This is a genomic window from Nitrosomonas eutropha (assembly GCF_003201195.1).
GTDB classification, from domain to species: Bacteria; Pseudomonadota; Gammaproteobacteria; order Burkholderiales; family Nitrosomonadaceae; genus Nitrosomonas; species Nitrosomonas eutropha.
In genome coordinates this window covers 57,672-115,342 of the sequence record NZ_QICQ01000003.1, presented here as the reverse complement: position 1 = coordinate 115,342, position 57,671 = coordinate 57,672, and the positions used below count along the sequence as shown (strand labels likewise).

At 48.7% G+C, this 57,671-nt stretch carries 57 protein-coding genes (2 of these 57 cut by a window edge); 37 read left to right on the top strand and 20 right to left on the bottom strand.

Annotation, left to right across the window (positions count from 1 at the left end):
- The 3 genes from C8R14_RS02235 to C8R14_RS02225 form a co-directional block, all read right to left on the bottom strand.
- A protein-coding gene (locus tag C8R14_RS02235; RefSeq protein WP_011635203.1) for a phosphoglucomutase crosses the window boundary here: on the bottom strand, window positions 1–321 show its 5' portion. 1,251 nt of this gene lie to the left of the window's left edge; 321 of the gene's 1,572 nt are visible here — the first part of the coding sequence; its start codon is at window positions 319–321; the stop codon falls past the left edge of the window.
- Between the two features lie 34 nt (window positions 322–355).
- A complete protein-coding gene (locus tag C8R14_RS02230; protein WP_011635202.1) occupies window positions 356–832 on the bottom strand; it encodes a Rossmann-fold NAD(P)-binding domain-containing protein in 477 nt (158 codons plus the stop codon).
- 110 nt (window positions 833–942) lie between these two features.
- Window positions 943–2,064, bottom strand: a complete 1,122-nt coding sequence (locus C8R14_RS02225) for an alkene reductase (RefSeq protein ID WP_011635201.1) — start codon at window positions 2,062–2,064, stop codon at window positions 943–945.
- Window positions 2,065–2,890: 826 nt separating this feature from the next.
- Between C8R14_RS02225 and C8R14_RS02220 the strand changes: the two genes are divergently transcribed.
- From C8R14_RS02220 to C8R14_RS02210, 3 genes are all read left to right on the top strand, one after another.
- Window positions 2,891–5,584: a DEAD/DEAH box helicase gene (locus tag C8R14_RS02220; RefSeq protein WP_011635200.1), complete on the top strand. Its 2,694-nt coding sequence runs from the start codon at window positions 2,891–2,893 to the stop codon at window positions 5,582–5,584.
- A 3-nt stretch (window positions 5,585–5,587) separates the two neighbouring features.
- The gene (locus C8R14_RS02215; protein ID WP_011635199.1) at window positions 5,588–6,505 is read left to right on the top strand and encodes an SWIM zinc finger family protein; all 918 of its coding nucleotides are present in this window, start codon (window positions 5,588–5,590) and stop codon (window positions 6,503–6,505) included.
- 106 nt (window positions 6,506–6,611) lie between these two features.
- Window positions 6,612–7,184 carry a peroxiredoxin family protein gene (locus tag C8R14_RS02210; RefSeq protein ID WP_011635198.1) on the top strand — a complete coding sequence of 191 codons (573 nt, stop codon included), beginning with the start codon at window positions 6,612–6,614 and terminating at the stop codon, window positions 7,182–7,184.
- 303 nt (window positions 7,185–7,487) lie between these two features.
- On the opposite strand, the gene gloB is transcribed toward C8R14_RS02210, so the two are convergent.
- A complete protein-coding gene (gene gloB / locus C8R14_RS02205) occupies window positions 7,488–8,255 on the bottom strand; it encodes a hydroxyacylglutathione hydrolase (protein WP_011635197.1) in 768 nt (255 codons plus the stop codon).
- Between the two features lie 59 nt (window positions 8,256–8,314).
- Between gloB and C8R14_RS02200 the strand changes: the two genes are divergently transcribed.
- The 3 genes from C8R14_RS02200 to dnaQ are packed head-to-tail and all read left to right on the top strand — an operon-like array spanning window position 8,315 to window position 10,313.
- Window positions 8,315–9,049, top strand: a complete 735-nt coding sequence (locus C8R14_RS02200) for a class I SAM-dependent methyltransferase (protein WP_074456220.1) — start codon at window positions 8,315–8,317, stop codon at window positions 9,047–9,049.
- Window positions 9,050–9,108: 59 nt separating this feature from the next.
- Window positions 9,109–9,597, top strand: a complete 489-nt coding sequence (gene rnhA, locus C8R14_RS02195; RefSeq protein ID WP_011635195.1) for a ribonuclease HI — start codon at window positions 9,109–9,111, stop codon at window positions 9,595–9,597.
- 11 nt (window positions 9,598–9,608) lie between these two features.
- Complete coding sequence (gene dnaQ / locus C8R14_RS02190; RefSeq protein ID WP_011635194.1) at window positions 9,609–10,313, top strand: DNA polymerase III subunit epsilon; 705 nt, start codon at window positions 9,609–9,611, stop codon at window positions 10,311–10,313.
- Between the two features lie 11 nt (window positions 10,314–10,324).
- On the opposite strand, the gene C8R14_RS02185 is transcribed toward dnaQ, so the two are convergent.
- Entirely contained in the window at window positions 10,325–11,713 is a 1,389-nt protein-coding gene (locus C8R14_RS02185) for an aspartate aminotransferase family protein (RefSeq protein WP_011635193.1), read from the bottom strand.
- A gap of 450 nt (window positions 11,714–12,163) precedes the next feature.
- Between C8R14_RS02185 and C8R14_RS02180 the strand changes: the two genes are divergently transcribed.
- From C8R14_RS02180 to C8R14_RS02120, 13 genes are all read left to right on the top strand, one after another.
- Window positions 12,164–12,580, top strand: coding sequence for a nitrosocyanin (locus tag C8R14_RS02180; protein ID WP_011635192.1), 417 nt, complete (start codon window positions 12,164–12,166; stop codon window positions 12,578–12,580).
- Between the two features lie 297 nt (window positions 12,581–12,877).
- Entirely contained in the window at window positions 12,878–13,303 is a 426-nt protein-coding gene (ndk, locus tag C8R14_RS02175) for a nucleoside-diphosphate kinase (RefSeq protein ID WP_011635191.1), read from the top strand.
- A gap of 37 nt (window positions 13,304–13,340) precedes the next feature.
- The gene (gene rlmN, locus C8R14_RS02170) at window positions 13,341–14,480 is read left to right on the top strand and encodes a dual-specificity RNA methyltransferase RlmN (RefSeq protein WP_011635190.1); all 1,140 of its coding nucleotides are present in this window, start codon (window positions 13,341–13,343) and stop codon (window positions 14,478–14,480) included.
- Window positions 14,481–14,525: 45 nt separating this feature from the next.
- Entirely contained in the window at window positions 14,526–15,317 is a 792-nt protein-coding gene (gene pilW, locus C8R14_RS02165) for a type IV pilus biogenesis/stability protein PilW (protein WP_011635189.1), read from the top strand.
- A complete protein-coding gene (locus C8R14_RS02160) occupies window positions 15,307–16,383 on the top strand; it encodes a helix-turn-helix domain-containing protein (RefSeq protein ID WP_011635188.1) in 1,077 nt (358 codons plus the stop codon). Before pilW ends, C8R14_RS02160 begins: the two co-directional genes overlap by 11 nt.
- A gap of 33 nt (window positions 16,384–16,416) precedes the next feature.
- The gene (gene ispG / locus C8R14_RS02155) at window positions 16,417–17,661 is read left to right on the top strand and encodes a flavodoxin-dependent (E)-4-hydroxy-3-methylbut-2-enyl-diphosphate synthase (protein ID WP_011635187.1); all 1,245 of its coding nucleotides are present in this window, start codon (window positions 16,417–16,419) and stop codon (window positions 17,659–17,661) included.
- Window positions 17,654–18,919 (top strand): histidine--tRNA ligase, encoded by a 1,266-nt coding sequence (gene hisS / locus C8R14_RS02150; protein WP_011635186.1) that lies wholly within the window; start codon window positions 17,654–17,656, stop codon window positions 18,917–18,919. The genes ispG and hisS overlap by 8 nt, the downstream gene beginning before the upstream one ends.
- A 22-nt stretch (window positions 18,920–18,941) precedes the next feature.
- The gene (locus C8R14_RS02145) at window positions 18,942–19,580 is read left to right on the top strand and encodes a YfgM family protein (RefSeq protein WP_011635185.1); all 639 of its coding nucleotides are present in this window, start codon (window positions 18,942–18,944) and stop codon (window positions 19,578–19,580) included.
- Window positions 19,581–19,582: 2 nt separating this feature from the next.
- Window positions 19,583–20,812: an outer membrane protein assembly factor BamB gene (gene bamB, locus C8R14_RS02140; protein ID WP_011635184.1), complete on the top strand. Its 1,230-nt coding sequence runs from the start codon at window positions 19,583–19,585 to the stop codon at window positions 20,810–20,812.
- A 51-nt stretch (window positions 20,813–20,863) separates the two neighbouring features.
- Entirely contained in the window at window positions 20,864–22,270 is a 1,407-nt protein-coding gene (gene der, locus C8R14_RS02135; RefSeq protein WP_011635183.1) for a ribosome biogenesis GTPase Der, read from the top strand.
- A gap of 329 nt (window positions 22,271–22,599) precedes the next feature.
- Window positions 22,600–22,902 (top strand): hypothetical protein, encoded by a 303-nt coding sequence (locus C8R14_RS13685; RefSeq protein WP_207204472.1) that lies wholly within the window; start codon window positions 22,600–22,602, stop codon window positions 22,900–22,902.
- A gap of 33 nt (window positions 22,903–22,935) precedes the next feature.
- Window positions 22,936–23,676, top strand: coding sequence for a Dph6-related ATP pyrophosphatase (locus C8R14_RS02125; RefSeq protein WP_011635181.1), 741 nt, complete (start codon window positions 22,936–22,938; stop codon window positions 23,674–23,676).
- Between the two features lie 28 nt (window positions 23,677–23,704).
- On the top strand, window positions 23,705–24,046 hold the full coding sequence (locus C8R14_RS02120) for a putative signal transducing protein (RefSeq protein ID WP_011635180.1): 342 nt from the start codon (window positions 23,705–23,707) through the stop codon (window positions 24,044–24,046).
- A 268-nt stretch (window positions 24,047–24,314) separates the two neighbouring features.
- Here C8R14_RS02120 and C8R14_RS02115 read toward each other — a convergent pair whose 3' ends face one another.
- The 10 genes from C8R14_RS02115 to rpmH form a co-directional block, all read right to left on the bottom strand.
- Entirely contained in the window at window positions 24,315–27,509 is a 3,195-nt protein-coding gene (locus C8R14_RS02115) for a multidrug efflux RND transporter permease subunit (protein WP_011635179.1), read from the bottom strand.
- A 17-nt stretch (window positions 27,510–27,526) separates the two neighbouring features.
- Window positions 27,527–28,732 carry an efflux RND transporter periplasmic adaptor subunit gene (locus C8R14_RS02110; protein WP_011635178.1) on the bottom strand — a complete coding sequence of 402 codons (1,206 nt, stop codon included), beginning with the start codon at window positions 28,730–28,732 and terminating at the stop codon, window positions 27,527–27,529.
- A gap of 88 nt (window positions 28,733–28,820) precedes the next feature.
- Entirely contained in the window at window positions 28,821–30,368 is a 1,548-nt protein-coding gene (locus C8R14_RS02105) for an efflux transporter outer membrane subunit (RefSeq protein WP_082211270.1), read from the bottom strand.
- Between the two features lie 415 nt (window positions 30,369–30,783).
- Complete coding sequence (gene pnp, locus C8R14_RS02100) at window positions 30,784–32,901, bottom strand: polyribonucleotide nucleotidyltransferase (protein ID WP_011635176.1); 2,118 nt, start codon at window positions 32,899–32,901, stop codon at window positions 30,784–30,786.
- Between the two features lie 178 nt (window positions 32,902–33,079).
- Window positions 33,080–33,349, bottom strand: coding sequence for a 30S ribosomal protein S15 (gene rpsO, locus C8R14_RS02095; protein ID WP_011635175.1), 270 nt, complete (start codon window positions 33,347–33,349; stop codon window positions 33,080–33,082).
- Between the two features lie 226 nt (window positions 33,350–33,575).
- Window positions 33,576–34,955, bottom strand: a complete 1,380-nt coding sequence (gene mnmE / locus C8R14_RS02090; protein WP_011635174.1) for a tRNA uridine-5-carboxymethylaminomethyl(34) synthesis GTPase MnmE — start codon at window positions 34,953–34,955, stop codon at window positions 33,576–33,578.
- A 46-nt stretch (window positions 34,956–35,001) separates the two neighbouring features.
- Window positions 35,002–36,870, bottom strand: a complete 1,869-nt coding sequence (gene yidC, locus C8R14_RS02085) for a membrane protein insertase YidC (RefSeq protein WP_011635173.1) — start codon at window positions 36,868–36,870, stop codon at window positions 35,002–35,004.
- A gap of 90 nt (window positions 36,871–36,960) precedes the next feature.
- Window positions 36,961–37,170 (bottom strand): membrane protein insertion efficiency factor YidD, encoded by a 210-nt coding sequence (gene yidD / locus C8R14_RS02080; RefSeq protein WP_011635172.1) that lies wholly within the window; start codon window positions 37,168–37,170, stop codon window positions 36,961–36,963.
- Entirely contained in the window at window positions 37,167–37,532 is a 366-nt protein-coding gene (gene rnpA / locus C8R14_RS02075; RefSeq protein ID WP_011635171.1) for a ribonuclease P protein component, read from the bottom strand. Before rnpA ends, yidD begins: the two co-directional genes overlap by 4 nt.
- A 36-nt stretch (window positions 37,533–37,568) precedes the next feature.
- Complete coding sequence (gene rpmH, locus C8R14_RS02070) at window positions 37,569–37,703, bottom strand: 50S ribosomal protein L34 (protein ID WP_011635170.1); 135 nt, start codon at window positions 37,701–37,703, stop codon at window positions 37,569–37,571.
- 336 nt (window positions 37,704–38,039) lie between these two features.
- Here rpmH and C8R14_RS02065 point away from each other — a divergent pair, with 336 nt between their 5' ends.
- From C8R14_RS02065 to zwf, 8 genes are all read left to right on the top strand, one after another.
- Window positions 38,040–38,504: a DUF5658 family protein gene (locus tag C8R14_RS02065; RefSeq protein WP_011635169.1), complete on the top strand. Its 465-nt coding sequence runs from the start codon at window positions 38,040–38,042 to the stop codon at window positions 38,502–38,504.
- Window positions 38,505–38,513: 9 nt separating this feature from the next.
- Entirely contained in the window at window positions 38,514–38,729 is a 216-nt protein-coding gene (locus C8R14_RS02060; RefSeq protein ID WP_011635168.1) for a DUF2905 domain-containing protein, read from the top strand.
- Window positions 38,730–38,808: 79 nt separating this feature from the next.
- Window positions 38,809–39,621 carry a pyrroline-5-carboxylate reductase gene (proC, locus tag C8R14_RS02055; protein ID WP_011635167.1) on the top strand — a complete coding sequence of 271 codons (813 nt, stop codon included), beginning with the start codon at window positions 38,809–38,811 and terminating at the stop codon, window positions 39,619–39,621.
- Window positions 39,622–39,693: 72 nt separating this feature from the next.
- Complete coding sequence (locus C8R14_RS02050; RefSeq protein ID WP_011635166.1) at window positions 39,694–40,254, top strand: YggT family protein; 561 nt, start codon at window positions 39,694–39,696, stop codon at window positions 40,252–40,254.
- Window positions 40,254–40,553 (top strand): DUF167 domain-containing protein, encoded by a 300-nt coding sequence (locus C8R14_RS02045; protein ID WP_011635165.1) that lies wholly within the window; start codon window positions 40,254–40,256, stop codon window positions 40,551–40,553. The genes C8R14_RS02050 and C8R14_RS02045 overlap by 1 nt, the downstream gene beginning before the upstream one ends.
- Window positions 40,554–40,670: 117 nt before the next feature.
- Window positions 40,671–41,753, top strand: coding sequence for an ADP-ribosylglycohydrolase family protein (locus C8R14_RS02040; RefSeq protein WP_041353571.1), 1,083 nt, complete (start codon window positions 40,671–40,673; stop codon window positions 41,751–41,753).
- A 69-nt stretch (window positions 41,754–41,822) separates the two neighbouring features.
- Window positions 41,823–42,731: a phosphogluconate dehydrogenase (NAD(+)-dependent, decarboxylating) gene (gene gnd / locus C8R14_RS02035; protein ID WP_011635163.1), complete on the top strand. Its 909-nt coding sequence runs from the start codon at window positions 41,823–41,825 to the stop codon at window positions 42,729–42,731.
- 18 nt (window positions 42,732–42,749) lie between these two features.
- Window positions 42,750–44,225 (top strand): glucose-6-phosphate dehydrogenase, encoded by a 1,476-nt coding sequence (gene zwf, locus C8R14_RS02030; RefSeq protein WP_011635162.1) that lies wholly within the window; start codon window positions 42,750–42,752, stop codon window positions 44,223–44,225.
- A gap of 310 nt (window positions 44,226–44,535) precedes the next feature.
- On the opposite strand, the gene C8R14_RS02025 is transcribed toward zwf, so the two are convergent.
- From C8R14_RS02025 to C8R14_RS02010, 4 genes are all read right to left on the bottom strand, one after another.
- The gene (locus C8R14_RS02025; RefSeq protein ID WP_011635161.1) at window positions 44,536–45,372 is read right to left on the bottom strand and encodes an FkbM family methyltransferase; all 837 of its coding nucleotides are present in this window, start codon (window positions 45,370–45,372) and stop codon (window positions 44,536–44,538) included.
- A 185-nt stretch (window positions 45,373–45,557) separates the two neighbouring features.
- Window positions 45,558–46,088 carry a DUF488 domain-containing protein gene (locus C8R14_RS02020; protein ID WP_011635160.1) on the bottom strand — a complete coding sequence of 177 codons (531 nt, stop codon included), beginning with the start codon at window positions 46,086–46,088 and terminating at the stop codon, window positions 45,558–45,560.
- Window positions 46,089–46,174: 86 nt separating this feature from the next.
- Entirely contained in the window at window positions 46,175–46,639 is a 465-nt protein-coding gene (gene trmL, locus C8R14_RS02015) for a tRNA (uridine(34)/cytosine(34)/5-carboxymethylaminomethyluridine(34)-2'-O)-methyltransferase TrmL (protein WP_011635159.1), read from the bottom strand.
- A 53-nt stretch (window positions 46,640–46,692) separates the two neighbouring features.
- A complete protein-coding gene (locus C8R14_RS02010) occupies window positions 46,693–47,331 on the bottom strand; it encodes a ComFC family protein (protein ID WP_277985860.1) in 639 nt (212 codons plus the stop codon).
- 142 nt (window positions 47,332–47,473) lie between these two features.
- Between C8R14_RS02010 and bioB the strand changes: the two genes are divergently transcribed.
- The 5 genes from bioB to bioD are packed head-to-tail and all read left to right on the top strand — an operon-like array spanning window position 47,474 to window position 51,991.
- Window positions 47,474–48,490 carry a biotin synthase BioB gene (gene bioB / locus C8R14_RS02005; protein ID WP_011635157.1) on the top strand — a complete coding sequence of 339 codons (1,017 nt, stop codon included), beginning with the start codon at window positions 47,474–47,476 and terminating at the stop codon, window positions 48,488–48,490.
- 5 nt (window positions 48,491–48,495) lie between these two features.
- Entirely contained in the window at window positions 48,496–49,659 is a 1,164-nt protein-coding gene (bioF, locus tag C8R14_RS02000; RefSeq protein ID WP_011635156.1) for an 8-amino-7-oxononanoate synthase, read from the top strand.
- On the top strand, window positions 49,640–50,419 hold the full coding sequence (bioH, locus tag C8R14_RS01995) for a pimeloyl-ACP methyl ester esterase BioH (protein WP_011635155.1): 780 nt from the start codon (window positions 49,640–49,642) through the stop codon (window positions 50,417–50,419). Before bioF ends, bioH begins: the two co-directional genes overlap by 20 nt.
- Window positions 50,409–51,305 (top strand): malonyl-ACP O-methyltransferase BioC, encoded by an 897-nt coding sequence (bioC, locus tag C8R14_RS01990; protein ID WP_011635154.1) that lies wholly within the window; start codon window positions 50,409–50,411, stop codon window positions 51,303–51,305. Before bioH ends, bioC begins: the two co-directional genes overlap by 11 nt.
- A 2-nt stretch (window positions 51,306–51,307) precedes the next feature.
- A complete protein-coding gene (gene bioD, locus C8R14_RS01985; protein WP_011635153.1) occupies window positions 51,308–51,991 on the top strand; it encodes a dethiobiotin synthase in 684 nt (227 codons plus the stop codon).
- 19 nt (window positions 51,992–52,010) lie between these two features.
- On the opposite strand, the gene pip is transcribed toward bioD, so the two are convergent.
- On the bottom strand, window positions 52,011–52,961 hold the full coding sequence (pip, locus tag C8R14_RS01980; protein ID WP_011635152.1) for a prolyl aminopeptidase: 951 nt from the start codon (window positions 52,959–52,961) through the stop codon (window positions 52,011–52,013).
- Between the two features lie 283 nt (window positions 52,962–53,244).
- Between pip and C8R14_RS01975 the strand changes: the two genes are divergently transcribed.
- The 5 genes from C8R14_RS01975 to C8R14_RS01955 all read left to right on the top strand — a co-directional run.
- A complete protein-coding gene (locus tag C8R14_RS01975) occupies window positions 53,245–54,408 on the top strand; it encodes a patatin-like phospholipase family protein (protein WP_011635151.1) in 1,164 nt (387 codons plus the stop codon).
- 5 nt (window positions 54,409–54,413) lie between these two features.
- Window positions 54,414–55,136, top strand: coding sequence for a TerC family protein (locus C8R14_RS01970; protein ID WP_041353845.1), 723 nt, complete (start codon window positions 54,414–54,416; stop codon window positions 55,134–55,136).
- 111 nt (window positions 55,137–55,247) lie between these two features.
- A complete protein-coding gene (locus tag C8R14_RS01965) occupies window positions 55,248–55,673 on the top strand; it encodes a universal stress protein (protein WP_011635149.1) in 426 nt (141 codons plus the stop codon).
- Between the two features lie 88 nt (window positions 55,674–55,761).
- A complete protein-coding gene (locus tag C8R14_RS01960; RefSeq protein ID WP_011635148.1) occupies window positions 55,762–56,526 on the top strand; it encodes a 3',5'-cyclic-nucleotide phosphodiesterase in 765 nt (254 codons plus the stop codon).
- A gap of 12 nt (window positions 56,527–56,538) precedes the next feature.
- Window positions 56,539–57,671 carry the 5' portion of a GspE/PulE family protein gene (locus C8R14_RS01955; RefSeq protein ID WP_011635147.1) on the top strand. 1,249 nt of this gene lie beyond the right edge of the window, so only the first 1,133 of its 2,382 coding nucleotides appear in the window; the start codon lies at window positions 56,539–56,541; its stop codon lies off the right edge, out of view.

Genomic DNA, 57,671 nt, shown 5'->3' with positions numbered 1-57,671 from the left:
ACTGACCAAAGGCGTTGCTGTTACGCCACGCTCTGTAGCGACAAATACAGCAATCTGATTGGCGACTAACACCTGCAGCACCACATCCCAGGCTGGACGCGATAAGGCATGGGTATCTAGACCGAGAAACAACGGCCCACTGATATCTGCTTGCTGGCAATAATCCACCACAGCTTGCGCAATGGCGAGAATATGCAATTCATTAAAACTGCCAGCAAGCGATGAGCCGCGATGCCCTGACGTGCCAAAGCTAACCCTTTGCGCGGGATTAGATGTATCAGGTTGAATTGAATAAAATGCATTAAGCCATGTGGTAATCAATATGTGCCCCTTTGGAAGTCATTAAAATTAAAGGTCATGTTGTGCGCTCGCTATAGGTCGACTCTTTAGAGCGACATGTCAGGCTGCTTGATCTCGCGGGCATGGCCTGTTCATACAAAGCCCCCTTCTGTACGTAGAGCGCCTGAACGTGGTGCCGCGCTTGTACATCTGTTCCAATCAGCAGGATTTCACGAGGCGCTTGCTTCAGGAAGGTACGGATTGCAAGCATCGTGACAGCGGCCGTTCTCCGTCCAGTCACCTCCGGGCCGTCAAGCAGGCAGATGGGTTTGCCGGTTTCCGTATCGCACACAGTTACTGTGCCGTGGATGGTGGGCAGTTGCCGCTCCTTGTTTGCGGGTTGTACAGTCACGAGTTTGTGAATCCCGATATCATGCGCGGTGGCCGGCATGCTCAGCATTGCGCCACCAATCCCAAAGGGCACGACCATGCACTCCGGGCTCTGAATCTGGCCGGCATCGTACTCAAGGGCAGCGGTGGCAATGGCATCCACCAGTTTGATCGCTCTGTTTCTTCCCTATCCGCCTGTTTGCGCGCTTTTGCTACGAAATTATGTGCTTGTGTTACAGGTTTGATCTTCTACAGTTTAACTCTCTTGATAATCTACGCGTCCAGAAAAGGATAATCCGTATAACCATGTTCATTGCCGCCATAGAAAGTACTGGTGTCGGGTGTGGTTAAGGGTGAATTTTTCCGTAGTCGTTCAACCAGATCAGGGTTGCTGATGAAAAGGCGGCCAAAAGAGATCAGATCTGCCTGGCCGGTTTCAATCGCCTGACGGGCAAGTGCAGGATCGTAGTTGTTATTGAGCATCCAGGCGGCTTTGCCACCGGCATCGCGGTAAACTTGCTTTAGGGTGGCATAGTCGAATGGTGTATTGCCCTGTTGATGATCGCGGGCGCCGCCAGTCGCTCCTTCAATAATGTGGATATAAGACAGTGCATACCTGGCAAGGCCGCGTACCACATATTCAAATAGTGGTTGCGGTTCAGGATCAAATACATCACAAACGGGAGTGACGGGTGATAGCCGGATCCCAGCAGGGCACGTTGCACCCACTTCTTCCATGACCCCTTCAACCACTGCAAGTAGGAAGCGTGCACGGTTTTCAATGCTGCCGCCATAATTGTCGCTGCGCTGGTTGGAACTCAAACGCAGGAATTGATCAATCAGATAGCCGTTGGCGGCATGAATCTCTACACCATCAAAGCCAACTTCAATGGCTGCCCGCGCAGCACGACGGTAATCATCAATAATGCCGGGCAGTTCGCTGGCTGCCAGTGCGCGCGGTAGCGAAGTGGGTACGAAACTACCCTGCCCATTGGCATCAATTAAGTAGGTTGTGCTCTGTGCCCGAATGGCGGAAGGTGCTACTGGCGGCTGGTTATCCGGCTGAAGGCTATTGTGTGAAATTCTGCCAACGTGCCACAGCTGTACAATAATTTTGCCACCCCTGGTGTGTACGATATCGGTTATGGTGCGCCAGCCATCCAGTGCTTGCTGCGTATAAAGCCCAGGAACGTTGGCGTAACCTTGCCCTTGCGCAGAGATTGCCGTTGCTTCGGTGATGATCAGACCGGCACTGGCGCGCTGTGCGTAGTAGGTGGCAGTGATGGGCTGCGGGACAGCACCGGGTGAACGGTTGCGTGTCAGCGGCGCCATGACAATACGGTTAGCCAGTTGCAGACCGGAAAGATCAAACGGATCAAAAAGTGTGGTAGTCATGGTTTTTCTCGGAGATGGGGGAATTAAAACATCAGCAGGCGGTTGAAGAAGGCTATCGATATATTTCTTAGTATTCTACGTCTGGAGACGGGTGTACGTTATGAATACTGGTTACTTATTGATTTTACCGGAATATTTGTTGCGCGCGTTATTACTGCAAGTGTTGTACCCATTTATGCGCTTGAAAGTCAAAAAATAGCAGCAAAGTCCTAAAAAATGAGGAAATGGCTGACATTGCATGATTTTCAGGTTATGAGGCGCAAAATTGGTAAGCTTAAAGATCTGGCTGGGAAAATAAATTAAATGCAAAAATATGCATTTTTTTTCAGCAGCCAAGTAAGTGTTTGCTGATTGGAACCTCGGTAAATTGTCTATGCTGCAGGTGAGGTGTCCGATGGGGAGATGGCCTACTTTGTAATCAGAAGGGGTTTGGGCGGAGAATGCAGTGCCCGTTTTGTCTATGTTGTAGAAGCGGAGAGAAGAAACGAAGCTATTAACTGGTGCGGGGTTTTATTGCTTCTTTAGCTCATAGTCGGAGCCGAACGTTTGCCGGCCTTACGTTTTTGTGATTCAGCAGATGCTATACCGACATCCGTAATGTACTATTTAAGTGCCTGTTATGGTAATGATTCTTATTTCAATTATCAAAAATAAAATAAGCAAACATAACAAACAAGCAAATACACCATCTAGGCTTACTGCGCGTGATTTATCCAGTTTTTGGGGGCGCCATGGGACACGAAACAAGCGGGGTGCTTGCGAGAAATCGGAAGATGGGATTTGCAGAAATATATGAGGGCCGTAGAAAGGAGCTATTCAACAGAACATGACAACCCGATCAAAATCTGCAACTGTTGCATTGTCTTTGTCACTTACTCCTGCCGGTCGTCTGTCGTGCCTGCCTGATCCGGAAGCGTCATCATTACCTGTCGCAATAGCCGAAGAAGTTGTCGCAGCTTTTGCAGTTGATGCGGGACATGGCTTGTTACAGCTGGGAAGCGCGTATGTTGCCATGGCGCTGCCGCCAGTGTGGGCGTACTGGCGCGATTTCGCGGTACGTTACTTGACCGCACTGTGTGTTGCGCCTGATGCAGGAACAATCCCACCACCCGATACGCTGACACTTGAGACGCTGATTCTCGATGTGCCGCCTATGCCTGGTGCTGAATATCTCTCACCGGAAATATTAGCTGCGCTGTGGGGCGAAATTGGTACGGCGCTGGAAAGCGAGCGTTCTGCCAGCGGATTATCGCTAGCGGAATTTCTGAAAGTACGGCATCCGGCCTGGAATCTGGTTGGGCGCGTGTATTTTAATCTCGCCGAAAACCGCAAGGATCCGGATATGCCGTTTGCTTTCCTGGCAACGTATACCACGCGGCTCTCAACTTACGGCAAGGCGCAACATTTGCCGCTTTCGCAGGCGCTTGTCGAATTTTCCGGCAGTCGCAAGAGGGCACAGCTGCTCGCGTTGCTGATGCCGATACAGCGCGCGGCGGAGCAGTGCGAATGGATCGCTGCAATGATCGAATCCGGTGAGATTTATCATCCCTTGCGCTGGCAGGTGGAGGATGCCATATGCCTTCTTGACGATCTGCCACGCATCGAGGCTGCCGGCATTGTGGTGCGCATGCCCGCTCAGTGGCAGGCTGGACGCCCGGCTCGTCCCAGGGTGCGCGCCGCTCTGGGTGCCGGTGCACCTTCCCGTCTGGGGTTGGACGCACTACTCGATTTCCGTATGGATGTGACGATCAACGGAGAACCGCTGACGGCCGAGGAGATTCGCGCCATGCTGGCTGGTGCTGACGGTTTGCAATGGATACGTGGTAAGTGGATTGAGGTGGATCGCAAGCAACTCTCGCACGTCATCGATCGTTTCCGGGAAATCGAGGCCGGTGCGGCGGACGGCTTGCGGCTGGCGGAGGCCATGCGCTTGCTTGCTGGCGCGACACTCGACGAAGAAGCACCGGATCCGGATTGGGCGGAACTTGCGGCAGGGCCGTGGTTGGCCAAAACATTGCGTGGTCTGCGGGCACCTGGTACGCTGGCTACCGTGGATCCCGGCCCTGCGCTCAATGCGATACTGCGCCCCTATCAGCAGGAGGGCGTGCGCTGGTTGTCGTTTCTCACCCGTCTCGGGTTGGGTGCCTGCCTGGCCGATGACATGGGGCTGGGTAAGACTATCCAGGTGCTGGCGCTGTTACTTTTATTCAAGCGGGACGGGACAGATGGCACACTCACTGCGCGTCCTAGTCTGCTCGTTGCACCGGCTTCCCTGCTGGCCAATTGGATGCAGGAAGCGGCGCGTTTTGCACCCGATCTGCGTTGTGTGCTGGCTCATCCTTCGGGAATGACGCGCGAGGCATTGCAGGCACTGGATGCGCAACAATTGACTGGTGTCGATTTGGTGGTGACGGCTTATGGCACGCTGCCGCGACTACCAAAATTGAGGGAGGTGAGCTGGCGACTGGTCGTGATTGATGAGGCACAGGTGATCAAGAATCCGGCAGCTAAACAGACACGTGAGGTGAAAAAACTCAAGGCTGATGCGCGTATTGCGTTGACCGGCACGCCGGTAGAAAATCGGCTTTCCGATCTCTGGTCGATTTTCGATTTTACGCATCCCGGTTTGCTAGGCTCGGAACGTGTTTTTTCCAGGTTTACCAAACGGCTATCGAAAACAGGGTATTTCGGGCCGTTGCGCACACTGATTGCACCCTACATCCTGCGGCGCCTCAAGACGGACAGGCACATCATTTCTGATCTGCCGGACAAAACCGAATTGTCTGCCTGGTGTTCCCTGAGCACAGTGCAGGCGATCCATTACCAGGAGGCGGTAAAGGCGCTGGCTCGTGCGCTGGGATCATCGGTTGGAGGTATTGAGCGCAGGGGATTGGTGTTGTCTTTTTTAATGCGTTTCAAGCAGATTTGCAACCATCCTTCGCAATGGCTGAACGATGGCGGCTGGAAACCTGAAGAGAGCGGCAAATTTGCGCGCTTACACGAAATTGCCGAGACAGTGGCGGCCCGGCAGGAGAAGTTGCTTGTGTTCACGCAGTTTCAGGAGACCACCGCACCACTGGCCGCCTTTCTTGGCAGCGTGTTCGGGCGAGAAGGGCTGGTGCTGCATGGCGGAACACCGGTAGTCCGGCGACGCGAACTGGTTAGGCGTTTTCAGGAGGATGAAAGCGTTCCATTTTTTGTGCTGTCCATCAAGGCGGGCGGATCAGGCCTTAATCTCACGGCCGCTTCACATGTCGTCCATTTTGATCGCTGGTGGAATCCGGCCGTGGAAAATCAGGCAACTGATCGTGCCTATCGTATCGGTCAGCACAAAAATGTACTGGTGCATAAATTTATTTGTCGTGGCACCATTGAGGAACGCATCGACGAGCTGATCCACGCCAAGCAACAACTGGTACAGGATGTGGTTGAAGGAAACGGAGAAATCAATCTCACTGAGATGAGCGATGAAGCATTGCTCGATCTGGTGAAGCTGGATATTCATGTAGCAGGGGGATGATTTATGAGTGACTGGGACTGGAAACCCTATGTGCCAGTGGCTAAACGGCGTGAACAGGCCAGCCGCGTTGTGGAGAAGGCAAGGAAGGCCGGCAAGGATTTATTTCCTGTTGTAGTAGCTTCGCACACCATCGCCAGAACTTTCTGGGGCAAAGCCTGGTGCGCTAATCTAGAGACTTATAGCGACTATGAAAGCCGTTTGCCGCGCGGACGTGCCTATGTGCGTAATGGTGCGGTGATTGATTTAAAGATTGAGCCGGGTCGGGTGATTGCACAGGTAATAGGTTCTCGTCGTTACCGGGTCGAGATCGGTATCGTACCGCTTCCTGTCACCAGGTGGAAGAAACTGGTTGAGGACTGTACGGGCTCTATCGCCACACTGCTGGAGCTGCTGCAAGGAAAATTTTCCAAAGCCGTTATGGCGCGCCTGTGTGAACCAAAGAGCGGGATGTTTCCATTGCTGCAGGAGATCAGTCTTGGCTGCTCCTGTCCCGATTGGGCAACGATGTGTAAACATGTTGCCGCAGTGCTCTATGGTGTCGGTGCACGGCTGGATGAACAGCCCGAGTTGCTGTTCGTGCTGCGTCAGGTGGATGCCAATGACTTGCTGACTGCCCAGGTTGCAGTTATTCCTGCTAAGGTGAAGGAGTCCGCGAAGGCAAAGGTGCTTGATGATGCTGCATTGGCGGATGTATTTGGTATCGAGATGGCTGCGTTGGGTGTTTCGACCGATGCTCCGGTTGAGCAGGCGCCCGGGAAGCGACAAGTGGCGACTGTGACGAAAACAGCAAAGGCAACAAAAGCAGCGGCGGTAACAACCGTTTCGGAACCCGAAAAGAATGTAGCTGCAAAGACAGCTCGGGCAGTTGTCACGAAGAAGAAGGTTGTCACTTCCAGGGTTGCCGCACAGCGAGACAAATGATCAGTGTGTGACAGGCATGGACCCGGTTTCCTTGGGAATAGCTGCGCGTGCTATCATCAACCAGCAAAAAATATTTTTTTTTCAGTAACGTATCTCAATTTAAACCATGAAAAAAAATACAACTGTTGAGAAAATCAAGGCGCCAGAGTTGATTACTTCAGGCTGGTTGAATGCATCCGAACCGATTACGCTGGCTTCCCTGCGTGGCAAGGTGGTATTGATGCATGCCTTTCAGATGTTATGCCCTGGTTGCGTGCAGCAGGGGATTCCGCAGGCGCAGCAGGTATTTAATGAATTTGATCCGGAACGGGTGGCGGTGATTGGCCTGCATACGGTTTTTGAGCATCATGAAGTTATGGGGCGCGATGCGCTGGAGGTTTTTGCCTATGAATACCGGCTGCGTTTTCCGATCGGAATCGACAAACCGAACGAGCAGCATTCCATTCCGCATACAATGATGACTTACCACATGCAGGGCACGCCAACCACGATTCTGGTGGATAAAACCGGTCACCTGCGTTTGCACAAATTTGGCCACGTTAGCGATTTTCTGCTGGGAGTTTCAATCGGGACATTGCTGGCCGAAGAAGTCTCCGACAAGGAACTGGCAGCGGCTTCAGCAGCAGATCAATCCGGCGATACACAGCCAGGGTGCGATGATGAGGGCTGCCGGGTTTGATGCAAATGGAGTGATTATCGGGTCACCATAGCCTCTCTGCGGGCTTTGCGATGACGCAGCGAGTAAGGTTTTACACGGTGGTGGAATGGTGTGTGGATGAGGTAATTACAGATGTCGTCTTTGCGAACGCCAACGGCGTGAAGCAATCCAGTGATCATGGTAGCGAAGGCGCTGGATTGCCATGTCGGTCTGGCCTCATCACAAAGGCGGAAATATTTTGGCTTAAATTACCTTTGTAAAAGGTGGTATGAAGCAGTTCGCCACCACGTAATCATTGCCTTCGTGACCGCGATGACGGGGTGTCTACTGAAAGTTATTTTTCCAGTCACGGATTGCAGCAAAAACACTGACTGGGTCATTAAGATGCCGGCCAACGTGCTGGCTGGCGCTGTGGATAATAGCTGGCTGATCACAGCGCAAAAACGGATTAGTGGCTTTTTCGACAGCCAGACTGGAGGGGAGTGTGGGTATATTCTGCTTCAGTTTTTCTTCCACAGTGCTTTCCAGTTTGATTAAATCAGGGTTGTCTGGGTCGAGTACCCTGGCAAACCGGACATTGGCCAGCGTGTATTCATGAGCGCAATAAACCAGGGTTTCATCCGGCAGACTGGCCAGTTTCTGTAAAGAAGCAAGCATTTGTTGCGCGCTGCCTTCAAAGATTCGCCCACAGCCGCATGCAAACAGTGTATCTCCACAAAACAGGTAATTCTGGCCATAGTAAGCAATGTGACCAGCAGTATGTCCGGGAATATCCAGCACGCTGAATTCCAGCGACAATTCCGGAAAGCTGAGTGTATCTCCTCCCGTTAATGGATGGGTCATTCCCGGTATTTTTTCGTTGGCAGGGCCGTAGACAGGTATCGCAAATTCCTGCACCAGTGAGGGAATGCCACCCGTGTGATCATGATGGTGATGCGTGCAGAGTATGGCAATTGGTTGCAAGTTCTGTTGGCTTATCCAGGCGAGAACTGGTGTTGCATCACCAGGGTCTATGATGAGTGCAAACTGTTGATTGTGAACGATCCAGATATAATTGTCTTTAAAGGCGCGGACGGGGAAAACATCGATCATTTTTTTTCCTTACAGTAAATGACAAGCGAATCATCATCATAACTAATCATTCTGACAATATGTTTGATTCTGCATTGCAGCAAAATATGCAACAGTGGTTGGAAACTGCATTAGGACAGTACGTGCTGGAGCAGGAGCAGCGTTATTTCGATCGTGTTGTGGCGGATATTTTCGGCTATAACGCGGCCCAGATTGGCTTTGCCGGATTTGATTTTTTGCGGAACAACCGGATGCCTTTCAAGTTTGTGCTCGGTGTGGAAAAAGGAGCTTCAGCCAGTGCGCACCCTGCTTTTCTACCGATCAGGAGCAATAGTCTGGATCTGGTGCTATTGCCGCACACATTGGAATTTAATTCATATCCTCTCCAGATTTTTCATGAAGTACAGCGGGTGTTGATTGATGAGGGCAGGGTCATCATCAGCGGATTCAATCCTTTCAGTCTCTGGGGGATACGCTGGCGGATGACAAAATCTGGGATGGATTTTCCGTGGCGCGGTCGTTTTATTGATTTGTCGCGTGTGAAGGACTGGTTGGAATTGCTTGATTTTGAAATCGTTGCCGGGCAGTTTGGCTGTTATGTTCCGCCGTTTACCGGGGAAAAGTGGCTTTCCCGGTTGCGTTTTATGGAGGCAGCCGGAGATCGCTGGTGGCCTGTTGCCGGGGGGGTATATTTTTTGCAGGCGGTCAAGCATGAATGTGGTATGCACATCATCAAGCCTCGCTGGGAAAATCCATCTGTAAGCAAAAGGAGAGCGGCAGTCGTTCCACAAATAGGGCTCGGGGGAGAGAGATAATCTCTGGAATTGCGGGCTGTTGCGAAAAGAGTGGATGGGTTGATAACAGGAATAAGTGTATGCAACTGAAAAGTGATATGAAACGAGTGGAAATTTTTACGGATGGTGCCTGCAAGGGTAATCCGGGCCCGGGAGGATGGGGGGTTTGTTTACATTTCAATGGCGAAACACGGGAATTTTTCGGGGGAGAGCCCGTAACCACAAACAATCGTATGGAGTTACTGGCTGCCATCCGTGCCTTGCAGGAGCTGGAATCCCTGGAAGATAACGGACAGCAACACTTGCAGGTACAGCTGCATACCGATTCGCAGTATGTGCAGAAAGGGATCAGTGAATGGATACACGGCTGGAAGAAGCGTGGGTGGCGGACAGCAGATAAAAAACCAGTCAAGAATGAAGCGTTGTGGAGAGAGCTGGATGATTTATCTCAGCGTCATCAGGTTGAATGGTTCTGGGTGCGGGGACATAACGGACATGCAGGTAATGAGCGGGCTGATAGGCTTGCAAATCAGGGAGTGGAATCGGTGTTATCTAAAAAAGCAGATTGATCGGACAGATTATGCGCTACGTCTTTCTTGATACTGAAACGACCGGCCTGGATCCGGCGCTGGGGCACCGTATTGTCGAAATAGCAGCGGTAGAAGTATGTAACCGACGTTCGACCGGCCGTCATTTTCATCGTTATCTCAATCCTGGGCGGGAGAGTGATGAGGGCGCGCTGCGGGTGCATGGACTGAGCCGGGAATTCTTGCAGGATAAACCTGCTTTCCAGGAGATTTGTAGCGAGTTTTTGGAATTCATAGAAGATGCCGAAATTCTTATTCATAATGCGCCATTTGACGTAGGTTTCATCAATCGTGAACTTGGTTTGATCCGGTTGGAACCCATGCATAATTATTGCCTGCAGATTGTTGATACGTTGATGTTGGCAAAGGAGCTGCATCCAGGTAAACGAAACAATCTGGATGCGTTATGTGAGCGGTATCAGATTGATAACGCTCACAGAACACTGCATGGTGCTTTGCTGGATGCTGAATTGCTGGCCGAAGTTTATCTGGCAATGACGCGCGGCCAGGAAAGTTTGCTGATGGAGCCGGAAGTTCCAGAAGCAGGGAAGTCTGGCGATTCAAGGCTACGTGCAACAGAAAATCTTACATTGATCGTTCAGCCCGTCAGCCAAACAGAACTTGAGTTGCATGATCGGCTGTTGGAGCGTATTAATACGGAAAGCAAGGGAAATTGTTTATGGAACAGTCAAAATTAATTTGGAATTCCTTAGGTATGTAGTTTTGTACGAAGCGCCTGGGTTGCCAGTACTTTACCAAAATCCCAGACTGCAGCGGGGCCCCGATGCGCGCTGGCCACAACATCACTGACTGCTGAAACAATCCATTGCACATCTGATTCCGTCAGGATGAGTGGCGGGATGAACTTGACGATATTCATATCGCGACCGGCCACCTGGGACAAAATCCGGTGCTGCCTAAATAATGGGACGGTTATCAGCTGCGAAAACAATCCTTTGTTGGCAGCTTCAAGCATTTTCCATGACAGTTTCAGCGAAAGGCTTTTTGTCGGCTCGGTAAATTCCAGTGCAATCATCATTCCTTTGCCGCGTACTTCCTTGAAGCATTCATATTGCTCCGTCAGAGGGGTTAGTGCTTCCATGATGGCAGTGCCAGTGCGAGCGGAATGTTCGATCAGGTTTTCTGATTCCAGCACTTCCAGTGTGGCCAGGCCGGCAGCCATTGCAAGATTGTTTTTGCCAAATGTACTGCCATGGACGACAGCACGGTCCATGCGATTGAAAACACGATCAAAGATCCATTCCCTGCAGACCAATGCACCTACCGGAACGAATCCTCCGGACAGTGTCTTGGAGATGCATATAATATCGGGCTCGACCGACCAGTGTTCAACTGCCCACCATTTACCGGTTCGACCCAGCCCGGTTTGTATTTCATCGACGATGAATACGGCACCATATTTACGGGCGAGCTTTGCTGCCTGCGGCAGATAGTCATCATCCGGTATCCACACGCCGTGTCCTTGAATCGGTTCGGTAATAAAGGCGGCAACATCTCCTTGGGCAAGTGCTTGCTCCAGCGCTTCAAGATCGTTGAACGGGATTTCAATGAAATCAGGTACCAGTGGGCCAAAACCTTTTTTGTAATGATCATCTCCTGTGGCGGAGAGCGAACCGAGGCTCAGTCCGTGGTAGCAACCATGGCAGAAAATGACTTTGGATTTTCCGGTGGCATAACGGCTGAATTTAATCGCTGCTTCGACTGTTTCAGTGCCTGAGTTGGCAAAAAAAACACGATTTAATCCACCCGGAGTCAACTTGACCAGTTTTTCTGCTAACAATCCGGCCAGTAACGATACGTCGAGCTGGACGAGATTGGGTAAATCAGCTTCCATTGTGCTTTTAAGCACTTCGACGATCTCCGCGTGGTTGCGTCCCAATGCGAAAACACCAAAACCACTCAACAAATCCAGGTAGCGGTTGTCCTGATCATCAAACAGGTAAGCGCCCTGGGCTCTGACATAATGACGGTCAAAATCGATTGTTTTAAGTACCTTGACCATCTGGCTGTTGAGGTACTTGTCGTGCAGGGAGAAATTTTCTCTGCCGCGATTCTGGATAAGATCCTGGATTTTCATGAATGGGGACTCCGGAGCGAGACGGATGCTGGTAAGCGGGTATAAGAGTATAAAAAATCAGCGCCATTCTACATTAATCTAAGCAGAGTTATGCGTCTGCAGACAGGACGGCAATTTCGGAGTGCTGTGTCATGCTGCATTTTGCATGTTTGCGGAAACGGAGAAGATCTGTGTGATTCAATAATTGGATCGGCATTGTGACATTGACATTTTTGGTTGTTCTATCTACACTTCTGGACCGGGACTCGGTGGTTAAAAAGATAGTGAGTTCCCGAGTTGGCTGGGCGAGTTATTGATAATAAGCAATTTTCTTGACAGACGACGTGCATATTTCCTTTTACAAGGATATGTTCATTAACTGATCATCGCAGGGAACTGTATATTAATGTCGCTGGGCCGGTGAATGTATTTCGCTGAATAAAATATAAATTCAAGTAGAGGAAGGTAAAGATGAAGATAACAAAGACAATGCTTGCTGGTTTTGCCTTGGGATCGTTGCTGGTAGCAGGTGCTGCTCAGGCGGATGATCATAGCGAGTTTAAAGTGGTTATCAATGCTTATGACACCACTATTCCTGAACTGAACGTGGAAGGTGTGACAGTAAAAAATATCCGTGCATTCAATGTATTGAATGAGCCGGAAGCACTGGTTGTTGAAAAGGGAGATAAGGTCAGCATCGTTGTTGAGAACAAATCACCTATCAGTGAAGGATTCTCAATTGATGCCTACGGTATCAAGGAAGTACTTAAAGCTGGCGAAACCAAGACCATCAGCTTTACCGCTGACAAAAAAGGTGCTTTCAATGTTTATTGCCAGCTTCATCCACAAAACATTCACTTGCCAGGTTCCCTTAACGTTGTAGATTAAGTTTTGGAATCACGGTAGATGAGAACACAGGCCGGATTAGTCCGGCCTGTTTTTTGTGAGCGTGTGCAAACATCTGTTTGAAATTGATTCGGTGTTCTACCGTATCGTAGATATATATTTTTACTGTGTTTTGAAAACCTGATACCAGGTGTCATCAGAGTTTCTTTTTTTGCAAGCACCCAACTGCACCTTTTGTGCGCTTCTCTTTCTAGTTCCCTAAGTTACTGTTTGGTAAACCACATAAAGGTTTTTTGTTAGAATACCAGCTTGTGACGAACTATTTCTATGAGGTATTTGATGGTAGTTGAAAGGACTTTATCCATAATTAAGCCTGATGCAGTGGCAAAAAATGTTATTGGGCAGATCTATGCAAGATTTGAGGCGGCTGGCTTGAAGGTTGTTGCTGCTCGCATGGCGCATTTATCAAGAGTTGAAGCGGAAAATTTTTACGCGATCCATAGGGAAAGACCTTTCTTTAAAGATCTGGTTGAATTCATGATTTCCGGGCCGGTGATGATCCAGGTGCTGGAGGGGGAAAATGCAATTGCCAAAAATCGTGAGTTGATGGGTGCCACAGATCCGAAAAAAGCAGAAAAAGGTACGATTCGCGCTGATTTTGCAGAAAATATTGATGCCAATGCTGTGCATGGTTCAGATGCGCCGGAAACTGCCGCTGTGGAAATAGCCTGTTTCTTCCCATCTTTAGAAGTGTATTCACGCTGAAAACCTGTAGATTTGCCGATCTAAAAGGCCGGATACAATGATTAACCTGCTTGATTTCAATAAAACAGGGCTTATCCATTTTTGCGAAGAAATGGGTGAGAAGCCTTATCGTGCGAGGCAATTGTTGCGATGGGTACACCGGTTCGGCAAGACGGAATTCATAGAGATGAGTGACCTGGCAAAAACGTTTCGTCAAAAATTGATGGAGCGTGCTGTTGTTCATCCACCTGAAATTATTAGCGACCATACTGCGGGAGATGGTACTCGTAAATGGTTGTTATCGACGGGTACGGGGAACGCAGTGGAGATGGTTTTCATTCCCGAGCCTAATCGGGGCACACTTTGTGTTTCCAGTCAGGTTGGCTGTGCACTGGCATGCAGTTTTTGTTCTACCGGCCGGCAGGGTTTTAATCGTAACTTGAGCGTGGCAGAAATTATTGGCCAATTATGGTGGGCTAACCGACTACTCGAAGGCCAGGTTGGTGAGTTATTTTCTCCGGATGTCGCGCAGATTCGGGCAGATAATACAGACACAAGACGACCAGTTACGAATGTTGTCATGATGGGAATGGGGGAGCCGCTGGCCAATTTCGAAAACGTGGTGACCGCACTTGATCTGATGCTGAGTGATGATGCCTATGGTTTATCACGTCGTCGGGTAACGGTGAGTACATCCGGCCTGGTTCCTGCGTTGGATCGTTTGCGTGAGCGTTGTCCGGTGGCGCTCGCAGTTTCGTTACATGCACCGAATGATGCCTTGCGTGACCAGTTAGTACCAATCAATAAAAAGTATCCAATCAGGGATTTGCTGGCAGCCTGTGAGCGCTACCTGCCGGCCGCGCCAAGAGATTTTATTACGTTCGAGTATGTTATGCTGAGAGATGTGAATGACAGCATAGCGCTGGCGCGCGAGCTGGTGCAGGTAGTCAGAAATATCCCGTGTAAACTCAACCTGATTCCATTCAATACGTTTGCAGGTTCTGGTTATGAGCGATCAAATACTGATGCTATTGATAATTTCCGGGATGTATTGATGCAAGCAGGAATCGTCACGACTGTGCGTAAAACGCGCGGGGATGATATTGCAGCTGCTTGTGGCCAACTGGCAGGACAAGTAAAGGATAAGACGCGCAGAACGGGTACATGTGGATCTGGCCGAGCCGTGGTTACCGGGTGAAAAGGTTTATAAATCCAGTGTTGGCGGTGAACAATTGCAAGTAATATGAGCAAGCTGATAAGAGCGGGTGTTGTCGGATTTCTGGTCTGGCTGGCAGGTTGTGAGCATGTGCCGGTTCAGGAAAAACCAACTCCTGAGGAATTGAAGCAGCGTGCATTGCAGAGTGCAAAAATTCATACTGAGCTGGCGGGGCAGTATTATCACCGTGGTCAGTACCGGATAGCGATAGAAGAAGCCGGCATAGCACTGCGAAAAAAATCCGATTATGCGCCAGCTTACAATATGCTTGGGCTGGTTTATATGGATCTGCAAGAGGACAGCCAGGCAGAGTGGAACTTTGAGCGTGGACTTGGAATTACGCCGAATGATCCGGATATACGCAACAATTTTGGCTGGTTTTTATGCCAGAGAAAGCCCGATAGAATGGAACAAGCGATTGATCATTTTATGGCAGCTGTGCGTGATCCCTTATATGAAACTCCCGAGAGAACTTATACCAATGCAGGGTTATGTGTTCTGAAGCAAAATAATTTTGAGCAGGCACAAGCTTTCTTTCAGCAAGCGCTGGTGATCCGTCCCGACTATGCTCTGGCCCAGCTTGGGATGGTGGAGCTGGATTTCAGCCGGGGGGAGGTGAAGAAAGCCTGGTCATCGATTATCCGGTATCTGCAAACGTATTCTCCTACATCAGGTAGTTTATGGTTGGCTGTTCGTATCGCGCGAGCGAACGGGGATATCAATGCAGAAACCAATTATGCTTTTCAATTACAGAAGCGTTTTCCCGATTCCAGTGAAGCCAGGGAATTGCGTGCAGGCAGATTGAATCATGAAAGATAATGAAATAGATAAACAAGATACGCCAGGTATGGACCAGAATTCGGTGGCTGATAATAATATTGGTGCGGCTCAGGAGAATTCTGATCAAGCTGGATCGTTTCAACCTGAACGCACAGAAATAATCTCGTCATTTCAAACCATTCAGGCGGATCCCCCAACTGATACAGAAAAGACAGGTGGTGCAGCAACGCCCAATTTTGGACAAAGATTGCGTGATGAGAGAATCAGGCGCGGCATGAATATTGGTGAAGTGGCGCATCGGTTACGTTTGTCTGAACAACAGATAGAAGCAATCGAAGCGCAAGATTTTTCCAGGCTTCCTGCTGCTGTATTTCTGCGTGGTTATGTGCGTAATTATGCCAACTTGTTGCAGCTCGATGATACGACTCTGCTTGTGGAGGCTGTGCCTCAATCTCGGCCAGCAGACAGTGTTTTTACCAGCAAGAATCCATCGCAGCGTTTCAAAGCAATAGAACCTGTTTACCAGTCTGATCGTGGTGGCCGGAGCGGATGGCTGTTGTATGTTGCGGTAATATTGGCGGCATTTGCAGCTTATGGGTTTTATCATGAAGAAATACCGGAGAAGATGGCACCCTATATGCTGAATGAGGGAGATCAAGTTATCCAGTCCGGTTCCAGCAGCGAGAATGATCAGGTGGCGATAGATTTGGCACTACCCTTGTCTCCAACTGCTTCGGTATCTTCTCCTATGGCACCGCCTGCATCGGCGAGTGTCAATCTGCCACCAGCTGCGGCAGTCTTGCCTGCTTTGCCTGCCCCATCGGCCCCGGTTGCGGATACAGCCAAGGCTCCAGATAATGGTAAAAAATCATTACACTTTGTCTTTTCCAAGGATTCCTGGGTAAAAATCAAGGATAGTAATGGGCAGATCATTCTCGAAAAAATTAATTCGCGAGGAACTGAGCAGACGATAGAAGGAGAGCCGCCCTTGTATCTCGTGATCGGCAATGCAGCCGGGGTCAGTCTTACCTATAACGGACACAAGGTTGATCTTGCACCCTATACCCGCGGCAATGATGATGTCGCACGCTTTTCACTTGAATAACCTGTATAAATTTCTGAGATCCGAGTGTTAACCATGTCTTCTAATAACGTACCTGCCCCGCGCCGAAAGTGTGTGGGTGTCAAAGTGGGTTCGGTGATGATTGGTGGTGGTGCACCGATTGTTGTGCAATCAATGACCAATACCGATACTGCTGATGAGCTGGCGACTGTCCAGCAGGTTGAACAGCTTGCGCGTGCCGGTTCCGAACTTGTCAGAATTACCGTCAATTCCATGGAGGCAGCGCGAACAGTTCCCGCAATCCGCGCGCGGCTGGATGATATGGATTGCCATGTTCCGCTGGTGGGTGATTTCCATTTCAATGGACACAAGTTGCTGACTGCTTATCCGGAATGCGCAAAGGCGCTGGCCAAATACCGTATTAACCCGGGAAACGTGGGTCATGGGAAAAAGCGAGACGAACAGTTCTCCATACTGATTGAAATGGCCTGCAAATATGACAAACCAGTTCGTATCGGGGTGAATTGGGGTAGTCTCGATCCGGAGATGCTGGCGCGGATCATGGATGAAAATGCGCGTTCTCCAGACCCGTTAGGTGCTTCACAGGTCATGCACAAGGCACTTATCACCTCTGCGTTGGAAAGTGCGGCCAGGGCAGAAGAACTGGGCTTGGGTCGGGATCACATCGTGCTGTCATGCAAGGTTAGCGGTGTGCAAGATCTGATTGCGGTTTATGGGGAGTTGGCTGCGCAGTGCGATTATGCACTGCATCTGGGGTTGACTGAAGCCGGCATGGGGTCAAAGGGTATTGTTGCTTCGACAGCAGCACTGGCGGTGCTTTTGTTCAAGGGAATTGGCGATACGATTCGTATCTCCCTGACGCCAGAGCCGGGCGGAGATCGCGCGCGTGAAGTTATCGTCGCTCAGGAAATCCTGCAGACAATGGGGTTGCGCGCGTTTGTTCCGCTGGTGGCATCCTGTCCGGGATGCGGGCGCACAACCAGTACCTATTTCCAAGAACTTGCCGAAAGTATTCAGATCTATGTGCGCGAGCAAATGATCATCTGGCGCGAACAATATGAAGGTGTCGAGAATATGTCGCTGGCAGTTATGGGATGTGTGGTCAACGGACCAGGTGAAAGCAAGCATGCCAATATTGGTATCAGTTTGCCCGGATCAGGTGAAACTCCGGTGGCACCGGTTTTCGTGGATGGTCAAAAGACCGTTACCTTGAAAGGCGACAACATCGCTGGCGAATTCCGTGTAATCGTTGATGAATACGTGCGCACCAAATACCGGAAAAAAGTAGCTAATGCCTGAAGCAATCAGGGCAGTACGCGGGATGAACGACATCCTGCCTGATGAAAGTGATTTGTGGGGGTTTTTCGAAGATACGATCCGCACGTGGCTGGCTGCCTACGGTTATCGTAATTTACGAACCCCTATTGTTGAGCAGACTGATTTGTTCGTCCGTTCAATTGGGGAAGTCACTGATATCGTCGAGAAAGAGATGTACTCGTTCATTGATCAACTCAATGGCGAAAATCTGACATTGCGTCCAGAAGGAACAGCTTCCTGTGTACGTGCAGTGATTGAGCATAATCTGCTGTATTCCGGACCCCAACGCCTGTACTACAGCGGCCCGATGTTTCGGCATGAACGCCCACAGAAGGGGCGTTATCGCCAGTTTCATCAGGTTGGTGTGGAAGCACTCGGATTTGTTGGCCCGGATATCGATGCAGAACTCATCATTATGTGCGCGCGGCTGTGGCGTTTGCTGGGTATTCCGGATGTGCGCCTTGAAATCAGCACGCTTGGCAGCATTGAATCACGTTTGATTTATCGTGCGCGCCTGATCAGCTATTTGGAAAAATTTTACGATGAGCTTGATGAAGATGCACGCCGGCGATTGAAAACCAACCCGTTGCGTATTCTTGACAGTAAAAATCCGGGCATGCGTGAAATATTGGAAGGTGCACCCCATCTGTTCGATGATCTGGATGAAGATTCACTTATTCATTTTGACGCACTGCAGCGGATTTTGCGTAACCAGGGGATCAGTTTTGAAATCAATCACCGTCTGGTCAGAGGGCTGGATTACTATAACCGCACGGTGTTCGAATGGGTGACTGACAAATTAGGGGCTCAGGGAACCATCTGTGCAGGTGGACGATATGACGGACTGATTGCGCAGATTGGTGGCAAACCAGCTCCGGCATGCGGTTTTGCGATGGGAATAGAACGGATACTGTCTCTGATCAGTGAAACTGATGTGGCTGCTGAAATACACACTGTTCCTGATGTTTATGTTGTTCATCAAGGAGATATTGCAGCTGGGTTTTCCTGGAAAGTCGCAGAATCCTTGCGGGATGCAGGCTTCAAGGTTGTGCTACATAGCGGCGGGGGAAGCTTCAAGGCACAGATGAAAAAAGCTGATGCCAGTGGCGCACGGTTTGCCGCCATCATCGGGGACGATGAGGCTGCAACCGGACAGGTCAGTATCAAGTCATTACGTGAGGCAGTGGAGCAAGTCAAAATTGATTTGACGAAAGTCGCCGTGTTTCTGGAAAATATTTAATGAAGATGGAAGGTAAGAAATAATGTCTGCATACAACTTTGAAGAACAGGAAAAAATAGATCGGCTGAAGGCCTGGTGGTCTGCTAATGGCGCAACGTTATTGCTTACTATAGTTGTTTTTGCAGCAGTAGTGGTGGGTACCCGGCTATGGAATCATTACAAGGGCGAGCAGGCTAGACAGGCGGCTGATTTATATACCGTTCTCCAGCAACAGGTCGAAAAGGGAAGTGAGTTTGAAAAGATAACAGATGCAGCGCAGCTGCTCATCCAAGGTTTTCCCGGGAGTGGTTATGCCTCGCGTGCAGCGCTGATTGCTGCCCATTCTGCAGTGCAGGCAGGTAATAACCAGTCTGCCAGAGATATGCTGCAATGGGTGCTTGATCATACCGAAGAACCCGAAGTGAAAGATCTTGCCCGGATACGACTGGCAAATGTGCTAGTGGATGAGGGTAAATATGATCAGGCACTGTCACTGTTGAACGCACAGCATGGTGCTTCTTTTACCGGGCTCTATGCAGATTTGCGGGGAGATGCGCTGGCTGCTTCCGGGAAAATAGATGAAGCACGTGCAGCCTATCAGAAGGCACTGGACAGCCTGGATACGCAGGGTGCCTACCGGAATGTGGTACAGATGAAACTGGATGCATTGAGAGAACATTAATAGTGGCTGGAAATATTCTGTTATTAATCCTTGATTATGTTTTTCATGCAGGCAGCCGGACACTGCGTGTCTGTATCCTTTCTTTACTGATCTTGCTAAGCGGTTGCGCAAATTTGAGTGACCTGGGAGGGGGACATTTAACTGATCTTTTCAGTAGTGAAGAAGATGAGGTTGAAATCGATGAAGCCGAGATTGTTGCGCTACAGACATTGGCCCCGATCAACCCGCTCTGGCAGGTCAAGCTGGCAGAAAGTAAAACTGCAGTTTTTTTGCCGGTCTACGATAACGGAGCCCTTTACGTTGCTGATGAAGATGGGCGTTTGGTCAAACTCGACCCGGTGACAGGTCGCGAGATCTGGCGTGTAGAGACTAAATCCCAGCTTTCTGGAGGAGTCGGTGCTGGCGGAGGAATGATTCTGCTCGGAACCTACAAGGGTGAAGTGCTGGCATTTGATGAGGCGGGTAACGCCTTGTGGCAATCCCGGGTTCCTGGTGAAGTCTTGAGCCCGCCAAAGACAGACAGTGGCATTGTAGTCGTGCGTACCGGTGATAGTAAATTATTTGGTCTGAATGCAACGGATGGAAAACGTATCTGGAGCTATCAAAGTGTCACACCGCCGCTGACAGTCAGAAGTTTTGTCGGAGTATCAATTACCCGGGGTGCTGTCTTTGCCGGATTTCCCGGCGGGAAATTAATTGCGCTGGATTTGCTTACCGGTAATGTAGGCTGGGAAGAAACTGTTTCACAACCGCATGGTGTTACCGAGCTGGAACGTATGACTGATATCAGCAGTCTGCCGATTGTCGATGAAAACCAGGTGTGCGCAGTGGCTTATCGCGGACGTGCTGCCTGCTTCGAAATTTCCAGTGGTAATCAGATTTGGGCGAGAGATGCGTCAAGCAGCATGGGGATGGTGATTGATAACCATCACGTATACATCAGCGAAGAACATGGAATCGTCGCTGCTTACGACAAAAGTAGTGGTACGGCCGTCTGGAAGCGTGGAAAGCTGGGCAGCCGGAAGCTCTCTGGCTTGATGATCGTCAGAGGTAACCGGCTGGTGGTCGGGGATGATCAAGGGTTTGTTACTCTGATCAACCGTCAGGATGGCTCCCTGCTTGCCCGTTCACCCACGGATGGAGGCATAATTTTGTCGCGTGCTGAATATCTACCGGATGGCTTTGTAGTACAAACACTCAAAGGCGGTGTTTTCGCTTTTTCCTTGCAATAACCGGATTTTTCTATGCTTTCCGGGTAAAGCATTTTTCATATCTCCTTTATCATGAAACCCACTCTCGTACTGGTTGGGCGTCCGAATGTCGGAAAATCGACATTATTCAACCGTCTGACTCGCAGTCGTGATGCGATTGTGGCAGATATTCCCGGATTGACACGTGACCGTCACTATGGCCACGGCAGGCTGGGTCTAAAACCCTATCTCGTGGTGGATACCGGCGGTTTTGAGCCTGTAGTCAAATCTGGCATCCTGCATGCCATGGCCAGACAAACCCTGCAGGCTGTAGATGAGGCCGATGTTGTGCTGTTTATCGTCGATGGCCGTCAAGGACTGGCTTCACAAGACAAAATCATTGCAGATCAGCTGCGTAAAACTGGCCGAAAAATAATACTCGTCGTCAATAAAGCCGAAGGGATGCCTTATTCAACAGCAGCAGTTGAATTCCATGAATTGGGACTGGGCACACCTTGTGTTGTTTCAGCTTTGCATGGAGAACATCTCGGTGAGCTGATTGATTTTGCACTGGAAGATTATCCGTATGCAGAAGATATCGAAGCCGAGCCTGGTCAGGAAAAGCACCCCGTCATTGCCATTGCTGGCCGCCCGAATGTTGGCAAATCCACACTGATCAATACACTTCTGGGTGAAGAGCGGATGATTGCCTTTGATCAACCAGGTACTACCAGGGACAGTATTTATATTGATTTTGAATATGGCCAACGTCGCTATACATTGATCGATACGGCAGGTTTGCGCCGATCAGGCAAGGTTTGGGAAACCGTGGAAAAATTCTCGGTGGTCAAGACCTTGCAATCGATCGAAGCTGCCAACGTGGTTGTCCTGGTGCTGGATGCGCAAAGCGGTATCTCTGAACAGGATGCACATATTGCCGGATTCATACTGGAAACTGGTCGTGCACTGGTTATTGCAATCAACAAATGGGATGGCATGGATGACTACCAGCGTGATACCACCAAACGAGAGTTTGAACGCAAGCTTGCCTTTCTGAATTTTGCTAACCTGCATTATATTTCCGCTCTGTACGGCAATGGAGTGAAAGCATTGATGCCTTCGGTTGATGCTGCCTACACTGCAGCCATGGCGCATATCCCGACACCTAAGCTGACGCGCGTCATGTTGGCGGCTGTTGCCAAGCAACAGCCGCCACGCGGTGGAGTATCACGGCCAAAACTGCGCTATGCGCACCAGGGAGGGGAAAACCCCCCACTGATTATTGTGCATGGCTCGATGCTTGATCATGTTCCCCAAACCTATCGCCGCTATCTCGAAAATACCTTCAGAGACGTGTTCGAGTTAAAGGGCACTCCGCTGCGAGTGGAGTTCAGGACAGGCCATAATCCTTATGCTGGCAAAAAAGCGCCACCTTTGACCGAGGAAGAAGCGCGACGCGCACATAGTCGTCGTCGTCGCAATCGCAAGAAATATGGTTGATTCCGAGAACAAGAACTTGCGTTAAACTTATTAAATTGTTCATGGCACCAACTAAGTTGAAGATATATCGTATACAAATATCTGTACAAGTTTTATTGGATAAGTTGTTTTGTACATTGCGTTATGTATTAAGGGTGATTCAGTGCTCAAGCCAGTCGTACAGGAGGAAACTACCGGATGTGGAATTGTGTCAGTTGCCAATTCTTGGGTGGGGAAACCTATTTAGAGATGAAGACTCTATCACCAATGCGATGGGTAGCCAAATCACTGTGGTCGGATACTCAGTATGTACGGCGTATGCTGTCTCGCGCGTGTAGAAACGTCTAGTGGTGAAATTCCGTTTGAGTCCGGACACATTACCTGATTTGGCGTTGCTGTCTATCAAGCATGATCAAGAAGAAGGTAAAAACTTCTGGCACTGGGTTGTGTTCAAGCGCGTGAATGATCAACTTTTTGTGCTGGATTCGGCCAGTTATCTGCCTTCCAATATCCGCCAGGACTTCGATGCGATGCAACCCAAATGGTTTATCGAGGTCAAGAAATGCATAACGCTTCAATCCAGCCGGTACCCGCAAGCGGCTGGCATAATGTCATCCAACTACGCGAGGCGAGCTGTGCCGATTATATCTTGAGTGTTAGCACCTGAAACGATAGGGCATTAGTCAATGAAGCAACGTGTCTTTCTCTCCTGGAGTACCGGTAAGGACAGCGCCTGGTCGTTGCATGTACTGCGGCAAGATCCGGAGGTAGAGGTTATCGGCCTCCTGACGACTGTTAATACTACATACGAGCGGGTTGCAATGCACTCAACTCGGCTCGCGCTCGCCGAGGCGCAAGCTCGTGCGGTTGGACTTCCGCTGCATATCATTCCGTTGCCGTGGCCGTGTTCCAATGAAGTGTATGAGTGCAAGATGCACGACGCTGTCAAAAGTGCTGTTGAGAGCGGCGCAACGCATATCGCCTTTGGTGATCTGTTTCTGGCAGATATTCGTGCGTACCGCGTCAAGCAGCTCGAAGGCTCTGGTCTTCAACCATTGTTTCCTATCTGGCATCAACCCACTGATTCTCTGGCACATCGTATGATTGATGCCGAGGTCGTCGCTGTGGTGACGTGCGTTGATCCGAAGCAACTTTCACCATCATTCGTTGGCCGGATATTCAATCATACCTTTCTGAACGATTTGCCGGAGAGTGTTGATCCATGTGGCGAAAACGGAGAGTTTCACACGTGCGTCCTTGCAGGGCCGATGTTCCAGGAGTCACTCTGTGCAAGCGTCGGCGAAGTAGTAGAACGTGATGGATTCTATTTTGCCGATCTTATACCGGATGGTGCAATCGGTTATGCTCCGGCAGCTAACAACGTAATCCAGCCGATGCCCGCCCGTTACACGGGTTTACGCCGATGATTTCGGGCGTTGGATAACAATTTGTCACATGAAAAAACTTTATACAGCCAATAATTTATTGGAGGCGCACATTATCCAAGATTTTCTGGCTAATGCTTATATTCCGTCCAGGTTGTTCAATGAGTATGCGCAGGGAGGGGTAGGAGAAATTCCGTTTACCCATGCTTATCCGGAAGTTTGGGTAGTACGTGATCTTGACTATGATCGCGGGCGAGCGATTGTTGCGGCCTATGAACAGGCCCCACAAATAACTGATAGTGTTTTCTGCTCGCAGTGTGGTGAGGAAAATCCGAGTAATTTTCAACTATGTTGGCAATGTGGTGCCGGGCTGGAGGTTGTCAAGGAAGGGCTCTCACCTCCTGACGCCTGAAAATCACTTTGATGGATACCAGCTACACACCGATTGTGATCAAGCCATTGTTTTGCATCCATTATCCATGGGAATCGTGAGTAATGGATTTGTCTGTAAATAAATATTATAAGTCTTTCAATTCTTTATCAAGCGTTAGGGCATGCCGGTGGATCCATTCCAACAGCATTATTGTAGGTTCCTCTTTATCCCGGCTTTGGGTATCAGTATTGTTTTCAGCTCCTCGTGCAGCGAGATAATTCTTACGCAGGTTTGGGATGGATAGCTATCAGTTATCATTAGTATTTTTCTGGTTATCAGTGAGGGTTGTCTGATTCCCAGTTTCAACCTGTACAACTTCAGGAATGGGGCGTCTGGTTCGATGTGTGATTTTTCCAATTAATACGAAAAAGAGTGGCACGAAAAATATAGCGAGGAAAGTGGCTGCCAACATGCCTCCTAGTACAGTTGTACCAATAGCGATACGACTGGCGGCCCCTGCGCCGGATGAGATCACAAGTGGGGATACCCCCATGATAAAGGCCATGGAGGTCATGATGATCGGGCGGAAGCGAACCCGGGCTGCTTCCAGAGCGGCTTCGGTCAGTGATGCACCATTGGCATACAGATCATTGGCGAACTCTACAATAAGGATGGCGTTTTTGGCAGATAATCCGATCAGGGTAATTAACCCGACCTGAAAATAAATATCATCAGTCAGTCCGCGCGTCCAGATGGCTAGCAATGCTCCTAATATACCGAAAGGCACTGCCAGAATCACAGCAAACGGAATAGACCAGCTTTCATACAGGGCTGCCAACACCAGAAATACCATAAGCAGGGCAAAGGAAAGTATCCATATTTTTTGTCCACTGGCTGCCTTCTTTTCCTGATAAGTAATTCCGCTCCAGTCGATGGTATAGCCCTTGGGCACCAGTACTTCATTGGCCACTTCTTGCAGTGCATCCAGAGCCTGTCCGGAACTATAGCCTGGCGCTGCACTGCCTAGCACGAGTGCGGAGTTGAATCCGTTGAAATGGGTAACTGGATCCGGACCACTGTTGAACTCGGCGGTCACTATAGAATCAAGTGGAATCATTGTGCTAGTTGTTCCCGATTGAGCGCGGACGTAAATATTGCTGATATCGTTCGGGCTGGATCGATACTCAGGCGGTGCTTCGGTTTGTACCCGGTAGACGCGGCCAAACTTGATAAAGTCATTCACATACAAGTTGCCAAAATATGCTTGCATCGTATCGAAGACATCAGATATGGGTACGCCTAAAGCTTTGGCGCGCTCGCGATCTACATGGGCATATAGCCTGGGAGCGCTGACACGAAAATTGGTGCCGGCCATTCCTATAGCCGGGTGTTCCATGGCTTTGTTTACGAATACCTGTGTTGTTTCGGCAAACTCTGAAAAATCTCCTCCACTTGGATCCTGCAATTGGATTGAGAAGCCGCCGGTAGCACCTAGTCCACGGATTGAAGGTGCGTTAAAGGCAAGCACTAATGCTTCAGGAATTTTTGCAAATTCACCAAAGGCGTTGGCAATCAGGCTTTGAACTTGCTCATCGGAATTTTTTCGAGTGTCCCAGTGATGCAACGGCACGAACATCGTAGCGTGATTCGGACCACGGCTGCTGAAGACAAAGTTCATACCAGCCATTGCATCAGTTGAATGAACAGCTGGATTTGACAGAAAATAATTCTCTATTTTTTCCAGAACCTTCTTGGTACGGGAAATGGAAGCGCCATCTGGCAGCTGTACTATCGTAATAAAATAGCCCTGATCTTCTTCTGGAAGGAAGCCTCCCGGCACTGTTTTGAATAAACTGACAGCAAAAAATATTGCTATTAAAAAAACGAAGATTGATAGTACCGACTTTTTTATGATTGTGCCGGCCATGCTGACGTAACGAGTCTGCGCCCAATCAAACGTTCGGTTGAAAATTTTCCAGAATCTATTAGGAGAATCATGGCCGGGTTTGAGTACCAGGGCGCATAAGGCAGGGCTCAGTGTCAGTGCGACGAATCCGGAAATCATGACTGACAATGCAATGGTGATGGCAAATTGTTTGTACAGTTCGCCGGTGATACCTCCCAGAAATGCGACGGGCAAGAATACCGAAGCAAGCACCAAAACAATAGCAATCAGTGCTCCGAATAACTCCTGCATGGCTTTTATTGCAGCATTCTTGGGCGTGAGACCATTGGTTATATGGCGCTCGACGTTTTCTACCACAACAATCGCATCATCCACCACGATACCGATGGAAAGCACCATGCCAAACAGGGTGAGCGTATTGACCGAGAATCCCAACGCCTCCATTCCGATAAATGTACCAATAAGGGAAATAGGTGCAGCAATAGCCGGTATCAGCGTGGCACGCCAGCTTTGTAAAAAGATGAAAACAACCAGTACAACCAGCAGCAAGGCTTCTGCCAGGGTTTTTACAACTTCATAGATAGAAACTTCAATGAATGTAGTGGTGTCGTAAGGAACATCATAGGATGCACCGGGAGGAAAGTCTTTAGCAAGTCGATCCATTTCATTACGGATACGCTGTGCTGTTTCAAGTGCGTTGGCACCAGGCGAGAGATAAGTCAGCAGGAAAGTATTTGGCCGCCCGTTCTGTCGGGCTTGCAGATCATAGGATTGTGCTCCCAACTCTACTTGTGCGACGTCTTTCAATCGCACCATAGAGCCATCCGGGTAAGCCCGGATGATCATATCTTCAAATTCTTTTACCTCGCTCATCCGTCCTTTGGTCATAACGGGAATAGTGAGCTCGGTTTCATTGATTACAGGTTCACGGCCGATCCGACCTGCAGGAAAATCACGATTCTGTTCACGAACGGCAGCGACGATATCACTCGGCGTGAAATTAAGTTGTGCCATCCGGATAGGATCGAGAATCAGCCGCATGGAGTAATTTTGACCACCGAAGATTGAAGCATCTCCAACACCGGGAAGTCGTTTGATATTATCGAGTACCCTGAGCAGAGCATAATTCGACAGAAATATGGTGTCGTGAGCGGGGTCAGTAGAGCTCAGTGCAACTACCAGCAATAGATCAGGTGAGGTTTTCTTGACCGTTATACCTTGCCGGATAACTTCATCAGGCAGTTGCGGTTCGGCCAGTTTTTGCCGATTTTGAGTTTGTACTTGTGCAATATCGACATCCGTTCCGATTTCGAACGTGAGCCTCATTGTCATGTGGCCATCATTTGTGCTGGTGGATTCGTAATACAGAAGATTATCGATACCAGGAAGCTGCACTTCTATCGGGCGCGCAACGGCTTCCGCCACTACATCCGCACTGGCACCGGGATAATCCGCATCAATTTGTACGACAGGTGGCGTAATTTCAGGAAATTGGGCGATCGGGAGATCTCTTAAGGAAACCAGGCCGACAATAACAATGATGATGGATAGTACCGATGCAAAAATCGGTCGTTCAATAAAAAAACGAGAATTCATGGCACGCCTTACGCGGTTTATTCTGGATGGTTGCTTGAGGAAGTCTGGCTTTCTTCTCTCTGGTAGGGAACAGGGTTTACTTGGATTCCCGGATGGATTCTGTGAATCCCTTCTACAACCACTTGTTCTCCCGTGCGCAGGCCGCTTTCAATCAGCCATTCACTGCCGCGCCATGCGCTGGCCAGTACCGGGCGGAGTTCAACCTTTCCTTCATTGATGATATAAACGAACGAGCCGCTTGGTCGTTGTTGCACGGCACGCTGAGGAATCAGAATGGCATCTGCTCTGCTGTAACCTTTAATACGAACTTTAACAAACTGGCCTGGATAGAAATGAGCTTCTCCGGGAGCATTCTTACTAGCAGGGTTGGGAAACGCGAAGCGTCCTAGCAGCATGCCAGTTTCGGGTCGTATTACAATATCTTGAAAATCCAGTAGCCCTTCTTCCGGATAAATACTGCCATCAGAGAAAGTCATTACACCGCGCAACTGGAAAATACTTTCAGGTCTTTCAAGTTTGTGCTCGGAAAGTTCGCGGCGAAGGCGCAGCAAATAACTTTCCGGAACATTTACGTTGACATACATGGGGTCTAGCTGATCAATGGTGGTCAGTAGATCGGTTTGGGCTTCGATCAGACGCCCCTCGTAAAATTGACTGCGGTTGATCCGGCCTTCTACCGGAGCGGTGATGAGCGTGTTATCCAGGTCAAATTTGGCCTTGATTACGTCGTTCTGTGCCGTATCCAGAGTTGCTTTTGCACTACGTACTTCTGCGATAGCATCGTCAACATCTTTTTGGCTGACTGCTTTTTGTTTCAGCAGGGGTTGCACCCGGGCAAGATCCTTGTTGGCTTGCTCCAATCGGGCACGTGCCTGGGCAACCATTGCTTTGCTACCCAGATAGGCTGCTTTGAAGGGTGTTGGATCAATCAAGTACAGCTTGTCACCTTTTCTGATATTTCGGCCTTCGATAAAGAATATCTTTTTGATAATGCCATTTACCTGTGAACGAATTTCAACCGGCCGGAAAGATTCGGTTTGGCCAATGAATTCAGGTTCTTCCGCAATTGTACGAGTGGTGACAGTGATGACTTCAATCTGCGGAGCAGGAGGAGGAGAATCAGTAGATGATTTTGAGCAACCGGCCAGAAGAGCAAGGAGCAACAAGAAACTTGTTATAACCGCATTGGCTTGCGTGGTTGTTTGACGAAGCGTTTGATACATAATGTTATTCTCGATAGCTCTGAAGAAATAATCAAAAGATATTCTTAAGTTGGGATAAAAGTCATGAAAGTACTATTTATAGTTTATTTCAGTTGTTGCGCAGCAGCCCGGTTGATATTGGCAGTGGTACATCGGTACCATCAGCGAGCCAGCCTCCACCCAGTGCTTTGTAAAGTTGGACGACAGAAACTAGATGTAAATGGCGAGCGATCACAAGTGCAGATTCGGCATCAAATAATTTTCGCTTTGTAAGCAACACATCAACGTAGCTTGTAATTCCGCCCTGATAGCGCAAATTTGCTATCTGTAAAGCCGAACTTAATGCTTCAACCTGTTTCTGTTTGGCTTTGTACTGATCATTTGCTGTTCGAATGGCTGCTAGTGCATCTTCAACTTCCTTGAACGCTACCAGGATGGTTTGTTCGTACTGTGCCAATGCCTGTTTTGCCTGTGCTTCTGCAGCACGTTGTTCGTATCCGAGTGTTTGTGCATTTAGCAGTGGTCCCGCAAGCCCGAATCCAGCAGCGCCAAATTTACTGTCAGAATCCAGCAGACTTGCCAGTGCCGGGCTGGAAAATCCAAAAAATCCTGTCAGCGTTATTCTGGGAAAGCGCGTGGCCTTGGCGACTCCGATTCTAGCAATTGCTGCTTTCAGCGTTTGTTCTGCCTGTAAAATATCAGGGCGCCGTTGCAGTAATTCAGAAGGCAGTCCGGGTGGAATATCGGGAGGGGTGGATTGTCCGCTCAGTGAGTATCCTCGTGCTACCGGCGCGGGGGTTCTGCCCGCCAGCACGCTAAGCTCATTTTCTTTTTGTGCAATCTGTCTTTCCAGCTCTGCCACCTGGGCAGCAGCTGCAGCACGCTCTGCTTCAAACTGATCCAGATCAAGCCGGGTAGTCAATCCACCTTCCAGTTGCGCACTGGAGATGGCGACAGATTCTTCCCATGAAGTTAATGCGTGATGGGCAATTTTTAGTTGCGTATCAAATTGCAAAAGATCGAAATAGGATTGTGCTACCGAGCTTACTAACGTCAGAACAACGGCTCGACGATTTTCTTCGCGTGCCAGCAGATCTGCCCGAGCGGCTTCATTGGAGCGGCGGATTCTGCCCCAGATATCCAATTCCCAGTTCAAAATGGTTTGTCCGAAATAGTTATAGGGTGTCGGAAATCCTTTGCGGCTGAATCCTCCTAAGGTTTCTATCGGCGCATTCCCATCGATGGTAATGTTCGGAATGAAGTCCATCTGTGTAATACCCAAGCGCGCCTGAAGTTCTTCAACACTAGCTGCTGCTTGCTTGAGATCCTTGTTTTCGGTCAAGGCTTGATCAATCAGCAATTGCAGCTTTTCATCCCGGAGCAGCTCCCACCAAGGAAGATTGGCAATGGACCGCCCCTCTGTTTGAGACAGACGAAATTTTTCTGTGGTATCGATCTGAGGGCGTGAATAGTCAGGGCCCATGGCGCAAGATGTTATTAACAAGCTCGAACATAACAGCAGAACAGGTGTTTGACGACGATTTGGCCTGGTTGAAATAGCCCTTCTATTTTTAAAATAGGATATTGCAGTTAGCCGAGGTAGTATAGATGTAACGATTCCGAGTATTTGGAGATGGAAATTTAAGTGTGGCGACATGCCATTACCTTTTTAAACCTTGAATGTATAAAAATTTATTATGCCTTGATTTTTTACGCTTGGCTAAAATACAACAGGATTGTGAACAAACAAACCTGTTGAAGATATGGCTGATGCTTACTTTTGTATGATACTACATGCATGGTCGATAAAATTGATAACAAGATAAATATTCATACCTTATTCTTGTGATATGACCAGATAGAACCTGATGTATCTTTTATTCGGATGCATGCAGTGGGAGCTGTTGCAAGCCTTCTTCCGCATTGGTACGGTACAAGCCAACCAAATTAATGAATTAAAAAATGGGGAAAATTTCTCCGGAGGTGCTATTTCTTGATTGAAATAAGCATGGTCTCCGGAGAACATTACGAAGTGGAGACAGATTGTGATTTATTAAACGGATAACACCAGCTTATTTTTCACCGTTTTCAGGAGTGGCTGCTGCTTCTGTGCTGGCTGCCTTCATGCTGAGTCGTAACCGACCTTTATCGTCTGCTTCCAGTACTTTGACCCGAATAATCTGGCCTTCCTTGAGGTGGTCAGCAACGCTTTCGACTCGTTCATTGGCAATTTGCGAGATATGGAGCAGACCATCTTTTCCAGGAAGAATGCTGACAATAGCACCGAAATCAAGCAATTTGAGTACTGTTCCCTCATAAATCTTGCCAACCTCAACATCTGCAGTAATATTTTCGATACGTCTTTTCGCCTGTTCCCCACCTTCATTGCTGATGCTGGCAATTGTCACAGAACCATCATCGGAGATATCGATAGTGGTTCCGGTTTCCTCGGTCAGTGCGCGAATAACTGCCCCGCCTTTACCGATCACATCACGTATTTTTTCAGGATTAATTTTGAATTTGATAATACGTGGTGCGTGAACCGATACGCTATCTCTTGCTATTGGGAGAGATTGTTTCATGATATCCAGAATATGGAGTCGCCCTTCTTTTGCTTGAAGTAAGGCTACCTGCATGATTTCTTTCGTGATTCCCTGGATTTTTATATCCATTTGTAATGCAGTGATACCCTCTTCAGTCCCTGCGACCTTAAAATCCATATCGCCCAGATGATCTTCATCACCAAGGATATCAGTCAGTACGGCAAATCGATTGCCTTCCTTGATCAGCCCCATAGCAATACCAGCGACATGAGCTTTCAGGGGAGCTCCCGCATCCATCAGTGCAAGACAACCTCCGCAGACAGAAGCCATCGAACTTGAACCATTTGATTCCGTAACTTCAGAGACTACCCGCATCGCATAGCCGAATTCTTCCACTGGCGGCAGGACAGCAAGCAGAGCACGCTTGGCCAATCGTCCGTGGCCAATTTCACGCCGCTTGGGTGATCCCACTCTTCCGGTTTCACCCGTGGCAAAAGGAGGCATGTTGTAATGCAGCATGAAACGTTCGGAATAATCCCCTTGGAGTGCATCAATTTTCTGCTCATCTCGGGCAGTTCCCAGTGTGGTCACTACCAAAGCCTGCGTCTCACCTCGTGTGAACAGTGCTGAACCATGAGTACGTGGTAATACGCCATGGCGAATGGTAATTGGTCTAACTGTACGTGTTCCGCGGCCGTCAATGCGGGATTCACCATCAAGGATGCTGTTACGCACAATTTTGGCTTCAAGCGCAAAACCGATTTCCTTGATCGTTTGCTCACTGGGGCCTTCCTCAGTACCTGCTTTCAATTCGGTAAATACACGTTGCCAGATTTCACTAATTGCTTCTGTTCTGACCGATTTTTGTTTCAGCCGGAATGCATCGCGCAAATCCGCTTCAGCCAGTTGAGTAATTTTTTCAATCAGTGAATGATCTTTTTCTGCCGGTTGCCAATCCCATGCGGTTACACCAGTCTCATCAGCCAGTTCATTGATCATGTTGATTACCTGCTGCATTTGATCATGGCCATAGGTTACTGCTCCGAGCATGACATCTTCGGAGAGTTCATTAGCTTCTGACTCAACCATCAGCACAGCTTTTTGGGTGCCTGCCACTACGAGATTGAGTTGCGATTTATTGAGCTGGGTAGTGGTCGGATTAAGGACATATTCGTTGTCAATATAACCTACGCGTGCTGCACCGATAGGCCCATCAAATGGGATACCGGAGAGTATCAGTGCCGCAGATGCGCCGATCGTTGCAGGAATGTCAGCATCGATTTCAGCATCTGATGACAATACCATTGCGATGACTTGTACCTCATTGTAAAAACCATCGGGGAAGAGCGGACGTATCGGCCGATCAATCAGCCGGGATGTTAGTATTTCCTTTTCAGAAGGACGACCTTCACGTTTAAAGAAGCTTCCTGGAATGCGCCCGGCAGAATAAAATTTTTCCTGATAATCAACTGTGAGCGGGAAAAAATCCTGTCCAGGTTTGGTTTTTTTATCTCCTACTACTGTAACCAGCACAACCGTGTCATCCATGGAAACCATGACAGCACCATGTGCCTGTTTCGCAATTTCTCCAGTTTCAATGGTGAGCGTATGGTGTCCGTAAGTTATGCTTTTTTTTATCGGTTTCAATTAATAATCCTTCTTTGATCAAATCATGCCCAAGATCGACTGCACAATTATATTTAAGTGCAAATCGATCAGGGTTATTCAAATTAGAGTGCAGACGACTGACCAGATTCATCTGCAGCTTTGCAATCATCTGCGATAATTTGTGGAGTGCAGTACGATTAACTACCACATGATTTTTTTATTTTCTTAAACCCAGGCGTTCGATCAGGATCCGGTAATTGTCACTATTTCTAGATTTCAGATAATCCAATAGTTTGCGTCGCCGACTAACCATACGCAACAGGCCGCGACGGGAGTGGTGATCTTTGACATGTTCCTTGAAATGATCAATCAGGCTATTGATTCGCGTTGTCAATATAGCCACCTGTACCTCTGGCGAACCGGTGTCTCCTGCTACTCTCTGATAATCCAGTATAACCTGGCTTTTTTGATCGGTTGTTACAGCCATTTACTTTCTCCTGCTTGTAATTAATCCATATACTTAACCAGTCGCAATTTTACTCTTTAATAAATAGCTTGCCAAATAAAATCAAGGTATTGGAAGCAATCGTGCTTTATTACCCACCAGATTTCTATCTCTATTAAGAATATCCTGAACCCATATTCGTTTGCCACTGACAAGTCACAATTTATTGAATTTTCGTAGAAGCATGTATTGCAGTTTTTTATCCAGTTTATTTTCCAATACAGAAATTGGAAAAAATTTCACCCAGTAGATCATCGCTTGTGAATTCGCCAGTAATAGATGACAGGGCTTGTTGCGCAAGGCGAAGTTCTTCAGCAAGTATTTCTAACTGATCTGCAGTGTGCAACCAGGTTTCTGCTCTTTTCAGTAATTCTTTTGCATGCAGCAATGCTTGCAAATGCCGCTGGCGAGCCATGTAAGCACCTTCTCCAGCAATGTTGGTCTGCCAGCCAACAGTTTTAAGCAGTACTGTTCGTAGCAGCTCTATGCCTTCACCGCTTTTTACTGAAAGATAGATAGCTGTTCCTGAAGTATCTTCTTCTATGCGAGAGAGCTGTCCGGATAAATCAATTTTGTTGTGTACAGTCAATACTGGCAGTTCTTTCGGCAAACGAGCCAGTACAGAGTGATCTTCCTTGGTCACGCCATAGCGGCCGTCAACCAATAGTAATACCAGATCGGCCTGTTCAATTGCAGCGTAGGCACGGGCAATCCCATGTTGTTCAACGATATCGCTGGTTTCTCTCAATCCTGCGGTGTCAATCAAATGCAGTGGTATTCCTTCAATTTCGATCGATTGCCGAATGGTATCCCTTGTTGTACCGGGTATCTCGGTGACGATAGCTATCTCGTCTCCAGCAAGTCGATTCAGTAAGCTGGATTTGCCCACATTGGGCTGGCCTGTCAGTACGACTTTGATCCCTTCCTGTAATAAATTTCCCCGACGGGATGCGGACAATACTTGTTCCAGTTTTGTCTGGATTGAAGCCAGCTGTTCCACGGCATGGGCAGACTGAAGAAAATCAATCTCTTCTTCCGGGAAATCGAGCGTTGCTTCGACCAGCACACGCAAATCAATCAGCGCGCTTACAAGCTGATGAATCGCCGATGAGAATTCCCCATGTAATGAGCGCACTGCACAACGTGCGGCATTGGCAGTGCTGGCTTCTATCAGGTCGGCTACTCCTTCAGCTTGTGCAAGATCAAGTTTTTCGTTGAGAAAAGCGCGCAGTGTAAATTCACCCGGTTCCGCTAGGCGAGCACCCAGTTGAAGGCAGCGGGTCAACAGCAGGTTCATAACAGCGGGGCCGCCATGTCCGTGCAGCTCCAGTACGTCTTCTCCGGTATAGGAGTTGGGGGAAGGGAAATACAACACGATTCCCTGATCAATAACTTGATTGTTTTGATCAAGAAAGTTGAATAAACCGGCGTGACGTGGATCAGGAAGCTTGCCCAGGATTGTCTGGGCAAGCTGTTCTAGATTTGTCCCTGAAATCCGGACTATTCCAATGCCGCCACGGCCAGGTGGTGTGGCGATTGCTGCAATGGTGTCATTATTCTTCACCAAGGAGGTGGCAGGGCATTGCATACCTTCTTTATCAAAAGGGACACAGAGCAGTTGAAGTTATAAATATTTATTTCTTTCTCGTTCTTTTGTGCATTCTTCTCGGAATGTTAACAGGTTTTTTAGGACTATCAGCCGGACCACTGGCAGGTGCTTCTGTATTTTCTGAATCGTTAATAACCTGGTTACTGACGGGTAGTTCAGGAGCATCTTTACTAGCGGGTGATTCAGGAGCGTCTTGACTGGGGGCAGTCCCGTACATTTTTGTAATCTTCCATTGCTGCGCGATTGACAGAATATTATTGACCAGGGAATAAAGAACAAGACCGGCCGGGAAGAAGAAGAAAATGGCACTGAAGGCAACAGGCATAATTTGCATTATTTTTGCCTGGATTGGATCTGTTGGGGTCGGATTAAGCCTGGTCTGTATAAACATGGAAATGCCCAGCAGAACCGGCAGCAGGTATTTGGGATCTGGAGAAGATAAATCAGTGATCCATAGTGCAAAAGGAGCGTAACGCAGTTCTACTGCTGCAAGTATTGTCCAGTACAGCGCAATAAAAACCGGGATTTGCACCAGTATGGGAAAACACCCCCCCATCGGGTTGATTTTTTCTGTTTTATAAAAATCCATCATCGCCTGATGCATGCGCTGCCGATCACCCTTGTATTGATCCTGAATACGCTTCAACTTGGGCGTTACCAAGCGTAATTTTGCCATGGATCGGTAGCCGGCCGCAGATAGCGGGAAGAACAGCAGCTTGACGGTTATGGTCAGAAGGATAATTGCTATTCCCCAGTTTCCTGTCCACGAATGGTAGAAAGAAAGTAAACGGAATAATGGCTTGGCGATCATGGTCAGCCAGCCGTAATCAACAGTAAGCTCCAGCCCCGGAGCTAGTTCAGCAAGCCTATCTTGCTCTTCCGGACCTGCATAAAGTGGCATGGTGGTTGTAACAGTTTCACCAGCAGTGATAACTCCGGCCGGAACAATTACCCCGGCTGTATAGAGATTATCGCTTTGTCGCTTGGCAAAATATTCGCGTGGTGTTTGTTGTGGCGGCAACCAGGCAGTCAGGAAATAGTGTTCCAGCATGGCGATCCAGCCATTGTTCGCATTGGCCGGATAATCTGTCTTGCCTTTGTCCAGGTCATCAAACGGAATTTTCTGATATTTCTCTTCGTCAGTGTAAACAGCAGCCCCCAGAAAACTGCGAATCATCATGGTGTGTGCTGGTGGCGGAGTGTCGTCACGCAACATCTGGAAATAAGCAAACGGACGGATTGTGGCATCGCTCTTGTTTGCTATCTCGAAGCCGATGTCGATTACGTAGCTGTCGCGGTGAAAGGTGTAGGTTTTTATAACCTGAACTCCCTGAGTTTCAGGTGCCAGCAGGCGGATGACAACTTTATCCTCGCCGGCAGTCAGTTCGTAGTTGCGTATGCCTGATTCCACCTGATAAACCGTTTTATGGTTAGGCAATCCCTCGCCTACCAGACCGGATTGTGCGACATAGGTACGCGAAGCTTCGCTATGCAATAGAGAGTAAGGTACGTTCTCGTCTTCAGGAGAAGGTTGTTGCAGTAGTTCCAGTCGCCGTAAATCGCCTCCCATCGTGTCGATTTCTGCAATGACCTTGTCGGTGACGACACGTATTTGCTCGCCTGAAGGCAACAGGCGTGGGGTAACCGAATCAGCTGTATCTCCACTTGAAGGTATCCCGTTCAGATCCGATCCTGTTTGTGATGCTGTGAGTTCACTGCCTGGAATAGGAAGGCCGTCGTTATTTTTTGACTGTGTGACTCCGGCTGCGGAATTAGCCTGAGCTACAACGGAGGGAGGGGCGTTGAACTTTTCCTGTTCTTTTACCCATGCATCCCATAAAAACAGTAGCGATGTCGAAAAAATGATAAGCAGTACGATTTTTTTATTGTCCATTTTTTGAAGCTCGGGGATGCGGAAAAGTTTTAGTAAAAACGCTTTAAGAATATGATAGATAAGTTGGTTATTATGGGCATATTGGCTGTTTTATGGGATAGGGTCATAGCCGCCCGGATTCCAGGGGTGGCAGCGGAGTATCCGCCTTGTACCCAGCCATAATCCTTTTATCAAGCCATGTTTTGTCAACGCTTCCCGCATATAATTCGAGCAGGTTGGGTAAAATCTGCAGGAAGGTGGAATCAGGAGGCCGATGCTGTATTGGTAGAGTTTAATAAGGCCAATGATCAGTTGCTTCATAATTGCCTGGCTGCTTTATGTAACAGCGTTACGGCTTCCTGATAGATGCGCGCAGAATCTGACGGTTCCACAGAACGCCGTAGCTGCATAACGCAATCCATACCTTGAACCACCTGTCTGTGCTTGCGAAATGCCTCTCTGATCAATCGTTTGATGCGGTTTCTTCTGACAGCTTTCCGCTCGATCTTTTTGGCTACGATTAAGCCGATGCGCGCATAACCGTCGTTGATCGGCTTCAGCTTTATATGCAATCGCAAAGAAAGGCTTTCGAACACAGTCCGATGTCTCAGTACAGCGCGAAATTCATCAGCTTTTCGCAGTCTGCACGATTTGGGTAACGAGTAAACATGCTCGGTTGTCAAGAAACAGCTCGGACAGTAAACCTGGATTTGTCCATGTTATACACTGAGTCTGACCCGTCCCTTTGCCCGGCGTGCACGAATAACAGCTCTGCCACCACGTGTCTTCATGCGAGCACGGAATCCATGAGTACGTTTTTTGCTGATAACGGATGGTTGATAGGTACGTTTCATTTTATAAAATGCCTATTTTTGCTATAAAAAATACGAAGAGAGGTCAGAAAATCGCTTAAATTAATGATAAAAATATTGCCCACCTACTCCTTTCAGGGCCGAATAGTATATCTTAATCTGGCAGGTTTTCGCCACACGTGTTTTTAGTAGGACGTTATGAAAACGAAACATAAATGGTACAACTCGACTTTTGTCCGTTGTCGGATTGCAGGTAACAGATTTTAGTAATATTGCGTGACTGGGCCGGCACCTTTACACTTTATTTTCGTGTAAATGAGGTAAGGTATCGGGTAAATTTTCGGGAAGCTGATCGGGTTATAGGTATGAGGGAAGATAATGACGACGAATCAATTAGTAATAGATCAGCGGCAGTGGGAAAGGCGGGCTGAGATTTCGTTTGTGTGTCCCTATCAGTTGGGAATCAAACAGGGCAGGCGGGTTGCACAGCGGCGCTCCGATCGTGGCGCGGTTTATGTTGATCAATACGGATGGCGTCTTGTAGTCTGTGTTCTTGCCATCGTGTTATTCAGTGCGACAGATGCCTTTTTGACGATAAATATATTGTCTGGAGGTGGTACAGAACTTAACTATTTTATGGCGATCCTGATTGAGGAAGGCATGCAGAAATTTGTTTTCACTAAACTAGCGCTTACCTCTCTGGCGGTGATTATGTTGACCATACACCATGAAGTACGGCTTTGTGCCGGAATTCGCTGTCGCCACCTTCTTTATATATTTTTATCGGGTTATGCTTGTTTGATTAGTTATGAGTTAATGTTATTGCAGTTTATTGGTATGTGACCTTTTTATATGGAACCGATTGTACGATGGCTCATGGTTGCCGGTATCGTTTTGCTTGTTATCGGGGCAGTATTACATCTGGCACCCTGGTTATTTAATTGGTTTGGAAAGCTGCCGGGAGATATCCATATTGAAACTCGACACAGTAAAGTATTCATACCCATTACTTCCATGCTGATTGTTAGTATCGTTTTGAGTGTGATTATCAATCTGTTCAAGAAATAAGTATTTTTGTAAATATGCCATCTGCCAGGGTTTGGCTAATCTTATCGGTGCTGTACATTTAGATAAATCAGGGTTATTCATGAATATTGCCTTTATTGGTGGAGGGAATATGGCTGGCGCCATGATCGGCGGTCTGATCCGTCATGGACATACGCCATCACAGATCAGTGTTGTAGAGATCGATGCGCAGCAGCAACAGCGACTTGTCAAGGAATATGGCATGACAGTAACTGCATCCATAGCTGATGGAATTCGGGGCAGCGAGATCGTTGTTCTGGCTGTAAAGCCACAACAACTACATGCTGCAGTAAGCGAATCAGCACAACTTTTTCAAGGTAAGCTTGTTATTTCGATTGCAGCAGGTGTCCGTGCAGACGATCTGAGCCAGTGGCTGAACCGGCATGAGTTTATTATTCGTGCTATGCCTAACACACCGGCTTTAATTGGAAAGGGGGTAACAGGCTTATACGCTCTGCCTCGTGTGGATACCCGGCAGAAGGAACAAGCAACGAGGATTCTGGCGGGAATCGGAACTATCGTCTGGGTAGATGAAGAAGCTCAGCTGGATGCTGTAACAGCTTTGTCAGGATGTGGCCCGGCGTATGTCTTCTATTTTCTGGAGGCGATGCAGCAGGCTGGGGCAGAGCTAGGTTTGACAGCTGATACCGCGAAACAGTTGGCAATGCAAACATTCCTGGGGGCGACATACCTTGCTGTGCAAAGTGATGACACGCTTGCAACCCTGAGAACACGTGTAACTTCGAAGGGGGGGGTGACCGAACAAGCGTTACTCAGTATGGAACAGTCCGATATCAGGGGTGCATTTATTCGCGCCATGCATATTGCCAATGATCGTTCCCGGGAAATGGGAGAAATGTTTAGACATACGTAATATTTGAGGTGCTCTTCAGTCTGTATCCAGATAATGGGGTAGAAACAATCATAACTTTCAACGGAAAAAACCATGCCCAATCAAATAATAATATTTTTGCTGGACACAGTTCTTGGCCTGTTTTCTCTGGCGTTATTGCTGCGGTTCTATGTGCAGTGGTCACGCATTCCTTATTTTCATCCGGTTTCAAGATTTCTGGTCACTGTGACAGATTTTATTGTACGGCCAGCACGCCGAGTAATTCCCAGCTGGCGAGGGCTTGATCTTTCCACCTTTGTACTGGCCTGGTTAGCTCAATTTATTATTTTGATCAGTATCAATCTGTTGGCAGACTCTGGCGCGAGTGTCAGTATATTCGCATTTATCTTACTGGCATTCATCAAGCTGGCCAGCATGACGCTTAACATTCTGTTTATCACGATCATTGCGCAGGCCCTATTATCCTGGATTAATCCGCACAGCCCGTTGGCGCCCGTGCTGGAAAGTTTTACCGGGCCTGTTCTGGAACCGTTGCGCCGGTTTATTCCTCCCATAGCCAATTTCGACCTTTCTCCATTATTTGCCTTGATTCTGCTGCAGGTGCTGATGATGGTTGTGGAGAACTTACAGCGTCAGATTGTGCATGCGTTTTGATGGGCTGGTATTGCCTTGATCGCGATCACAATCTGATACTGAAACTCTATATCCAGCCGGGTGCCAGGCAGACTGAAGCAATCGGTGTGCATGGCGAGGAGCTGAAAATAAAACTGGCGGCTCCCCCGATGGATGGCAAAGCTAATCGTGCTTTAGCAGTATTTTTGGCAAAACGCTTCAATGTCCCCCTGAAGCACATCACCCTGAAATGGGGTGCGCAATCCCGGCATAAAGTCGTCGAGATCTACCAGCCGGTTAATGGCCCCGAAGTATTGTTCAACGAAATAAGAGCCGAATAACCCGCAGTTGTACCCAATGTTTGTTTTGTCGGGCGTAACATAGTGTTTTCGAGTGAGGCAGGCCTGAATTTCGAGTTTGCAGAGTTTATTTCTTCAGGATATGAAACAGGAGGTTTTATGTCAGACAAAAATATACAGGATCGTGCCGCCGGAGCCATTATGGGCGCGTTCATCGGAGATGCATTGGGGCTGGGGCCGCATTGGTACTATGATCTCTCCGAGTTGCGTCGTGATTATGGTGACTGGATTGCAGACTATACTGATCCCAAACCAAATCGCTACCATGCCGGATTAAAAGCAGGGCAGCTATCGCAGGCGGGTTTCATCCTGAAGCTAATGGTTCAGTCGCTGGTCGAGCGGGGTGGTTACGAGGCAGAGGATTTTTGCCGCCGTATGGATGAAACACTTTTTCCATTGCTTGACGGTACGCCTGTCAATGGCCCGGGTGGTTACACCAGCCAATCAATTCGTGAAACCTGGCGGCGACGCGTACAGCAAAAGCTGCATTGGGGGCAGACCGGTGGTCATGCCGATACCACCGAGGCAGCAGAGCGTACGCTGGCCATTGCTGTTCGTTATGCGTTCCGACCAGACAAACTCGCGATAGCCATTGCAGACAATACGACACTGACCCAGTCTGATGAGATGGTGGCGGCGATGACTGTAGCTTACGGTGCTGTGCTGGGACTGTTGATTCAGGGGCATGCGCTGGATACCAGCTTATCTGGAAAGCTCATGAATCTCGTGAAGAGTGGCGCGCTGCCATTTCACGCCGTGACGGGGGACAGTCTGCAGCCACCACGCCCTGGTGATCCGGATCCACCACGTGCTGGGCGTTTTGCTTCTCCAGATGCATTGCTTACGCCTTCTTATATGGCTGCGGCGGCAGTGGATCCTGATATTCGGATTGAGCCAGCCTGGAAGGTATCCATTGTGTATGGCATGCCGTGTGCAATTTATCACTTACTACCTGCCGCTTATTATCTGGCTGCCCGGTTTCATGATGATTTTGAATCGGCTGTTTTACATGCAATTAATGGTGGTGGGCAAAATTTGTCGCGCGCCATATTGACCGGGGCACTCGTAGGCGCGCAAACCGGCTTGTCCGGTATCCCGCAACGTTTGCTGGATGGACTCGACGATTCAGTAACACTTGGTAAATTAGCAATGGAACTTGCAGCTATGGCGGGTTCAGCCTGAGACTGGTGTTCTTGATTCCGTATCTGATAGGCCAGTATTCCTGATTGTATCTGCTCAAAGGAGAAAAATATGGAATTCGGTATAGTGGGTTTAGGGCGAATGGGTGGCAACATGGCACGCCGTCTCGCCGAGAAAGATAAAAAAATTGCAATAACGAATCGCAGCTTTAATGTAACCGAAGCATTGGCCAGAGACACGGGACACACGGCGTGCAAAAGTTATGCTGACCTGGTTGCTTCACTTGAAAAGCCCCGCATCATCTGGCTGATGCTGCCAGCGGGCGAAGTAACTGAAACAGCACTTTCTGCATTGTTGCCGTTGCTATCGGCAGGTGATCTGATTGTGGATGGTGCCAATACGCACTGGCAAGATGATATTCCCCGTGCAGCACGTTGTGCAGAGCAAGGTATTGAATTTGCTGATGCGGGGGTTTCTGGGGGGGTATGGGGGCTGGAAAACGGCTATTGCATCATGTTTGGTGGATCAAATGCCGCCGCGGCACGCCTGAAACCCTATATGGAAGCATTGGCGCCAACCCCGATGACCGGCTGGCTACATACTGGGCCGGTTGGATCGGGGCATTACGTGAAGATGGTACATAATGGAATCGAATACGGCATGATGCAAGCCTTGGCCGAAGGGTTTGCGCTGATGAAGGACAAACCTGGATTTGATCTTGACCTTGCTGCAATCGCCGAATTGTGGCGGCATGGCAGCGTGGTGCGTTCGTGGCTACTTGATTTGTCTGCGGACTTCTTGGCGGAAGATCAGGCGCTTGATGATATTGCTCCTTTCGTGGCGGATTCCGGTGAAGGGCGTTGGACGACACTTGCTTCCCTGGAGCAAGGAATTCCTGTGCCCGTGATCACGCTTGCACTGATGATGCGTTTTGCCTCACAGGGGAAAAATGATTATGCCGCTAAAATGCTAGCAAAAATGCGTCATGGCTTTGGCGGCCATGCTGTTAAAAAGGACTAAATAATGGGTGGTGCAAAAATGGATCAATCCCAAAATTTACCTTGCTCGTTTGTTATTTTTGGAGCAACAGGGGATCTTGCCGCACATAAATTGTTACCAGCCTTGTTTGATCTGGAGCATGCCGGTCGCTTGGCTGATAACCTTTCCATCATTGCTATTTCACGGCGGGAATGGACAACGGACGATTGGCTTGAATACGTACGTTCGATACTAAAAAACAAACTTGATCAGCCGTCTTGCCAAGCGTTACTGGAACGTTTTCTGGCGCGCTTTCGTTACTTGCGAGGGGATCTTAAAGAGGTAGATTCCTATCACGCACTTGCTGCGGACATAGCACCTGGATCAGCCTGTTCTCGCACAGTGTTTTATCTGGCAATCCGTCCAGCTGATTTTGTAACGGTAATTAAAAATCTCAAAGTTGCTGGTTTGAATGAGCCACGCGGTATGAACCGGGTGGTCATCGAAAAACCATTTGGGGAAGATCTGGAATCGGCACAAGTGCTTAACCGTGTATTACACCAGTATTTTGATGAAGAACAGATTTATCGTATTGATCATTTTCTGGGTAAGGAAACAGTACAAAATCTGCTGGTTTTCCGGTTTGCCAATACAATAATCGAGCCATTGTGGAATCGCAATTTTATTGACCATGTACAAATTACGGTTGCAGAGTCAATCGGTATTGAAAAACGCGCAGGCTATTATGATCGCGCAGGAGCATTGCGTGATATGTTGCAGAATCATCTCATGCAACTGTTAACTGTGGTAGCGATGGAACCTCCACCTGCTCTGGAAGCGGATGCGTTGCGTGATGAAAAGGTCAAGGTGTTGCGGTCGATTCGCCCGATTGCTAAACGCGCAGTGCATGCACATGCAGTGCGCGCACAATATACACATGGCAATATTGACGGGCAGTCGGTGGTGGGTTACCAACAGGAAGAAAACGTTGAGTCAGATTCGATTACTGAAACTTTTGCTGCAGCTAAATTCTATATTGATAATTGGCGTTGGCGCGGTGTTCCGTTTTATCTACGAACGGGAAAACGTATGCCCAGGCGGCATTCGATGATTGCGATTCGTTTCAAACACCCTCCGCAGCAACTTTTCCGCGAAACACCACTGGAGTCAATCGACCCTAACTGGGTATTGTTGTCGATTCAACCGGAAGAATCCATGCATATGGAAATTCACGTTAAACAACCGGGCTTGGATATGAATACCCGCGTAATACAAATGAATGCAAGTTTCCTCAGGACGGATGAGCAAACGTTGGGTGCTTATGAAACCTTGCTGCTGGATGTAATTGAAGGCGATCGTTCATTGTTTATTCGCTTTGATGAGGCTGAATGGGCGTGGCGAGTCATTGATCCAATCTTGAAATTCTGGACGGTTGAGCGTGAATATATCGCAACTTATCCTGCCGGCAGCTGGGGGCCGGCTGAAGCCAACCGATTGTTTGACAGTGATGATCAGGTTTGGCGTAATGAGCTTTAACCTGATCATTTTTTATGCGCCATCGTGCATGGATTGTGGATAAAGATGTTCTGCTGAAGCTGGTTCAGACTCGGTTACCTGATTGACTGGCATTTTATGTTTTTAGTGGTTGTATCCAGACGCAGCGACAGAATAGATAGACTACAATAATATTTTTAGTCCGTAACTTAAACCTACCTGTTCAGTCCCGGATGATTGTATAGATAAAACTCGTTATCCGCTGTTCATGGCGCGAGCTGTCATGAGAGAGCTGATAGAATCCTTCAAGCCATCCGGGATGCGACACCTGCCGACTTTAACCGGTGGGTATTTAGTTTTCAAAATCACGAAAACAGAAAATGGTTTCTCCAGAAATGAGGTAGTCAAATGGATATTGGCTTACACATGAAAAAAATGATCTGCTTGTTCCTGCCCAAGGCATTAGCCAATCATCCAGTTCAAGCATAATAAGGTGAGTATTACTGACCCAACTGGTATTATTTTTGAATAGATTACTTTGAGCTCCCTCAATATCCACCTTAACAATAAATGGGGTACTGGTTCCGGCTAAAGTGCAGATTTCATCAATTGTATAAGTGCGAATTATTTCTTTTGAGTTATCGATAGTAGTCGTAGTTGCAACACGGAAACTTGCTGATCCTGATGCTGGATTAATAATACGTAAGTTAGCATTTTCGTGCCAAATTCCCCCTCGTAACGCGACTACACGGCCTTCCAGAGAAGCTATATTTAGCTTGAGCATCATGAAATTATTTTCATCAGGCTCGATTGCATATATAGTGGCTTTTGGAAATAACTTTGCCAGAAATAATGCTGATAAGCCAATATTTGCACCACAATCAATAATTAATGGCTTATAGCCTTTCTTAACGTATTCTTGATATGTGGACATTAACCGGTTGCTTTGCGGAAATCGCAACATGTTATATTGACGCTGAACGATGCATTGCCAGAAAATTGAATAATCACTAGTTGTTTTCCGTAAATATATTGGTTCCGGATAACCCGGTACAGTATATTTTTTGGTTATTGTAGATGTTTTGAAAATGGTACCTTCAATCAAGAGTAGTAAACGAAAACCATGGAATAATCCAAATGACTTGATATAGTTTGGTAGCTTTGAGATTAACTTGTAAAGAAGATTCATTTTCTGTTTTTTGGTTAAGTTTATAAGGGTTTCTAGCGTTATCAGTATGATTGAAGAAAATGCTGTAAATGAAGTGTGTGCATAAATACTTATTTGATAATCCTATTAGATTGTCATAATGCTGACAGCTTTATCCGACTTGTTCCTGAAAAGGGGCGCATTTTTGTAGGTGATCTTGTCAATAGTTATAATGGGTAAATGATAGTGTGGTCAGCCTGAATTTGCGCACCCTCAGTTAGGTGTGCCGCTTCTACGCGATTGTGTCCCATCAGATGAAAGACAATTTCGCCATGTGCGAGTAAGTAATCCGAAACGATACGTCGGTGACAACGCCACCAAACAGCTTCCGCGCACATCATGACACAACGATGCGTGCGCCCCAGTTCAATCAGTCTGTTTAATCCTTCCTGGAAAGCAACTGAAAGTGTGTAATCAGCATAATTATGAAAACTCTGGTTCACCCAGAAGCCGTTTGTATCTGGCAATACAGTCTTGGATTTACCGCGCAATCCTCCCAGCTGCGTGATGTATTCATAGCCGATCCCCAATACTGCCAGCCTGCCAGGTAATGTGTCCTGATTGTATTGCGGATTGGTTCGTGATCGTGGCACAGTGCGTATATCCGCAATCAGTTCTATTTGTACCGTACGCAGTAGATTAACGAATTCTTCCAATGTACGGGTTGAATGTCCGATGGTGTAAAAGGGGAGATTCATTTTCCTGTCCTGTTTGTACTGCTGTAAGGAGACATTCCCATAGTGCCTGATATGAGGAGGGTGAACAACCGGATGAATATTACACTCTAGACACCACCATCAAAACCAGTTTGTCGCCAGGCTTCGTAAATAATAACCGCTGCTGAATTGGAGAGATTCAGGCTGCGAGAAGAAGGAACCATAGGAATACGGATACGGCGATCCTGAGAGAAATCTTCCAGTACTTCAACAGGCAATCCACAAGTTTCAGAGCCAAACAAAAAGACATCATCAGTCGTATAATCCACTTTATCGTAGTGCTTTGTTGCCTTGGTGGTGACAGCAAAAATCCGGCATCCATCCATGAGGCTCAGGCAGGATGCCAGATCTTCATGCACGGTGAGGCGTGCCCATTCGTGATAATCCAGCCCGGCGCGCTTCAGTTGCCGGTCACTCAAGTTGAATCCCAGTGGTTTGATCAGGTGCAGCTGTGTGCTGGTGTTGGCACAGAGGCGGATGATATTGCCGGTATTTGGCGGGATTTCCGGCTGATGGAGGATTACCTGTAGCATGTTGATCAGTTTGTCAGATTGAATGATTGTCGGTCCGTATTATTTTCGGATGATTAACTCGGAAATGCCCGGGCGACAACCCAGGCGCGAACACTGCCTGCCCCCTGGCGAAGGATAACTCTGGCCAGTTCATTCAGGGTGGCGCCGCTGGTCATGACATCATCCACGATAGCAACCTGTTTTCCGGAAAAATGCTGGGTACAGATAAAGGCATTACGAACATTCTGTTTCCGTTTCTTCCATGGAATCTCAGTCTGCGAAGGAGTGCTGCGTGTGCGTACGCAGGCGGCAGGTAGCAATTTGCATCCTGTCTTTCTACACAGATGACGACTGATTTCGAGCGCCTGATTGAATCCTCTATCCCGCAGCCTGTCCGGATGAAGCGGTACCGGAATGACATAGTCAGGTAAAGAATCTTCCTGGAGTTCTGTCAGCAGCAAATCTGCCAGTATTGGTGCCAGCGACAGTTCGGAGCGGTATTTCAGTGCCTGTATCAGTGCATCAACCGGATAGGTGTAACGCACGGCTGCTCTGACGTGGTTCCAGGCGGGCGGCTTGCGCAGACAGGCACCACAAATCTGTGAGGAAGGCACTGGTAGCAGGCAAGAAGGGCAGTGTACTTGAGACAGTCTGGGAAGATCATGCAGGCAGGCTGCGCAGATATCTCGATGATCAGACACTTGACATAACACGCAATGCTTATGTTGGAATAATTGCACAAAATTTAATCGCCTGTTCAAAATTCCAGAAGAAAAAATTGACAACCTAAAAGGTATCCGTAATGATCGCCTATCATTTATTATAACTTGGAGCAGGCTATCGCCGAGAATGATCATGGAATCCCGAACCGATTTAATTTCTGAAAAACAGTGCGGATGCACATATTCCAACCCTGATTTGGCAGTACAGCAAGAATCATCGTCACGCTGGTTGGTGGCAGATGTTGAATCACTGTTGGGTTTGCCGTTTAATGATCTGATTTTTCAGGCGCAAACGGTGCACCGCCAATATCACGATGCTAATGGCGTGCAATTGTCTACGCTGCTGTCAGTAAAAACTGGTGGATGTTCTGAAGACTGCGCCTATTGCCCGCAGGCGGCTCGTTATCATACCGGGGTGGAAAATCAAGCAATTTTGTCGCGTGAGGAAGTAGTGATGGCGGCCACCAAAGCCAAGGAAAGTGGCGCAACGCGCTTCTGCATGGGAGCCGCCTGGCGGGGACCCAAGCAACGTGATATTGAGCACATGACCGAGCTCATCAGTGCAGTTAAGGATTTAGGGCTGGAAACCTGTGCTACATTGGGTATCCTGAAACCCGGGCAGGCCGTTCAACTCAAGCAGGCCGGGTTGGATTACTACAATCACAATCTCGATACCTCTCCTGAGTTTTATGGCGAGGTCATTACTACACGCGAATATCAGAATCGCCTGGATACATTGGACGAAGTGCGCGGTGCCAATATCAATGTTTGTTGTGGTGGCATTGTTGGCATGGGGGAATCACGTACAGCCCGAGCCGGCCTGATTGCACAACTGGCCAGCCTTGATCCTTATCCTGAATCAGTGCCGATCAATTACCTGGTGCAGGTCGAAGGCACACCTTTGTATGGTATACCTGAGCTCGACCCGTTTGAATTTGTCCGCTCTATCGCAGCAGCCCGTATCACCATGCCCAGAGCAAAGGTCAGGCTTTCTGCTGGCCGCCGACAGATGTCGGAAGCTATTCAGGCACTGTGTTTTCTGGCCGGTGCCAACTCTATCTTTTATGGTGACAAACTGCTCACGACCGGCAATCCGGATACGGAACAGGACGCAGCTTTGCTCGAAAAACTGGGATTGCATGCACTTTAACCACCATGCTGCCGGACTTGGCTGAAGCGCTGCAACAGCGCAGGCAGGAAGGGTTGTATCGTTTTCGCCAGGTGCTGGAAGGGCCGCAATCCCCGCGTGTGACCATTGATGGCCGGGATTTTCTGGCTTTTTGCAGTAACGATTATCTGGGGCTGGCTAATCATCCAGCCCTGATCGAAGCAGTAGCAGCAGGTGCACAACGTTACGGTGTGGGTTCGGGCGCTTCTCATCTGATTAGTGGTCATTCCCGCGCACATCATGAACTGGAAGAGGCACTGGCGGAGTTCGTCGGCCTTCCACGTACCCTGCTGTTTTCCACGGGCTACATGGCCAATATGGCGGTGGTGACTGCGCTCATGGGGCGGGAAGATGCGATTTTTGCAGATCGTCTCAATCATGCTTCACTCAATGACGCGGCTTTGCTGTCACGTGCCCGCTTCATTCGTTATCCCCATCTTGATCTTGTTACTCTGGAGAAGCAGCTGAAGACGATACAAGCCCGGCGGCGGCTGATCGTCACCGACGCAGTATTCAGTATGGATGGTGACAGGGCGCCGGTTGCCGAGCTGCTGGCGTTGTGTCAGCGCTTTGATGCCTGGTTGTTGCTGGATGATGCGCACGGATTTGGTGTGCTGGGTGAACAGGGCAAAGGCAGTTTGTATGATCCGCAGGAGGTGGAGCGAAATGTACCACATCTGATTTACATGGCAACGCTGGGCAAGGCAGCAGGAGTATCCGGCGCGTTCGTGGCAGCGCAAGCGTCAATGATTGAAACGCTCATTCAGCATAGCCGTACCTATGGCTATACCACGGCGGCAGCCCCGTTGCTGGCACATGCCTTGCTGACCAGTTTACAATTAATCAGTCAGGGTGTCTGGCGACGGGAGCGGCTTGTTCAATTGATAGAGCAGTTGCGACAAAAGCTGCAATCTCTCCCCTGGCAACTATTGCTATCGGATACACCGATACAGCCATTGCTGGTGGGCGGAAGCCGGGAGGCCGTCCGGCTGGACCAGGCGTTGCGTGAGCGTGGTATCTGGGTGCCGGCTATTCGCCCTCCGACAGTGCCGCAAGGCATGGCACGGTTGCGCATCAGTTTGTCTGCGGCTCATGCTGGGGAAGATGTCGATCAATTGAGTGCAGCCTTGCATGATCTGGCTGGATGCTGATATGACCCGGTTGCATATTGAGACAAGCGGGAGCGGGCCTGATCTGGTGATGTTGCATGGCTGGGCCATGCACAGTGGTGTATGGGAGTGTGTGTCAGAGCCGCTCTCCCGGCGTTTCCATCTGCACTGCATTGATTTGCCGGGGCACGGTGCTAGCCGTGATTGTGCGCTGGATTCTCTGGAGCAGATGACCGAAGTGATTGCAGACCATTTGCCTGATAACAGCATTGTGTGCGGCTGGTCGCTCGGTGGGCAAGTGGCGATCAGGCTGGCATTACAGATGCCGGAACGGGTACAACAATTAGTACTGGTTGCCAGTACCCCTTGTTTCGTCAAACGTGCCAACTGGCCATGGGGGATGGAATCATTAACCCTGACCCTGTTTATGGAAAATCTGGCACGTGACTATATGCAAACCCTCAATCGTTTCTTGACACTGCAAGTTAGCGGTAGCGAGGATCAGACCCGGGTACTGGCACGGCTGCGCAAGAGTATGTTGAGTGGTTTGTCACCGGAGTTTGCAACGTTGCAGGCAGGATTAAAGATTCTGCAAACTAGTGATTTGCGAGCTGAACTGGATCAAATTAAACAGCCTGTGCTGCTGATTCATGGCCAGAATGATGTTATCGCGCCTGTTGGTGCTGCTGAATGGACGCAGCAGCACTTGTCCCAGGCGCAATTGAAGCTGTTTCCTCATTGCGGCCACGCGCCGTTTCTTTCTTTTCCTGAGCAATTTGTGGGTTGTTTCGATGCTTTATGATCATGTACTCGACAAGCGCATGTTGCGCCGGTCATTTGAACAGGCGGCGACCAGTTATGACCAGTCTGCCGTACTGCAGCGGGAAATATGCGACCGTATGTTGTCACGCCTGGAATATATCAAATATGTTCCCGGCAAAATTATCGATGCAGGCAGTGGAACCGGTTACGGTACGCGCAAGCTGATCGAACGCTATCCTGCGGCAGAAATCATGTCGATGGATATTGCGCTGACGATGCATGATCGTGCACGTGCAGCCATGCTGGAGAAAATACCTGGTTGGCAGCGCTGGCTACCATTCAAGCATCATCAACCCAGAGGCTATATCTGCGCAGACATAGAACAGTTGCCCCTGCGCGAAGCCAGCGTTGGCATGATCTGGTCCAACCTTGCATTCCAGTGGTGTAATGATCTCAGGCAGACATTTGCAGAAGCGCATCGCGTACTGGAGGATGGTGGTTTGTTGATGTTCAGCACGTTTGGGCCGGATACACTGAAGGAATTACGGCAAGCCTTCAAGTCAGTGGATCCGTTTAGTCATGTCAATCGTTTTACGGATATGCATGATGTGGGTGATATGCTGGTGGGTTGTGGCTTTTCATTGCCGGTGATGGATATGGAATATATTACATTGACCTACGATGATGTCAAAAGCGCTATGCAGGATCTCAAAGCAATTGGTGCCCGCAATGTGACACAAGGGCGCAGACGCGGCTTGATGGGCAAGACGACATGGCAGCAAGTGATCAATCAATATGAAACCTTGCGCAAGGATGGCAGGCTGCCAGCAACCTACGAAGTAGTTTATGGTCACGCCTGGAAACCGGAGATACGTAAAGTTCAGCTAAAGCCGGAGACGCGGCGCAAGCTGGGGCTGGATCCGTAATAATGGCAACAGGATTCTTTGTAACGGGTACGGATACCGGAATTGGTAAAACTACAGTGAGTTGTGCGCTGTTGCATGCGTTTTCGACGAATGGCTATACCGCTGCCGGAATGAAGCCAGTGGTGTCAGGTCGTAAAGATGGATTATGGCAGGATGTGGAAAATCTGCAGGCAGCCAGCACGGTTAGCATGCCACGTAAACTGATTAATCCTTATGCCTTTGTCGAGTCAATAGCACCGCATATCGCTGCACAGCAGACGAATATCCGTATCGATCTGGAAGTGATTCGGCAGGCTTGCGAGAAGCTGCAAACAGCAGCAGAGATAACGATTGTCGAAGGTGTCGGTGGTTTCATGGTGCCGCTGTCGCTATCAGGTTTGTCAGGTGATCGATACGACACGCGTGATCTTGCCTGTGTGTTAGGGCTGCCAGTAATCCTGGTTGTGGGAATGCGGCTAGGTTGTCTTAACCATGCATTACTGACAGCTCGCGCAGTTGAATCAGCCGGTTTGAAATTGGCAGGCTGGGTGGCAAACAGAATTGATCCGGATATGTTGCAGCCGGAAGCAAACCTGCAAACACTGGTCGAATGGCTGGATTGCCCATTATTGGGTATCTTGCCGTATCAAGCGCAACCTGACGTGCAGCAACTTGCGCAATATCTTGATCTTTCCAGATTACGGTAACCGGGTGATTCAGGCCTGATTACAGTATCTGCCTGAATTTCTCGGTAGCCTTGATGAGTTCAGCCTGAATCCCAAGTTCCCAGGCGGAATGGCCGGCATCATTGACGACGATATACTCAGCCTGTGGCCAAGCCAGGTGCAGATCATATGCGCTGACAATCGGACAAACCGCATCATAACGCCCTTGAACAATGACACCAGGCAAGTGGCGAATCTTGTGCACGTTGTCCAGCAAGCTATTTTCCGGCAGAAAAATATTATTCTTGAAATAGTGTGCTTCAATCTTTGCCAGCCCCAGCGCAACAGTATTACTGGAGAAATAATCAACTGTATCCGGGTTGGGTAACAGGGTTGAACAGCTTCCTTCATAGCGACTCCATGCTTTTGCAGCTGGCAGATGGATATCAGGATCGGGATGAATCAGTAAACGATAGTAGGAAGTGAGAATGTCGCGTTGTTCGTCTATCGAGAGGCGGGATACAAATTCGTGCCAGACTTCTGGAAAAATATTTTGTAGTCCATATAAAAACCAGTGGATTTCACTGGGGCGACAAAGAAAAATACCACGTAGTACAAATCCCAGGCAGCGTTCAGGATGCGCCTCACCGTAGACAAGTGCCAATGTGCTGCCCCAAGATCCGCCAAAGATCAGCCATTGTTTAATACCAAGATGGTGCCGCAGCTTTTCGATGTCCGTGATGAGCAGAGTAGTGGTATTGTCCTTTATTTCACCCAGAGGAGTGGAACGTCCGGCACCACGCTGGTCGAAAATAACAATCCGGTAATGTGCCGGATCAAAAAAACGGCGATGACCGGGCGTGGCACCAGCACCGGGCCCTCCATGGAGGAACAGAACAGGAATACCTTCCGGGTTACCCGATTGTTCCCAGTACATGGTGTGAATGCCATCCAGTGGCAATGTGCCGTGATTATAGGGTTCAATAGGGGGGAAAAGCTCGGTGTGTGCCATAGTGAGTGATGTGTCAGTTTGTTTTTAGGGAAAATGCTGATTGTGTCTGTGCTAGGGTATTTTAGCACTTTGCCTTGTTAGGGCTGTAACCTGTGATTCGGCCAGGATGTTGTTAACCGGTTTTTGCTGACGCAGGATGCGCAGGATGCATGAGAATATCTCACTGATGTGAGAGTTACTGTATAGTCGCGCGAGTGTGGGCATGGTAATGAAAGGTAAGCAGGAACGAGAATAATGATGTTGGCAGGAATCAGAGTAAAGAATGTCCTAAAATGAGTTGTTCGTGAGTGAAATACCCCGAAATGATTCACAGCAGCCAAGGTTGGGCCTGGTTCTGACCGGCGGTGGTGCGCGGGCGGCTTATCAGGTAGGCGCATTGCGAGCCATTGCCGAAATGCTGCCATCGCATGCACGCAGCCCTTTTCCGGTGATTTGTGGCACTTCTGCCGGGGCGATCAACGCCGCAGGCCTCGCCATGGCGGCAACCCATTTTTTGACAGGAATCAAGCGGCTGGAAGCCGTATGGAGCAATCTTCATACTGGCCAGATTTATCGCTCTGATCTGATCGGCGTGTTACATACAATGTTGCGCTATTTTGGCTCGATTGTATCAAGCAGAATGGCGGGGAAACCGGTTTCGCTGCTGGACAACACTCCGCTCAGACAATTGCTGGCCTGTCATTTGCCTTTCAGAGGCATACGCAGGAGTATTCATGCCGGGGCGCTGCATGCGCTCGGCATAACAGCCTGGGGTTATGCTTCCGAGCAATCGGTCACTTTTTATCAGGCTAATCCCAGCATTATTCCCTGGAAGCGTGCACAGCGTATCGGTGTTCCATCACGTATCGGTATCCAGCACCTGATGGCGTCTGCTTCGATTCCATTGATTTTTCCGGCAATCCGGGTTAATCGCGAATATTTTGGTGATGGTTCCATGCGGCAGTTTGCGCCGTTGAGCCCGGCATTACATCTGGGGGCAGATCGCTTGCTGGTGATCAGCGTCAATGAAAAGAAAGAAGCTGATTGCGAACGTATCAAGGTGACTGGCTATCCACCTCCGGCGCAGATTGCCGGACATGTGATGAACAGTATTTTTGTTGACGGTCTGGATGCCGATCTTGAGCGCTTGCGACGTATTAACCAGACACTCAGCTTGATTCCTGAAACACAAACAGGAAATATGCCTTTGTTACGTACGATAGACTGCATGGTAATTACACCAAGTGAAAGAATTGATGAACTGGCGCAGGCATATGCCAGCAGTTTGCCGCGTACAATCCGCTATTTTTTCCATGCTGCCGGCGCAATGGGGCCAAAAGGTTCGGCCATGCTCAGCTATGTATTGTTTGAGGCACCTTTCTGCCAGGCGCTGATTGATCTGGGTTATCAGGACACGCTGCGGCAGCGGGATGAAGTGCTTGCATTTATTTTCGGACAACAGGAGTAAAAATGATGGGAATGGCCGATCCCCAATTCTGGGTTGCCGTTTTTCAGATTATCGCCATTGATATTGCACTCGGCGCTGACAATGCCGTGATCATTGCATTGGCCTGCCGGAATTTGCCTGAGAACAAGCGTAATCAGGGAATATTCTGGGGGATGGTGGGGGCGATCGGGATACGTGTCCTGCTGGTTTTTTTCGCCCTCCAGTTATTGGCACTACCTTATCTAAAAATAATTGGTGCTTTTTTGCTACTGTGGATCAGCGTTAAACTGTTGTTACCGGAACCGGGCGCCAGCGAAAGCGGACCGATTGTGAAGGGGGGGGGGGCAACCCTGCCCAGTGTGATCAAAACAATCATTGTCGCCGATACGGTAATGAGCCTGGACAATGTTATGGGTATAGCCGGCGCAGCCAGGGACAGTCTCGCTCTGGTGATATTTGGCTTGTTGTTCAGCGTGCCGATTATCGTCTGGGGCAGTAAACTGGTGATGAAATGGATTGAGCGTTTTCCCGTTATCGTTGTTGTCGGTGCCGGTTTGCTTGGCTGGATTGCTGGTGGATTGCTGACGACTGATACGGTTAGCCAGGAGTGGGTGGATACACAGGCTGCTTATCTGCATTGGCTTGCTCCACTAAGCTGTTCCCTGCTGGTGATCGGTATTGGAAAGTGGCTGGCAGCCCGGATACATAAAAGTATGGGTGTTTCAGTCGATTTGCTGGGGAAAGATTGAATCCGGGTAATCAGGTGGTATATGTTGCAGAATGATCAAGCAGTAAATTTTAAGTATCAGCTGATTATCAAAGTGTTGTTTGTGATGAGTTACACGTGAAAAGGGGGTCTTATGCTAAAAATGTTACTGCCAGTGGATGGTTCCGAGGCTTCCGAACGGGCAGTTGAGGAATTTGTAAAACGGCTCGACTGGTACCGTGAAAAACCGGAGATTCATTTATTGAATGTGCGAATTCCGCTGACTGGTAATGTTTCCATGTTTGTCAGCAAGGAGGAGATTGGGGATTATTACCGAGAGGAAGGGCTTAAAGGCCTGAAGCAGGCTCGTGATTACCTGGAAGAAAGAGGAATCGCTTACCGACACCATATTGTTGTGGGTGAGGTGGAGACCATGATCTTGCAATTTGCCGAAGAAATAAAATGTGACCAGATTGTTATTGGTCCGCGCGGGTTGGGCGCTGTCAAGGGCTTGCTGCTTGGCTCTGTTGCCAGCAAGCTGATTCAGCTTTCAACTGTTCCGGTATTATTACTTAAATAATAGCGGAAATAAGCCGTAATCCTCCATTTATTGCAGTAAATGATCTGCTGCAATTTTCCGTTAAATCCGGAATGGAGGATTGGTAATCTTGAGATTAAAAGTATTGGGTTGTGGCGGTGGAATAGGGAGTGATTCCCATACTACTGCGATGTTGCTGGATGAAGATATTCTGATCGATGCCGGTACCGGAGTTGGCACGCTTACTCTGGATGACCTGCTGAGAATTGATCATATATTCGTTACGCACGCCCACCTGGATCACATTGCTTTCATTCCTTTCCTGGTAGATACAGCCGGCAGTCTGCGCGACCGACCACTGATTGTGCATGCTCTGCCATCTACACTGGCGTGTCTGCAGGCACATATTTTCAACTGGCATATCTGGCCGGATTTTTCTTGTATTCCTGATGCAGCTCATCCTTATATGCGCTATGAGCCGGTTACTGTGGGTGAAGCTGTGGCGCTGGGTTCACGCAGGATCACACCTTTACCGGCGTGTCATATAGTTCCAGCAGTAGGTTTTCAGCTTGATTCCGGGCAATCCAGCCTGGTATTCACCGGCGATACCACTGCTGATGATGCGTTATGGGAAGCTATCAACCAGATTTCAAACCTGCGCTATCTGATTATCGAATCCGCCTTTAGTGACGCCGGTCAGGATATCGCAGCACGCGCCGGACATTTTCATCCGGCTATGTTGGCAAATGAACTGAATAAACTGCAGCATAATGCCGAAATATATATTACCCACCTACGGCAAGGAGAGGCGGAAGTGGCCATGCGCGAGATTCTTGCGGGCGTTACGCGTTTCAGCCCCCGCAGATTGATGAGTAATCAGATATTTGAATTTTAGGATAGTGTAAACATGAGTACATCTCAGGTTTTTCAAGCTGGTTCGGGCATTGTCCCCGCAGCGGGAATTTCACTCAATTCCGCCAATCGTCTGCGTTCCGTGATTGACAGGATTCACGCAGCAGGGAATATCGACGAAATCATGTTTGAGGTGAGCCGGGATATCTGCGAGGTGTTTAATGCAGATCGTCTGACAATTTATACCGTAAGTGGTGATAGAGCCAGCCTTGTTTCGCGTATTAAAACCGGGCTGGACTCCTGCCAGGATCTGAAATTGCCAATTAATGAACAGAGTATTGCCGGCTTCGTGGCTTTACACAGAAAAACTGTCAATTTCAGAGATGTTTATGATCGGAATGAACTCAGGAGACAGGGGGAATATCTGCGGTTTTTGCAGGAAGTGGATAAACGAACAGGGTACCGGACCAAACAGATGCTCGTGGTGCCGATCCCGAGTGCTGGTGATAATGATTTGCTGGGTGTAGTACAGCTCATTAACAATAAGTCTGGCGAGCCTTTTTCACAGAAGACAGTTGATAGTTTGGGTGAAATTTGCCAGGTGCTGGCGGCTGCCTTTAAGCAGCACCGGATGCAGCAGCTGTTGGGCAAGACCCGTTATGATCAGCTGATCGTCAATGCTGTGATCAGCACCAGTGAGTTTGAGCTGGCGACCAGACGGGCACGCGAAACAGGCCGTGATCTGGAAGATGTGTTGATTGATGAATTTGGTATCAGCGTCATACAGATAGGCGAAGCTTTGGCCAGCTTCTTCGGTGTGAAATATGAAGGTTACAGGGCGGATCGGATCAGGCCGCTGGATCTGCTGAAAAATCTCAAACGGGAGTTTGTCGAAAGCAATAGCTGGTTGCCGATAGATGATGGAAATGATGGATTGGTAGTGCTGACGCTGGATCCCGAGCGTATCAAGGCCTTGCGTATCGTCAATCAGATTTTTCCAAAGCGTAAAATCATCTATACGGTTTGTACCCAGCGTGAATTCAAGGCTACGCTGGATGTATTTTATGGTGCCACAGAAGCTGAAAATCTGGGGGGCAGCATTGACGATATGCTCTCCAATCTGGAAGAGGTCGTGGAAGAAACCAGGGAAGCTGAAACAGATGAAGCCTCGGCCGCTGCAGACAACGA

Bases quoted from the DNA above. Each gene is read 5' to 3' on its own strand.
- yidC (WP_011635173.1), bottom strand. From the start codon at position 36,870: ATGGACAATAAAAAAATCGTACTGCTTATCATTTTTTCGACATCGCTA.
- C8R14_RS02020 (WP_011635160.1), bottom strand. From the start codon at position 46,088: ATGAATCTCCCCTTTTACACCATCGGACATTCAACCCGTACATTGGAA.
- bioF (WP_011635156.1), top strand. From the start codon at position 48,496: ATGCTGCCGGACTTGGCTGAAGCGCTGCAACAGCGCAGGCAGGAAGGG.
- gloB (WP_011635197.1), bottom strand. From the start codon at position 8,255: ATGATCGATGTTTTCCCCGTCCGCGCCTTTAAAGACAATTATATCTGG.
- der (WP_011635183.1), top strand. From the start codon at position 20,864: ATGAAACCCACTCTCGTACTGGTTGGGCGTCCGAATGTCGGAAAATCG.
- gnd (WP_011635163.1), top strand. From the start codon at position 41,823: ATGGAATTCGGTATAGTGGGTTTAGGGCGAATGGGTGGCAACATGGCA.
- C8R14_RS02040 (WP_041353571.1), top strand. From the start codon at position 40,671: ATGTCAGACAAAAATATACAGGATCGTGCCGCCGGAGCCATTATGGGC.
- C8R14_RS02125 (WP_011635181.1), top strand. From the start codon at position 22,936: ATGAAGCAACGTGTCTTTCTCTCCTGGAGTACCGGTAAGGACAGCGCC.
- rpsO (WP_011635175.1), bottom strand. From the start codon at position 33,349: ATGGCTGTAACAACCGATCAAAAAAGCCAGGTTATACTGGATTATCAG.
- ndk (WP_011635191.1), top strand. From the start codon at position 12,878: ATGGTAGTTGAAAGGACTTTATCCATAATTAAGCCTGATGCAGTGGCA.
- C8R14_RS02180 (WP_011635192.1), top strand. From the start codon at position 12,164: ATGAAGATAACAAAGACAATGCTTGCTGGTTTTGCCTTGGGATCGTTG.
- rpmH (WP_011635170.1), bottom strand. From the start codon at position 37,703: ATGAAACGTACCTATCAACCATCCGTTATCAGCAAAAAACGTACTCAT.
- C8R14_RS02105 (WP_082211270.1), bottom strand. From the start codon at position 30,368: ATGTCGCCACACTTAAATTTCCATCTCCAAATACTCGGAATCGTTACA.
- rlmN (WP_011635190.1), top strand. From the start codon at position 13,341: ATGATTAACCTGCTTGATTTCAATAAAACAGGGCTTATCCATTTTTGC.
- C8R14_RS02050 (WP_011635166.1), top strand. From the start codon at position 39,694: ATGCCCAATCAAATAATAATATTTTTGCTGGACACAGTTCTTGGCCTG.
- zwf (WP_011635162.1), top strand. From the start codon at position 42,750: ATGGATCAATCCCAAAATTTACCTTGCTCGTTTGTTATTTTTGGAGCA.
- dnaQ (WP_011635194.1), top strand. From the start codon at position 9,609: ATGCGCTACGTCTTTCTTGATACTGAAACGACCGGCCTGGATCCGGCG.
- bioB (WP_011635157.1), top strand. From the start codon at position 47,474: ATGGAATCCCGAACCGATTTAATTTCTGAAAAACAGTGCGGATGCACA.
- ispG (WP_011635187.1), top strand. From the start codon at position 16,417: ATGTCTTCTAATAACGTACCTGCCCCGCGCCGAAAGTGTGTGGGTGTC.
- proC (WP_011635167.1), top strand. From the start codon at position 38,809: ATGAATATTGCCTTTATTGGTGGAGGGAATATGGCTGGCGCCATGATC.
- C8R14_RS02060 (WP_011635168.1), top strand. From the start codon at position 38,514: ATGGAACCGATTGTACGATGGCTCATGGTTGCCGGTATCGTTTTGCTT.
- C8R14_RS02200 (WP_074456220.1), top strand. From the start codon at position 8,315: ATGTTTGATTCTGCATTGCAGCAAAATATGCAACAGTGGTTGGAAACT.
- mnmE (WP_011635174.1), bottom strand. From the start codon at position 34,955: ATGCAATGCCCTGCCACCTCCTTGGTGAAGAATAATGACACCATTGCA.
- C8R14_RS01965 (WP_011635149.1), top strand. From the start codon at position 55,248: ATGCTAAAAATGTTACTGCCAGTGGATGGTTCCGAGGCTTCCGAACGG.
- bioD (WP_011635153.1), top strand. From the start codon at position 51,308: ATGGCAACAGGATTCTTTGTAACGGGTACGGATACCGGAATTGGTAAA.
- trmL (WP_011635159.1), bottom strand. From the start codon at position 46,639: ATGCTACAGGTAATCCTCCATCAGCCGGAAATCCCGCCAAATACCGGC.
- C8R14_RS02045 (WP_011635165.1), top strand. From the start codon at position 40,254: ATGGGCTGGTATTGCCTTGATCGCGATCACAATCTGATACTGAAACTC.
- C8R14_RS02160 (WP_011635188.1), top strand. From the start codon at position 15,307: ATGAAAGATAATGAAATAGATAAACAAGATACGCCAGGTATGGACCAG.
- C8R14_RS02220 (WP_011635200.1), top strand. From the start codon at position 2,891: ATGACAACCCGATCAAAATCTGCAACTGTTGCATTGTCTTTGTCACTT.
- C8R14_RS02065 (WP_011635169.1), top strand. From the start codon at position 38,040: ATGACGACGAATCAATTAGTAATAGATCAGCGGCAGTGGGAAAGGCGG.
- C8R14_RS02185 (WP_011635193.1), bottom strand. From the start codon at position 11,713: ATGAAAATCCAGGATCTTATCCAGAATCGCGGCAGAGAAAATTTCTCC.
- C8R14_RS02025 (WP_011635161.1), bottom strand. From the start codon at position 45,372: ATGAATCTTCTTTACAAGTTAATCTCAAAGCTACCAAACTATATCAAG.
- pip (WP_011635152.1), bottom strand. From the start codon at position 52,961: ATGGCACACACCGAGCTTTTCCCCCCTATTGAACCCTATAATCACGGC.
- rnhA (WP_011635195.1), top strand. From the start codon at position 9,109: ATGCAACTGAAAAGTGATATGAAACGAGTGGAAATTTTTACGGATGGT.
- C8R14_RS02210 (WP_011635198.1), top strand. From the start codon at position 6,612: ATGAAAAAAAATACAACTGTTGAGAAAATCAAGGCGCCAGAGTTGATT.
- C8R14_RS02215 (WP_011635199.1), top strand. From the start codon at position 5,588: ATGAGTGACTGGGACTGGAAACCCTATGTGCCAGTGGCTAAACGGCGT.
- pilW (WP_011635189.1), top strand. From the start codon at position 14,526: ATGAGCAAGCTGATAAGAGCGGGTGTTGTCGGATTTCTGGTCTGGCTG.
- bioH (WP_011635155.1), top strand. From the start codon at position 49,640: ATGATCTGGCTGGATGCTGATATGACCCGGTTGCATATTGAGACAAGC.
- bioC (WP_011635154.1), top strand. From the start codon at position 50,409: ATGCTTTATGATCATGTACTCGACAAGCGCATGTTGCGCCGGTCATTT.
- hisS (WP_011635186.1), top strand. From the start codon at position 17,654: ATGCCTGAAGCAATCAGGGCAGTACGCGGGATGAACGACATCCTGCCT.
- C8R14_RS02120 (WP_011635180.1), top strand. From the start codon at position 23,705: ATGAAAAAACTTTATACAGCCAATAATTTATTGGAGGCGCACATTATC.
- yidD (WP_011635172.1), bottom strand. From the start codon at position 37,170: ATGAAGCAACTGATCATTGGCCTTATTAAACTCTACCAATACAGCATC.
- C8R14_RS02110 (WP_011635178.1), bottom strand. From the start codon at position 28,732: ATGTATCAAACGCTTCGTCAAACAACCACGCAAGCCAATGCGGTTATA.
- C8R14_RS02225 (WP_011635201.1), bottom strand. From the start codon at position 2,064: ATGACTACCACACTTTTTGATCCGTTTGATCTTTCCGGTCTGCAACTG.
- C8R14_RS02145 (WP_011635185.1), top strand. From the start codon at position 18,942: ATGTCTGCATACAACTTTGAAGAACAGGAAAAAATAGATCGGCTGAAG.
- C8R14_RS02115 (WP_011635179.1), bottom strand. From the start codon at position 27,509: ATGAATTCTCGTTTTTTTATTGAACGACCGATTTTTGCATCGGTACTA.
- C8R14_RS01970 (WP_041353845.1), top strand. From the start codon at position 54,414: ATGGGAATGGCCGATCCCCAATTCTGGGTTGCCGTTTTTCAGATTATC.